We start from the raw sequence: 56,920 nt of genomic DNA, 5'->3' as shown, positions 1-56,920 counted from the left end.
TCGTCGATGTTGCTTATAACCAGAACGTTACTCCCAAGCTGCTGGTCACTGTGGATAACGGCATCTCCAGTATCGAAGGCGTTGCCAGGGCCAATACGCTGGGGATGGATGTGGTGGTGACCGACCACCACTTGGCCGGGGATGCATTGCCGGATGCGGTCGCCATCGTTAATCCGAACCAGCCAGGCTGTGCGTTTCCGGCAAAGTCGACCTGCGGTGTTGGGGTGATCTTCTATGTCCTCATAGCCCTTCGAAGAGCGCTCGTGCAAGAGGACTGGTTTGCCAAAGAGGGCCTGCCCTTACCCAATTTAGCAACCCTGTTGGATTTGGTGGCGTTGGGCACGGTGGCCGATGTGGTACCGCTTGAGCACAACAACCGAGTCTTAGTCCACCAAGGTTTACAGCGTATCCGCGCCGGCCAAGCGCGTCCTGGTTTGCTGGCTTTGATCGAAATATCGGGCCGTAGCCGAGGACGCCTAGTGGCCAGCGACTTAGGCTTTGCGATCGCCCCGCGCTTGAACGCCGCTGGGCGTTTAGAGGATATGTCGATCGGCATCGAATGCTTGCTCAGCGATGACCCTGCTACGGCACGTGAACTTGCAGTGATGTTGGATCAGCTCAACTTGGAGCGTCGCGGCATCGAGCAAGAGATGCAACAGCAGGCGTTGGCGATTCTCGACAGCATCGCACTGGACCCTGATAAGCTGCCGTACGGACTGTGTTTGTACGATGAACTCTGGCATCAAGGAGTCATCGGTATTTTGGCGTCCCGCATTAAAGATCGTACTCACCGGCCGGTCATCGCGTTTGCGCCAGGGGATGATGGCCTGATAAAAGGCTCGGCGCGCTCCATTCCGGGATTGCACATCCGTGATGCATTGGATGCTGTTGCAACTCAGCATCCTGATCTGATTCAGAAGTTTGGGGGCCATGCCATGGCGGCGGGCTTAACACTAAACCCAGGGGCTATAGAGGCGTTTCAGGCGGCTTTTGATCACGTCGTACGTGGTCAGCTGCGAAAAGAAGACCTCGATCAAGTGCTGGAAACAGACGGGCCACTCAGTAGCGATGAGATGACACTTGAGCTGGCCGAAGGGTTAAGAGCGGCAGGCCCATGGGGGCATCATTTCCCAGAGCCATTGTTTGATGGCGAGTTTCGAATTTTACAACAGCGTATTGTGGGGCAGCGTCACTTGAAATTGATGCTGATGGACCCAAAAACCGGCTTTAATGTCGATGCGATCCACTTTAATGCCGATACACAGTGTTGGCCCGATGAATCGGTAGCCGAAGTCAGAGTGGTCTACAAGCTGGACGTGAACGAATTTCGAGGTCAGCGCTCAGTGCAGCTGCTGGTCGATTACATAGAACCGCTTACGCTAAAGCCTTTGTCATAGCGTGAGATGATCAGGAGAATCCAATGAACGATCTAACCCTTACCGAGCTGAATACCTTGGTGTCAGTTTTTGAAAAAGCGCCTTCGTTAAATGCCGAGGAGCAATCCCTGTTCGATCGCATCAAAGCGGCTCAGTCAGAGCGTGAAGAGCTTGAAAACATGGACTTTGATGACTGTGTGGGTGGTGCGTGCAAGCTGTAACTCCGTTTTACATCGGTGCCCATGTCAGTGCCAGCGGTGGTGTGGAAAACGCGCCGCTGAACGCAACCGAGATCGGCGCCAATGCCTTTGCGCTGTTCACCAAAAACCAACGTCGTTGGGAAGCTAAACCCCTGACCAGCAAGAGCATCGAGCAGTTTAAGCGCCGCTGTCAGGTGCACGGTTTCTTACCAGAGCAGATCCTGCCGCACGACAGTTATTTGATTAACCTTGGGCATCCTGAAGCGGAACCGCTCGAAAAGTCGCGCATGGCTTTTTTGGATGAGATGCAACGCTGCGAGCAGTTGGGGTTGTGTTACCTGAATTTTCACCCAGGAAGCCATCTGAAAAAGATGAACCCTTTCGAGTGTCTGGATCGAATCGCCGAATCGATTAACTGGGCGTTAGATCAAACCAAATCGGTCATAGCCGTGATCGAAATGACCGCAGGGCAAGGCAGTAATCTGGGGTTTTCGTTCGAGCAGATACGCCAGATCATCGACGGTGTGAAGGATAAAACACGTGTCGGTGTGTGCATCGATACCTGTCATATCTTTGCAGCTGGCTACGATCTGAGAACCTTTGAGTCATCCAAAGCGGTATTTGAAGAGTTTGATCGCATCATCGGGTTTGAATACCTCAAGGGGATGCATCTTAATGACTCGAAAGGGGTGTTAGGTTCCCGACTGGATCGACACCACAGTCTAGGACAAGGTGAGATCGGTCTCGAAGTCTTTAAATACATCATGCAGGATGATCGCTTTCGCGGTATTCCGTTGGTGCTTGAAACCATCGATGAAACGATCTGGGCGGATGAAATTCAGCTGCTTCGATCCTTCTCCGTTTCTAATCCGTAGCCGATTGGCATCGCACTTTATTATTTTATGTAAAGTGCGATCATATCGGGCTTTTTGCTCCTTTTTTTGCCGCTCGGTTGTGCTACCTTTAACTAAAACTTTCATGATGAAAGCCGATACAGAATGATGGTTAACATAGTCACGATTTGTATTGTTTGTAGGGATAGTTAGCACTTCATGGATATCATCATTGGCGTAGTACTCCTGATCGCTTTGATCAGTGTCGTAGGAGTGGCCTTAAAACAAAGGCTTGAACACCGTCGGCAAACTGAGCGTTTAGCTGAGGCTGATAGACGCCTAGAGATTTTGCGCTCTTTGCTCGATTCAAACCCGAATCACATCTATGCCAAAAGCCTAGACGGTCGTTACATCGAATTCAACACGGCTTTCCAGCAGTACATCGGTCGTCCCGCCTCTGACATCATGAACAAGACCGTAGAAGATCTCTTTGGTGCTGAAATTCAGGAGATCATTAACGAGCATGATCAACAGGTCCTCAAGCAAGGCCACCCAGTGGTCAAAGAGGAGTGGGTTGATGGCAGTACCAACGGCGCGCGCCTCATCGAGTGTATTAAAACCCCTTTGAAGAACAGCCTCGGTCAACCGATCGGTATTATGGCCATGAACCAAGATATGACCGCGCGTTATATCGAGAACTCATTGCTTCGCCACCATGGTCGTATCCACGATATGATCATTCGAGGCCTGTCACTTGGGAATATCCTTCGAGAGATTGTACAAGGCGTTGAGTTTATCTGCCCTGGCAGCGCATGCTCGATCCTATTGCTCGATAAAGACAAACAGCACATCAAGTTGGGGGCTTCCTCCCCCAGTTTGCCCGCGTATTTCGTGAAAGCCACCGAAGAGATCGAAGTGAAAGTAGGGGCTGGCGCCTCAGGCACGGCGGCGGCCACTGGCGAGACGGTGATCATTGATGATGTCTCGCAGCACCCTTATTGGAAGCCTTACTTAGAGGTCTCGATCAAGGCCAATGTGAAAGCGTGTTGGTCACACCCCATCTTTGATTCAGAGAATCATATTCTAGGCTCATTAACCATTTACCTTCGTAACTCTCAACAGTTTGATGATCAGTGGCGGGCTATGCTTGAAGGGTCATCTCGCCTTGTGACACTTGCGTTAGAGCGAAAACAGGTCGAGGGAGATCTACAAAAACTCTCCCGGGCGGTCGAACAGAGCCCGACCATGGTTTTGATTACGGATCAAAATGGCTCGATCGAATACGTGAACGAGGAGTTTACTGAAGTCACGGGCTACAGCTTAAATGAGATTCGCGGCCAAAAGCCGTCAATTTTAAATACCGGCGAATCCCCCAAAGAGTTTTTCAAAGAAATGTGGGAGACCATCCGCGATGGTGAAGATTGGCATGGTGAGCTTCGAAATAAAACCAAATACGGCAAGCCATATTGGGCGACGTTATCGATCTCACCCATCTTGGATGAGCGGGGCGAGATTACACACTACATTGGTGTGAGTGAGGATATCTCAAGCCAAAAAGCGGCCCAAGCGCAGATCGAAGAGTTGGCCTTTTATGACCCATTAACGCGCCTAGGTAATCGTCGCTTGTTCCGTGAGCAGGTTGAAACCGAGCTGAAAAAGGCCGCCCGCAACAACGCGCACCTTGCGCTCTTTTATCTGGATTTGGATAACTTTAAGCAGGTGAACGATACGTTAGGTCACGATGTGGGGGATAAGTTACTTCAGTCCATCGCGGACCGTATGCGTGCGACACTGCGTCACTCCGATATGATCGCCCGTTTAGGGGGCGATGAATTCATCGCTTTACTCCCTGATGTGTCTGGGCCGAATGAAGCGAATGTGGTTGCGAAAAAACTCTTAAAAGCCTTGTCTCACCCGGAAACCTTGGGGTCGCACGTGGTGAAAGCCACCGTGAGCTTAGGTATCACGATGGCTCCGCAAGACGGTGATACGTGGTCGGTCCTGATGAAAAATGCAGACCTTGCGATGTATCGTGCCAAGCGCATGGGGCGGAATAACTTCCAGTTCTTCACCCCAGAGATGAACTCTGAAGTGGTCGCGCGTGCGACCATGGAAACGGAGATTAAACGCGCCTTGATCGAGGGGCAGTTTAACCTTCATTACCAGCCGCAATTTTCTTTGCACGGTGAGTTGCAACCCGTCTGCCTTGAGGCCTTGATCCGTTGGAACCATCCTGAAAAAGGGTGGATTTCACCCGGCGAGTTCATCCCAATGGCCGAGGAGCTTGGCCTGATCGTAGAGGTCGGTGCTTGGGTCATCAATGAAGCGTGCCGACAAGCTAAATGGATGGAGTCTCAGGGGAATTACAGCCGCGTAGCGGTAAACTTATCCATGCGGCAATTCTTTGATCCGGGCTTATTAGACTCGATTCGCGATGCCATGTATCGTCACGACGTAAAGCCAGAGCGCTTGGAGTTTGAGATCACCGAATCCATGATCATGGATGACGCCAATCAAGTGATCGAAACCTTGCACAACTTGAAAAGCTTGGGTGTTTCTCTGTCGATTGATGATTTTGGTACCGGGTATTCATCCCTCAGTTACCTTAAAAAACTGCCGTTTGATTACTTGAAAGTGGATGCCTCGTTTGTTCGAGACATTCCTCATGATAAGAGTGATATGGAGATCACCTCCGCGGTGATCGCGATGGCGCATAAGTTAGGTCTTCGTGTTATCGCCGAGGGGATCGAAACGCACGAGCAGCTGGCCTTCTTACGTGAAAACCAATGTGAGATGGGGCAGGGGTATTTGTTGGCTCGTCCAGCGCCGATGGAACAGATCTTGAACAAGCTGGATGTGGAGCTGGGCGAGGTTGAAATCACTACGGATATTGATCAGTAATTACCCATTTGTCATCGCTGTGTCATAACCGTCCATTAGAGTGGTGTGATTGATGGTTTTGTGTGAAGATTATGATCTTACCTTTGTCGCAGCTCTCCGATTCGGTTGAGTCCTCAATCGGATTTACGTTATCCGAAGTCCTAAACCGCCGCTTAATTTACACGGTCTTCCAGCCGATTTATGACCTTCAAGAAGGTGATATCTTCGGCTTTGAAGCCTTGTCGCGTGGACCTGAAAACAGCAATCTGCATCTGCCAGATCAGCTCTTTAATGCAGTGGCTGAAACGGATGAGCACGAAGCGTTAGAGCGTCTTTGTCGAGAACAAGCGCTAGAAACCTTCTCTAAGCTAAAACTACCCGGAAAGCTGTTTCTTAATGTGAGTGCTTCGCTACTGAACTCGGTGCATCATCCACATGGGGTTACGGTTTCCTTGATGAATGAACATGGGGTGGATCAATCCCGTGTGGTTATCGAGCTGTCGGAAAAACACCCTTACGATCATTGCGGCTTGAATCATGGTTCTGTGGAGCATTACCGTGATATGGGCTTTAGCATTGCAATTGATGATTTGGGGGTTGGGTATTCAGGCCTTCGCTTGTGGTCGGAGGTACAACCGGAATACGTTAAGATCGATCGCCATTTTATTACTCAAATTGAAAAGAATCCGGTAAAGCGTGAGTTTGTGCGCTCTATTGTTGCGATTGCGCAAAGTCTGCATTGCCAAGTCATTGCAGAAGGGATCGAAACCGTCGCTGAGCTGGATCTGTTACTGGAGCTTGGCGTTACCCGTGGGCAAGGTTTTTTGTTGGGCCGCCCCGTTACCCGCCCTGAACCTGTGAAAAACAAGCTGCTGTTATCGCGAGCCCGTCGTCAGGCTCAGTATCGATCTCAAGATGGCAGTGAAGCCGTGCTGACTCTGTGCCAAGTGGTTCCGACCATCGAGATGGGCCATACCTTAGGTAATGTCGGTGAGTTATTCCGCAAGCACCCTGAACTGATGTCGGTTCCCGTTACTCAAAACGGCGAGCCTCAGGGGGTGATCCGCCGTCATGACCTTTTGGAGCTCTTTTCAACACAGTACGGTCGCGCCTTGTACGAGGGCAAGTCCCTCAATAAATTGCTCAAAACCGATGTGTTAGTGGTGGACAGTCTTGTGAGCTTGGCCGATGTGTCCAAGCAGTTAACCCAAACCAATGACAGTCTGTTGACCCATGATATTTTGATCGTGCAAGACGGCAGCCTGCTTGGGGTAGCAAGTCTTCGAGATCTATTGAAACGCATCACAGAGCTTAAAGTCCGAAACGCGACCTACTCGCACCCTTTAACGGGCTTACCTGGCAGTGTACCGATCAACCGAGAGGTGGATCGACGCTTATCCAATGCCATGGATTTCCGTCTTGCCTACATCGACCTTAACCACTTTAAAGGCTTCAACGAGGCTTATGGCTATGCCAAAGGGGACTTGGTGATCCAGCGTCTTGGGGCTTTGCTTAAACAGCATCTGACCAGTGTGGATAACACGGTCGGCCACATTGGCGGAGATGATTTTGTGGTGATCATGGGCTGCGATGATTGGCAGTTGCGCCTTGAGCGCATTTTAGATGCGTTTGAGGATCAAATTTCGGATCTGTATGACCCGCAAGATTTAACGCGTGGCGTCATCCACATTGAAAATCACGATCAAAACCCCCAGATATACCCATTGCTGAGCATTGTGATCGGTGTGGTGCACCCTGACCCTTACAGCTGTCAAAGTCATCTTCAGGTGGCCGAATTGACGGCCGATGCCAAACAGCAAGCCCGCCAACAAGAGGGGCATTCGTTGTTTGTCTCTCGTCGTCGTAAACCGCGCTAACCCGCCCTCGGTTACTTTTCGCTTTCACACTCGATTGCTATAGTGGCTCCTTATTGAATAAGGAGCCCGGCATGAGTCAGGATTGGACACCGAAGTTTTCCGCTGCTGATGCGATCATCGAAAAAGACGATGTCATCTGTGACAGTTTTTATCAGATGCGTCGTGTCACGATTCGTCACCAACGCTTTGAAGGGGGCGATGTCGCCATCACACGCGATCTGTTCTGGCGTCCGGATGCGGTGTGCGTATTGTTGTTTGATCCGTTAAAAGACAGCGTTGTATTGATCGAGCAGTTTCGGGTTGGCACCATCGATCACCCAGAAAGCCCTTGGCTGTTGGAGTTGGTTGCAGGCCTTGTTGAACCTGGTGAAACCCCAGAAGAGGTCGCGTACCGCGAGGCGATCGAGGAGGCCGGGGCATCCCTGTTAGCGCTTGAGAAGATCAGCCGCTTTACCCCAAGCCCAGGTGGCGCACGCGAATACATTGATCTTTACTGTGGTTGTGTGGACAGTCAGAAGATCAGCGGTGTGCATGGTCTTGAATCCGAAGGTGAGGATATCCTAGTGCATCACTTCAGCTCCGAACAGGTGTTTCGGATGGTGCAAACGGGGGATGTGGATAACGCACCTGCCATCATTGCGATTCAATGGCTACAATTAAACAGAGCACGATTGTTACAAGAGTGGAGCAAACCCAATTTTGAGTAAACGTAAGTATGTACCCGATTTGACGCGACAAATGGCGATTTGTGATGCCAACTATGTGCGTATCATGAAGCTGATGCCTCGCATTGATCAGGACGATGTGCGCGAGTTTCGCGTGCGTGTTTCATCAAGCGTTGCGTATGTGCGTCTTCGGGTCGTCGAACGTTTTACCTACACCGCTACCTTGGAAGTCTCCCAAGAGAGCCGTCGCTCCCTTAACTGGTTAGAGTCGCCATCCCTAGTGGTACGTTTGTACCACGATGCCCAAATGGCCGAGGTGATCTGTATGAAACGCCGGAAGCAGTTAAGCGGCGTGTACCCCTACCCGAATCGAGAGATGCACCACCCTGATGAGAAGATCCAACTCAACGACTTCTTGGGCGAGTGGCTAAGCCACTGCCTTGAGTATGGCGAGGAGATGGAGCCTGTGTACAACTTGGATTGATGCATGTCGATCAAGTTGATTCAGATAACAGATTGCCATCTAGGTTCGAAGACGCCGCCCGGGTTTGAACACAGTGCTGAGCAGCGGTTATCGGCCGTTGTACAAGCGCTCTTGTCCGAATCCGATATCGATCATCTGTTATTGACGGGGGACTTGGCCCAGTTTGGTGAGCAGAGCCAATACGATGCACTGGTTGCGCAGTTAGCCCCGTTGCAAGTCCCGCAGCATTGGATTGCTGGCAATCACGATGAGGCCGCGTTTCTGGCCGATAAGCCTTGCTTTAATCAACGTGTCATCTCTCTGGGCGATGGGTGGGGGCTGATATTATTAAACTCCATTGATGATCGGGATGGCAAAGGCAGTGGCTCCCTTGGTGTTGCAGAACGCGCGTGGTTAAATGAGACGCTTTTGCACACTCAAGGTCAGTTTGATCATCTTTTGCTGGCGGTTCATCACCCACCGGTCGCGGTTGGCAGTGCATGGCAAGATGCCATTTCGTTAGGTGATTCGGATTTGTTCGCCGAAGGTATCGAGAAGGATGATCGAATTCGCGGTATACTCTGTGGTCATCTTCATCAGGAACACTCGCTCACCTTTGCCAATACCAAGGTGTGGGTGACACCTGCCACCGCACATCAATACGTTGCTTACACCGCAACGCCAGTGCGGGATCACGACCCGGTCACTGGCTTACCTGCCTACCGAGTCATTCTGCTGAACACAGATGGACAGATCAAAACGTGGGTTGAGCGTGTGCCGCTTGCTTGAAACCCGCTTGCCGCTTAGGTAACGTTGAACGTTCTGTAAGGATAACCAGTATGCAGTCGCCGTTATTTATTTACATTCATGGTTTTAACAGCTCGCCATCTTCGGTGAAGGCTAGGTTGCTGAGTGCCTACTTAAAAACGCACGCCGATCAAGGCCGTTGCGTGGTACCGGCTTTATCCCATTGGCCAACCGAGGCGACTGCGCAGATAGAAGCCTTAATCGCCGCCGAGCAAGGTAAGCCGGTTGTATTGGTCGGCAGTTCTTTAGGGGGCTTTTACAGCCTGTACCTTACCGAGAAGCACTCAAACTGCACCAGTGTATTGGTAAACCCTGCGATTTATCCTTATCGGCTGCTGGCCGAATGGTTAGGTGACAATCACAATATTTACACGCACGAAGCTTATACGCTCACGCGGGATCACCTGCATCAGCTTGAAGCGCTTGCCGTAGGGCAGCTTTCGGACCCTTCGCGGTATTTACTCTTGTCGCAAACAGCCGATGAAACCTTGGATTACCGCGAAGGTGTCGCGTTTTTGCAAGGTGCACCACAATTTATTCAACCGGGTGGCTCTCATGGGTTTGATCGATTCGAAGATCTGATACCATCCATCATTCGCTTCGGGCATGGACAGATCGACCTGCCAGAACCGACCCCGTTACCCGCGTCTTTTTAATAGGATTTAGACACGCATGACCAAGCAATACAATGCCGGATCGATTGAAGTTCTCAGTGGATTGGAGCCGGTTCAGCGCCGCCCCGGCATGTATACCGAAACCGACCGACCGAATCACCTTGCGCAAGAGGTAATCGATAACTCCGTCGATGAAGCGCTGGCCGGTCATGCCAAACAGATTGACGTTATTCTGCATAAAGACGGTGGCTTATCGGTAACGGATGATGGTCGTGGTATGCCTGTTGATATTCACCCAGAAGAGGGCGTAAGCGGTGTGGAGCTGATCCTAACGCGCTTACACGCTGGGGGTAAATTTAATAGCGACAACTACCAGTACTCGGGCGGTCTGCACGGTGTGGGCGTATCGGTGGTTAACGCACTTTCTAAACTGTTAGAGGTGCAAATCCGCCGCGATGCCAAGGTGTATCGTATTGGCTTTGCCGATGGTGAAAAAGTCTCTGACTTAGAGGTAATCGATACCTGCGGTAAGCGCAACACCGGTACGACGGTGCGTTTTTTACCGGACCCTAAGTATTTTGATACCGCTAAGTTCAGCGTTTCTCGCTTAAAGCATAATTTGCGGGCCAAAGCGGTCTTATGCCCAGGTTTAAAAGTCACCTTTAATGATCAAAGCTCAGGCAAAAGCGATAAAGAAGAGTGGTACTACGAAGATGGTCTGAGTGATTATCTAAAAGGCACAACGCAAGTGTTCGAAACCCTCCCCGAGGATCCGTTTGTCGGTTCTTTGCAAGGTGAGATCGATGCGGTTGAGTGGGCTGTTCAGTGGTTACCAGAAGGTGGTGATTTAACCTGCGAGAGTTTTGTTAACTTGATTCCAACCGCGCAAGGCGGCACGCACGTAAATGGTTTTCGTACCGGCCTTTTGGAGGCGATGCGTGAGTTTTGTGAGTTCCGCAATTTATTACCGCGCGGTGTAAAGCTAGCACCCGATGATATTTGGGAGCGCTGCTGCTACATCCTGTCCGCCAAAATGCATGACCCTCAGTTTGCCGGTCAGACCAAAGAGCGCCTGTCCTCGCGTCACATTGCGGCATTTATCTCAGGTGTCGTTAAAGATGCGTTCTCTTTGTGGCTCAACAACCACGTTGAAGAGGGCGAAAAGCTGGCGGACCTTGTGATCAGTAATGCACAAAAACGCCTTCGTTCCAGCAAAAAAGTGGTGCGCAAAAAAGTCACCCAAGGCCCGGCTCTGCCGGGTAAATTGGCCGACTGTGCCGGTGGTGAAACGATGCGCTCTGAGCTCTTCTTGGTGGAAGGGGATTCGGCAGGCGGCTCGGCCAAACAAGCGCGCGATCGTCAGTTCCAGGCCATCATGCCGCTTCGCGGTAAAATTCTGAACACGTGGGAAGTGGAATCCGGTGAGATCCTTTCTTCCCAAGAAATTCACGATATTTCGGTCGCGGTGGGTGTAGAGCCTGGCTCAGATGATCTGGATGGTCTTCGTTATGGCAAGATCTGTATCCTAGCTGATGCGGATTCCGACGGTGCCCACATCGCCACCTTGATCTGTGCGTTATTTTTGCGCCACTTTAAACCGCTGGTGGCCGCAGGACATGTGTTTGTCGCTATGCCGCCTTTGTACCGAATCGATGTTGCAAAAGATGTGTACTACGCCTTAGATGATGCCGAAAAAGAGGGCATCTGCGAGCGCATCAAAGCCGAGCGTAAAAACGCCAAAATCGGTATTCAGCGATTCAAAGGCTTGGGTGAAATGAACCCCATGCAGCTGCGTGAAACCACGATGGACCCGGACACTCGCCGTTTAGTCCAGCTCACCATTGATCCTGAGGATAACCCTCACGAAATGCTGGATATGCTGCTGGCCAAGAAGCGTGCCTCTGACCGCAAAGAGTGGCTAGAGAGCAAAGGCAACTTGGCCGATTTGGCGTAATAGCCTCTTACCTTATTCATTAATGCATTACAGGGACGTTATGAAAACACTTAAAGTATCTTTGCTGATAGCTGCACTCTTGTTAACAGGTTGCGCATCTTACACCACCCCAGGTGGCGGTGTTCGTATGAGTGACTTGGCCGATGCAGAGATCAATGAGCTGATGTCTAAAAAGCCCGCTGCGATATTCCCCGTTAATATCGCGGTAGCTCGGGTGCAAGCACCGGGCTATAGCTCTTACCGTCAGGACTCCTTTGGCAATGGCCGCTACAGTGTGATCACCACGCGGGAAGTCGAAACCGAAGACGATTTCAAAGCCCTCGCTCAACTTGAGGGCGTCAAGGGCATTGCGCCACTCAATCGTTTATTGCTGCCAACCAAGTTGGACAGCATAAAATCACTCCGAGAAGCGTCAGCGCGCCTTAAAGCGGATATCTTATTAATCTACACATTCGATACACGCTTTCACGCGGGCGAGCAGAAGTTTGCTCCGTTAAATGTGATCTCGTTGGGTTTCCTTAAAAACAAAGAGCTAACCGTGACGACTACCGTATCGGCTGCTTTTTTTGATGTCCGTACCGAGTACCTTTACGGCCTTGCAGAAGCGACCGCGAAGGAGAGTAAGTATGCCAGCATTTGGGGAGAATCCAGTGCGGTGGACGATTTACGTGTAAAAACGGAAGCGATGGCCTTTAAGGGGCTGATCAAAGAGATCGATCAGTCTTGGCGCGGGATCTACACGCAATACGCGAAACCATAACCAACTTTACTCACTGAATTTGCGGGAATTTAAATTATGACGTTCAGTCGAGTCTTAGGGCTTTTCTTTGGTGTTGTTTTATCCATAGCAGGTCTCTCCAGTCTTGTTCAATCCGTTGATTTTGAGTCGATCATGCTTTCTGGGATGGGCATCATCCTTTTACTTTACGGGATTGGTATAGGTCGCTCTAAACAATCATCCGACCCATCTTCAAGCAGTCACTCAACCTCTTCTTCAAGCAGTCACTCAACCTCTTCTTCAAGTAGCTCTGATTCCAGTGGAGGCTTTTTTGACTTTGGTGGCGGTGGTTGCGACTCTGGCGGAGGTGATTCAGGCGGCGGTAGCTGCGATTAATCCTGTCTTTTTAGCCCTCATCTGAGGGCTTTTTGTTATTTACGACGCGTGTTCATAGTTTCTGGAACCTAAATAGATTTACAAGATCAGATCTCGTTCGCTTTGCTGTCAATGTGGTCAGCAAGCAGGCGTTCTGGTGAAGGAATCGAAATGGGATCCAATGGCCTCTTTGCAACACGGGCTATGTTTTTGTGCGCGGGTCTATCGATGGCCGCATGTGCGTCTTTATTTCCGCTGGTGAAAACCAGCGTTGGGGCGAACGATGCGGTGATGGGAGCGCTTCTATTTTGTTTAGGCGGTGGTGCCATGGTGGCCATGCCGCTCTCTGGGATGTTGGTTGCGCGTTTTGGGTGTCGCTTAGTGATGGTAGTCTCCATCTGTTTATTTTCGCTCGCGCTTTCATTATTACCGCATGCTACCTCATTGGCCCAGGCGGTTGCGCTCTTGTTGGTGTTCGGCGCAGACCTTGGTGCTACCGACTGTATTATGAACATCCAAGGTGCAATGGTAGAGAAAGAGCACCAGCGTAACCTGATGTCAGGCTTCCATGGCTTTTACAGTCTGGGCGGCATTGTAGGGGCGGGGCTGATGGTGGGTTTACTGAAAATTGGACTTGGCCCTGCGTTGTCCCGATTATGTTCTCAGCGGCTGGCAAGCAGCAGAACATGCCTCAGTCCTTGGCCATACCGGCTTGTCTCTACCTTAGGTTACTTAGGTGTATTGGCAGGCCCTGCGTTGGTTGGGCAAGTATCGAATGTGACGAGCCTACCGTTTGCCCTGTTAAGCGTAGTAGGGTTGATGATCTTCGCGACCTTACTTGTCTTTAAGGTGCGGGTTTGAAAAAGAAGCGGCGAGCGTAAAAAAGGTGGTGTATTGCACACCACCTGAACCTAATGAGCTTACTCGACGTCACTAAAAGCGTTTCTAAAAAAGTTAATCACTTCTTTAGTGGATTTCTTTGTCGTAGCGTAATCAGGAATCATTGGGACTTCGCATCCCGCCCCTTGGCAGGCATATGGGTCGTATACGACCTTGGCAGGTTCTAGGCGATCCCACGCATGGGTTGCGCCTTCGTACATCTTCAAAGTGAGTAATGACTGAGTTTCTTCAGGTAACGAGTTGATCAGTGTCTCACAAGAAGTAGGGGTGTCGTAGGCATCTTCTGTACCTTCTTGGATCAAGATAGGAGCACCGGTTAAGTTATAAAAACCGTAGCCTGGTACCGCATTGTAGCCCCAACAGATGGGGTAATGGGCAACGTGCGCTGCAATCTGTACATCGCTTCCCAGCCATTGATTGATCTCTTGGGTTGCCGAAAGCATCGACATGACGCCACCCCACGAAAAGCCGATCACACCGATTTTCTGACTGTCGACCTGAGGTAAGGTAGAAAGATATTTTAACGCACCGTAAAGCTCAGGTAGATTTTCATGAACAGAGCGAGGGCGGCCCGTTTCGCCTGCAACCCAGCCTCTAGCTCCCCACAAGTCTAACTCCAGTGTGGCAATGCCGGCTGCGTTAAGGGCACTCGTGTACTGTTCGCCACGCGAGTCAACGCCATTACTACCATGGAGTACTACTACAACCGGTAGTGCTTCCTCTTCGTGACCGGTGGGTACTTTCAACTCGGCCGCAACCGTAATTGGTTCAAAACTCGAATTCTCAACGGATTCGAACTGCACCAAATTGGTATACGGTCGTTCGGAGTAAAACTGATCAAATCGAATATTCTCGATTCGGGTAGGAATAGCAGAAACCGAGCTTGCGGCTAAAGAACATGCAAGGCCCATGGCTACGGCTTGGGCGGTCAGTAGACGTTTCATCCTTAAACTCCTTGAAACGTGGTTGGGGAAATCCATTTGCTGCAAAGAGTGTCGTTAAATCAGTTGAAAGTCAAAAATTAAACAAACGTTTAGTCGGTTTTTGTTCTCAAACCCCATCAAAAATAGGAAAAATGCTTATGGTTTGGGTCTTTAACGCTGTGCTACATTTGCCGCCCGGCTTGTGAGGGATGTTCAAGAAAGGGGATGAATGTCTGATCGAGCCATCTTTCTTTTCGATCTGTCTTAAAAGGATATCAAGGATGAACGCTTACTCTTCTTTCTTCAAAAAATACGCAACTTTCAGTGGCCGTGCTCGCCGTCAAGAATATTGGATGGCTTACCTGTTCAATATGATTGCTATCGTTTTACTCGTTGCAGTAGATACCGCTTTGTTAGGTTTAACTGAGCAGGGTGCTGGCATTTTGTCGGGTATTTATATGATAGCGATTATTATTCCATCGCTTGCTATCACTGTTCGCCGTTTGCACGATACTGACCGCAGTGGTTGGTGGATTTTTATTTCTTTAGTCCCACTGGTGGGTATTTTGCTGTTGGTCTTCATGTGCATGGAAGGTACTCGCGGCGAAAACCGCTTCGGTGCTGACCCTAAAGCGGATTCTGCACTGCCTGCGGCGGCGTAATCGCTTTAACCGATTCAAGAGGGGCGCTCGCTCCTCTTATTCCCCTTTTTACCGTTCACACCTCCTCGCTTAATTATTCTCTAACCCTCTAGGATCTTAAGGTTCTAAGTGACAGAGACTTGCTGAACAGGCAAGATACACCTCATTATTAGATTGTCTGATGATTCTTACTCTTTGTTTCAATAATGGGTTTTTTGCATGCTTGAAACTTCTACGGACGACAGCATTGAGCGTCTATCGTTAAAGGATTTTACGGAAAAAGCGTATTTGGATTACTCCATGTACGTCATCTTGGATCGCGCTCTGCCGCACATTGGTGATGGTATGAAGCCGGTTCAGCGTCGCATTGTGTATGCAATGTCTGAGCTGGGGCTAAAAGCGGCGTCCAAGCATAAAAAATCAGCGCGTACGGTCGGTGATGTATTGGGTAAATACCACCCACATGGCGACAGTGCGTGTTATGAGGCCATGGTCTTGATGGCCCAACCCTTCAGTTATCGTTACCCACTGGTGGATGGCCAAGGAAACTGGGGGTCACAAGATGACCCGAAATCCTTTGCCGCCATGCGGTATACCGAAGCGCGCTTAGCGCCTTACGCCGAAGTCTTGCTCAAAGAGTTGGGTTTAGGCACGGTTGAGTGGCAGCCAAACTTCGATGGCTCTTTGAAAGAGCCTGTGGTGCTGCCTGCGCGCCTTCCTAATGTGCTTTTAAACGGTGGTACGGGGATCGCGGTTGGTATGGCGACCGATATTCCGCCTCATAACCTTAAAGAGGTGGCAAACGCCTGTATCCACCTGCTGGATAACCCAAAATCGACTGTTGATGATTTGATTGAGTTTATCCCAGCGCCGGATATGCCAACCGAAGCAGAGATCATCAGCTCTCGCGAGGATCTTCGTAAGATCTATCACACCGGTCGTGGGTCGGTTCGTATGCGCGCGGTTTACACTCAGGACAACGGCGACATCGTTATTACCGCATTGCCGTATCAGGTCTCTGGCTCGAAAATTTTGGAGCAGATCGCTGCTCAGATGCAGCAGAAGAAGCTGCCTATGGTATCGGATCTGCGTGATGAGTCCGATCACGAGAGCCCAACACGCTTGGTCATTGTCCCTCGATCTAACCGGGTGGATATCGAGCAGTTAATGGCGCACCTGTTTGCCTCTACTGATCTTGAGCGTACCTACCGTGTCAACATGAACATGATCGGTATCGATGGTCGCCCTCAAGTTAAAGACTTGCGTCAGATTTTGGTCGAGTGGCTAAGCTGGCGTACCTCGGTTGTGCGTCGTCGCTTAGAGCACCGCTTATCCAAGGTCATGGATCGTTTGCACATCTTGGAAGGTTTGATGGTGGCTTACCTCAACATTGATGAGGTGATCGCGATCATTCGTTACGAAGACGATCCTAAAGCGGAGTTGATCAACCGCTTTAATCTCAGTGACATTCAGGCCGATGCGATTTTGGATCTGAAATTACGTCACTTGGCGAAGTTAGAAGAGTTCAAAATCACCTCTGAGCAAAACGAGCTCGAAGAGGAGCGCAAGCGTCTTGAGCAGATCTTAGGTTCAGATCAGCGCATGCGCACCCTGATCAAAAAAGAACTCAAAGAAGACATCGACACCTACGGTGATGATCGTCGTTCTCCGATTGTTGAGCGAAGCGAAGCGCAAGCGTTCAGTGAGAAAGACTTGCTCTCGGCCGACCCTGTAACCGTTGTCGTCTCTAAGCAAGGCTGGATTCGTGCTGCAAAAGGCCACGATATCGATGCCGAAGGCCTAAGCTATAAAGCGGGCGATGGCTTCAAATTAGCCTGTATGGGGCGCATGAACCAGCCGTTAATTTTGCTGGATTCAACCGGGCGAAGTTACACCTTGGATACCCATAACCTGCCATCGGCGCGCGGCCAAGGTGAGCCGATCAGCGGTAAGGTCACGCTGCCAAAAGGGGCGACCATCGAAGGGGCAACCACCGGTAAAGAGGACGATAAAATCCTTGTCGCGTGTGACGCAGGTTACGGGTTTATTACCACGATTGCGGACCTATCCAGCAAAACCAAAAACGGTAAAGCGGCCCTAACACTTCCGAAAAATGCTCAGGTCTTAGCGCCGATTGCACTTGAGGCGTTAGACGATGCGTTGCTCGCCGCCGTCACAAGTGAAGGGCGCTTGTTGGTGTTCCCAGTTACGGAGCTTCCGGAGCTTGCACGCGGTAAAGGGAATAAGATCATTAATATTCCATCGGTACGTGCATCCACCCGAGAGGAGTTGGTTACAGGCTTAACGGTGCTGTCTCAGGGCGCCTCGCTTAAGGTGCATGCGGGTAAGCAATACTTGAATGTATCTCCGGCTGATTTGGAGCACTACCGTGGGGAGCGCGGTCGTCGCGGTAATAAGCTGCCGCGTGGCTACCAAAAGGTGGATCGCTTAGAAGTGGTTGGGGATGAGGCCTCGTAAGGGTTCGTGTACCTAACCTTATGTATCTAAGCTGGTCGATACTAAAAAGGCTTCCCTAGGGAAGCCTTTTTTAATGCGTAAACGAGGTGTTATGCCTCATCTTCATCCTGCTTTCGCAGCAAATGAATGGCTTGTTTACGGAGGAGATCTTGATAACTATCACCCATGGATTGGATCAGCACTTTGTCCTCTTCTACGCGCTGGATGTTTGCTTGCTGCAATAGCGTGGATTTTAGGTGTGTTGCTTCCGTAAGTGCCGTGTGACTGATCAGATCATTAGATTGTGTTGTGCGGGTTAAAAAGAGTGCTTCCTCTTTCATGCGACCCGCTTTGGCTCGGTTGCCCCGTACAATGGCCGTGTGCAGATTCAACGTCGGCTGCATAACCTTGATGCGTGTTTGGTTGTACGCGCGGTAGATCAACGTGAACAGCTTGGCAGCACACAAAGCGTGAACTCCGTGGCCATCTTCGGCATCTTTTGTGTCAAACAGCAACTCCATATCGCCAGTCGCGTGTATTGTGATTTCACCACCATAAATACCGCTTACTTGTTTCAGTAGTTGCTCGTACATGCTGAGCAATAGCTCATGAAGTTCAGGCTCTACGTAGTCGCTGTGGCCGCTGGTCGCATCGATATAGATAAGATACGCGGCTTCCTCCGGTGGCAGAGTCAGCTCCAGTTGGTGCTCTAGGGTGTACAAGTCCAGCTGCTCTTCAGAGCGCGCAGGCTTGAAGGGCGCCGGTGTGTGCACTGGGCGCTCGCTCGGTTCGTGCTCGTCCACTTCAAAGGCTTCTTCAAGGGCGGGACGTTTAGCATTCACTGCACTGCCCGTCGGCTCAATCGGTTGTGGTACAAAGTGCGGCATCCGTGCTTCCTGATCGGGCTTTAATAGGGCGATTAACTCTTGTTGATCCAGATCTTCATCGACCGATTGAGTTTGATCATCTTCGTCGTACTCGGCTTCATAGTGATCAGTGTCATCGTCGTATTCTTCGTCCGTATCATCCTCTTCGGTGGCGTTGATATCGTCCTCTGCTCGAGGCTCATCTTCACTGTCTTGGAGGAGTGTATAGGCTTCAGTCTCAGGTAGCGGAGCAAAAAGAGGGTCGTTCTCATCGTCGACCTCTTGCGGGTTCAGTACCACTGGCGCTTCGTGCAGGTACTCTTCCACGACTTGCGCAGGAGGCGCTTCCATCAGGTGTGGTTTATCGTCAAGAGATTTGTCCGCAAGCTCCTGATTAAGCTGCGCTTTGAAGCTGTCGACCTCTTTTAGGGGGCTTGAGAAATCGGCGGTTTCAACGGTGCTGTCCGAAACGGGCGTGCTCAGCGTTTCGAGTAGCGCAGCGGCTTCACTCTCTTTTGGCTTATGATGCTCATCGTTGGATGGGGCTTCTGCTTGAGTTATCAGTCCTGCTTTTTCGTTGTCGTCTTCACTTTCGTTCTCTTCTTTGCTATCGCCTTCGCTATCGCCGATCAAGGCCAGAAGGTCGTTGTCGTCGGTGATCTGCTCTTTGACAGGTTCCGGCTCAGGTGTGAGTTCTTTTACTTTTTGTTCAAGCATTTTTAAGCGAAAGCTCATGGCGCGCGTGATCCACCATGCGACTAGCGCGGTCGCAAAGATGATCAAACAGGCCAGAATCGACGCTTGGGACAGCAAGGCACTGAAGCGTTCCGCATTTGGGACTTCATTTAGATAAACGGTGAGTCGGCCGGTTGTGTTGCGATCATTGCCGATCACAACGGTTTGTTCAGGGCCCACGAGATCGCCACTTTTTGCCAAGGTGGATTGGCTGACCGATTCTACTTTGGCACCGCGAATCAGTTCGGCTTCGGTTAATTCGGTGAGGACATAGTTAAGGCTAATGGAGTCTTCGGCCATCAAATAGGGCTGCAAGGATACCGCTGCTTGTCGGGCCAAGGCTTGGCCTTCGGATTGCGTGTCTTGAAGCGATAAACGGCTGGCTGCAAGCGATAAATACAGGCCTGCCAAAGCGGTTCCCACAAGGAGCACAACCAGTAAAACGATAACAGGACTGCGTAGGATAAGAGGTTTGAGCTGGGTCATGGGATATTCACAATGAAAAAGGCGATTCCTTGCCAAGGTGCGGATCAATAAGGCGTAAACCGGCAAATGATACCAGTAAGCGGAATTTTGGGGTATTCCTCTTTAACAATTCATGACCGAACCTTGTAAGCAGGGTATAATGCTCGGTTCTCGTGAGGGCACGTACACACTAACGGATAGATAAGAATGAACGTTGAAGCTTACATGATCGAGCTGGGCCAAAAAGCACGCGAAGCGGCGAAAGCCATTGCGCGCGCGGATACTGGCCTGAAAAACAAAGCGCTGTTGGCGATGGCCAAAGCAATTGATTCACAACGCGATGCATTGGCAAAAGCCAATGAATTGGATTTGGCGAACGGTCGTGACAACGGCTTAGACCCCGCCATGTTGGATCGCTTAGCGCTCAAGCCCGCAACCATCGATACGATGATTGAAGGCTTAACGCAGGTTGCGAACCTGCCCGATCCTGTAGGTGAAATTACCGATCTTAGTTACCGCCCGACGGGCATCCAAGTGGGCAAGATGCGTGTGCCGCTGGGTGTCATTGGCATCATCTATGAGTCTCGCCCTAATGTGACGGTCGAGGCCGCGAGCCTGTGCTTAAAGTCAGGAAACGCCACCATTTTGCGCGGCGGCTCAGAAGCGATTCACTCTAACCGTGCTGTTGCCGAGTGCATCCGCCAAGGCTTAGAAGAAGCGGGTTTACCGATTGATACCGTTCAAGTGGTCGAAACCACAGACCGTGCTGCGGTAGGTCAGTTGATCACTATGCAGGAGTACGTCGATGTAATCGTACCGCGCGGTGGTAAAGGCTTGATTGAGCGCATCAGTAACGAAGCCAAAGTACCTGTGATTAAACATCTGGATGGTATTTGCCATGTGTACATTGATTCACAAGCGGACATCGTGAAGGCCGAAAACATCGCGCTCAATGCCAAAACGCATCGCTATGGCACCTGTAATACGATGGAAACCTTGCTGGTTCACCAAGAGATCGCCAAGACCATCCTGCAAGACTTGGCCGATCGTTACGTGGCGGCTGGTGTTGAACTGCGTGGCTGTGAACAAGCACGTACGCTCTCTCCTGTCATGATGGAAGCCACAGACGAAGACTGGTCGACAGAATACTTAGCGCCCGTGTTATCGGTAAAAGTGGTCAGTTCGATGGAAGAGGCGATTGAGCACATCAACCGCTTTGGCTCGCACCACACCGATGCGATTGTGACCGAAAACTACACCTTGGCGCGCCGTTTCTTGCGTGAGGTGGATTCAAGTTCCGTTATGGTCAATGCCTCTACCCGATTTGCGGATGGCTTTGAGTATGGCTTAGGCGCTGAAATCGGTATCTCGACGGATAAAATTCATGCCCGCGGCCCTGTTGGGCTGGATGGTTTGACCTCCCAGAAGTACGTGGTACTTGGGGATGGACATATCCGTAAATGAGTTTAGCGCCCTATGTTGTGATGGGCGGGACGTTTGATCCCATCCATCACGGCCACCTTCGCACCGCGCTGGAAATTCAGCAGTGGTTAGGGGTGGATCGAGTGTACTTGATGCCCGCCAAACGGCCGGTGCACCGAGAGGCACCGGGGTGCTCAGCTAACGATCGCTTGGCCATGGTGCAGTGCGCTGTGGCCGATGAAGCCGCTCTGGGGTGCGACCCAAGAGAGATCGAGTCGGATGATGCGTCTTACACGGTATTAACGCTGGAACGATTAAGAGCTCAGTTAGGACCGACGACCCCCATTGTGATCTCGATGGGGATGGATGCTTTTATGGGGCTCGATCAGTGGTATCGCTACCAAGAGCTGCTGGTGCTGGCCAACATTGTAGTGGTGGCAAGGCCTGGATATGAGTGTACGCCAAATGCGGCGATCCAAGCGTTAATTGATCGCCACCAAGCGAGCGATGTCCGTTTAATGACGACAAGGCCGCACGGTGTCCTGATGATCCAAGAGCTAACCCCTTTGGATGTATCGGCCACGCAAATTCGCACGCAATTGGGCACTGGCGTTTCGCCGCGCTATTTACTGCCGGATGTTGTGCTTAACTATATTTACGACAATGCGCTGTACCACTCAGGTTCAGAGCACTGAAGACGGGCTTTTTGCCCAAACGAAAACTAGGTAATTAGATTCGAATGCAAACAGAACAGTTAATTGAACACGTTACAAAAACACTGGATGACATGAAAGCGCGTGATATCGAGGTCGTCGATGTGCGTGGTAAATCCAGCATCACTGATTACATGATGGTGGCGTGTGGAACCTCGAAGCGTCATGTGATGTCTATGGCTGAAGATGTTGTCGAGAAAGTGAAAGAGCAAGGGCTCCTTCCCATCGGCACCGAAGGCCAAGCAGTGGGTGATTGGGTTCTGGTGGATTTGGGCGATGTGGTCGTTCATGTAATGACACCGGATGCGCGCAGTTTCTACGATTTGGAGCGTCTGTGGCGCTTTGACTTCGAAGAAGAAAACAGCGAAGACCAAGAAGCGCTGTAAGCCACTTCTGTTTTTTACTACAGCCGCCATCGGGCGGCTTTGTGTTATTCAAAAAAGAACGATAAGCGAAATGAAGATTCGTCTGCTGGCCGTGGGTGGAAAAATGCCCGATTGGGTCACCCAAGGTTTTAACGAGTATGTAAAGCGCCTGCCGGCCGAAATGAGTCTGGAGCTGGTTGAGTTGCCTCTGGGTCATCGCGGCAAAAGTGCTGATCCGCAGCGCGCCATTCGCCAAGAGGGCGATGCCATGCTGGCGGCCATCCCTAAAGGGGATAAGGTTATTGCTCTTGAAGTACTGGGTAAGCCTTGGAGTACTGAGCAACTGGCGTCTCAGATGGAGAGTTGGCAGATGGATGGATGTAATGTCTCTTTGCTGGTGGGCGGGCCGGATGGTTTAGACCCACGTTGTTCTCAAATGGCGGATCAGAAATGGTCGCTTTCCCCGTTAACCTTGCCTCATCCTTTGGTTCGAGTGCTGCTGTCTGAGCAGATCTATCGTGCTTGGACGATCACCAAAGGCCATCCGTACCACAAATGATCAGCACGGTTTTGTTTCTTGAATATGGTGTCGTTGTGGCACGCTCGATAAAGGCGTGTTATGTCGCAGTTTGAGCGCTTAAAGGACTATTCCTCCGAGAGTCGTACGTTCGGTTTTCGGGCCATTATCGCCTTCTTGTTTGTGCTGGTGTTGATGGCTGTGCTTTTGGCGCGGGTCTATTTTCTGCAGGTGGTGGAGCATGACCGTTACACCGCTATGTCGGAGAAAAACCGAGTCCAGCTGCAACCCGTTGCTCCAACGCGTGGCCTTATCTATGACACGCACGGCGTTTTGTTGGCCGATAACCGCCCAAGTTACAGTGTGACGATCCTAAAAGAGGAAGTCGGACGCCATCTGGATGAAACCCTAGATGAGCTTCGCTCAATCATTGATATCAGCGATAAAGAGGTGGAGCGTTTTCGTAAGCGTTTGAATCAGAGGCGTCGACCGTATGAAACGGTACCGGTGCGTTTTCGTTTAACCGAAGAGGAAATTGCCCGTCTTGCGGTTAATTATCACCGATTGCCAGGGGTTCAAGTCGAGGCCGATCTGATTCGTTATTACCCGTATGGCTCTTCGCTTGTGCATGCAATGGGCTATGTTGGACGTATCAATGAGCAAGAGCTGCGCTCGGTGGATGAGAACAACTACGCGGGTACCCACTACATTGGCAAACTGGGCATCGAGCGTTTTTATGAGCCGATCTTGCACGGCAGTGTGGGGATGCAGAAGGTTGAAACCAATGCTCGTGGCCGTGTTATGCGCATACTCGAGCGGGTTGATCCGGACCCGGGTAAAGATCTTGAGCTGACGCTGGATCTTCGTATGCAGCAGATCGTCGAGCGTTTGGTGCAGGGCGAAAAAGCCTCTGTGGTCGCCATCGACCCAAAAACGGGCGGTATCTTAACCTTGGTCTCAACCCCAGGTTATGACCCGAACCCGTTTGTTACGGGTATCTCCAGTAAAGATTATTCGGCCCTTCGAGACTCGGACGACTTACCGCTCTTTAACCGAGCGATTCGTGGCCAGTACCCACCAGGTTCCACGGTAAAACCGATGACCGGCCTTGCGGCGATCGATTCGGAGTCTGTCCCGCCTAACCATACGGTCTGGGACCCAGGCTTCTATACCTTGACCAAAGGCGGTCGACGTTATCGCGACTGGAAACGAGGCGGTCATGGCAAGGTTGATATGGAGCTTGCCTTCGCGCAGTCCTGTGATGTGTGGTTCTACGATGCCGGCTATAAAATGGGCGTGTCGGTAATGTCGGACTATCTGGACCGTTTTGGCTTTGGTTCGGTCACCAGTTTGGACCTGCCCGAAGCGGTACCTGCGTTATTGCCCACCGCCGAGTGGAAGCAGCGTACTCGAAAAGTCCCTTGGTACCCGGGGGATTCGCTCAACTTAAGTATCGGTCAAGGTTTCTTCTCGGCCACGCCTTTGCAGCTTGCGACGGCAACGGCGGTGATTGCGAATAAAGGTAAGTGGGTTCAACCGCACCTATTGAAAGGCATTCGGGAAACCGACAGCGAAGGCAATATGACCATCACTCCTCCGGTGCTAGGGCAAGCGAGCGATTTCCCGAAAGACATTGAACTCAATCATCCGGAGTATTGGGACATCATCATTAAAAACATGGTGTCAGTTGTACACGGGCCTAAGGGTACCGCGCGCAAAATCGGCGCGGATGCTCAGTACAAAATTGCCGGTAAAACCGGTACGGCTCAGGTGGTCGGCATCAAGCAAGATGAGCGCTACGATGCCTCGAAGTTAGAGAAAAAGTACCACGACCATGCTCTTTTTGTGGCTTTTGCCCCAGCGGAAAACCCTAAAATTGCCTTGGCCGTTGTGGTTGAAAACGGCGGTGGTGGTTCCAGTACCGCAGCGCCGATTGCACGTAAAGTGATGGATGCTTATTTGTTGGGCATCGACCCAACAGAACCAGAGGAAGAGGGCGATGAGTTATCGAACCTTCCCAATGACGAAATTTGGATCGGCTCTGAGCACGCAGGGTTAACGCCATGAACAATCGTGATTTTGAACGCTCAATGCCGGAGTCCGGCCACCATCTTCGCCGCAAGCCTAGCTGGTGGAGTCATACTCATCTAGATGCTTGGATGCTGTTTTTACTTTTTACCCTGTGCTGCTTTGGCTTGTTTATTTTGTACAGCGCCTCTGGTCAGGATTGGGGATACGTTACCCGTCAGGCGGTGCGTATGGCGATGGCGTTTGGGGTCTTAATCTTTTTGGCGCAGTTAACCCCTCGGTTTATTGCCCGTTGGGCGCCTTGGGTTTACGCAGCGGGTGTCTTGTTGCTGGTGGCGGTTATTTTGATCGGTGTTGGGGCCAAAGGCGCGCAGCGCTGGCTGGCACTGCCCGGATTCCGTTTTCAGCCATCAGAAATTATGAAGCTGGTCTTACCTTTGATGATAGCGGGCTATTTGGCGCGAAGACCTCTTCCTCCAAGCTTTAAACACTGTGTGATCTCGCTGGTGATGATCGGTGTACCTACCTTGCTGATTATGAAACAGCCTGACTTGGGGACCTCTTTGTTGATTGCAGCCTCCGGTATTTTTGTCATGCTTTTCTCCGGCATTCGTTGGCGCTATATCTTTGGTGCGCTTGGGCTTGCGGCCGCCGCTTTGCCGGGGCTTTGGATGACGATGAAAGATTATCAAAAGCAGCGGGTGTTAACCTTTTTAGACCCAGAGAGCGACCCGTTAGGGTCCGGTTGGAACATCATTCAGTCAAAAACCGCGATTGGATCTGGTGGTATTGATGGAAAAGGCTGGCTCTCAGGGACGCAGTCTCAACTCGACTTTCTGCCCGAATCGCACACGGACTTTATCATTGCGGTGATTGCCGAAGAGCTTGGCTTAATTGGGGTCTCGATTTTGCTGTTTTTATACCTGCTGATCATCGGTCGTGGGCTTTGGATGGCCTCTCAAGTGACGGATAGCTTTGGTCGCTTGGTCGCTGGCAGTATCGTGTTAACCTTCTTTGTTTATGTGTTCGTGAATGTCGGTATGGTCAGTGGTATCTTGCCGGTGGTTGGGGTTCCGTTACCGATGGTGAGCTACGGTGGTACCTCCATTGTTACTTTGATGGCAGGCTTTGGTATCCTGATGTCAGTGTACACTCACAAACAGTCTTTGATGCGTAAGTAGCCGTTTTCACAAGGATGATTATGAATTTTAAAGCCGTCACTCAAGCGTCAGCCCGAGTACTTTCAATCCTCGCTTCAATCGGTTTTGGGGTGCAGGCACAGGCCGGGTATGAAGAGCACCCGGTCGCGAAAAACTGGGCAAAAGCCCAAGTTGAAGCAGGCCATGATGCCGCCAAAGTACAGACGCTGCTTAAGGAAGCCACCAAGAAGCAATCCATACTCAACGCCATGGATCGCCCCGCCGAAAAACGCTTGGACTGGGGGCAATATCGAGATCTGTTTGTCGAGCCTAAACGGATCGATCGGGGTGTTATATTCTGGTTTGAGCATCAAGCCAGTATTGCAAAAGCCGCTGCGGTCTATAACGTGCCTGAAGAGATCATTGTATCGATCATCGGTGTAGAAACCTTTTACGGTCGCAACATGGGTAGCTACCGTGCGGTTGATGCGTTGGCTACTTTGGCATTTGACTACCCACGTCGCGCTGAATTCTTCCAAGGCCAATTGTCCAACCTTCTCACTATTTCTGAAACGGAAAATCGCCCTTACGCCCTGATGAAAAGCTCGTATGCTGGTGCAATGGGTTATGGGCAGTTTATGCCCTCCAGCTTTTTAAGTTACGCCGTGGATTTTGATGAGGACGGACACAAAGATATCTGGGGCAATCCGGATGATGCCATCGGCAGTGTCGCTCATTACTTCGAATCTTTTGGTTGGGAAAAAGACAAACCGGTGGTGGTTCCGGTGTCGTTGACCAAAGAGGTGGACGAGTCCCTGATCAATACCGGCGAGATTCCGGCTAGGCCACTGATGGAGTGGCAGGAGTTGGGTGTGTCGGTACCAGCGTCGCTGTTAGAAACGGACGCGTACGCCCCGGCGGTGCTACTCAAAATGAAAGAAGGGGAGAAGGTTGAGTACCTTCTTGGCTTTAAGAACTATTATGTAATTACCCGTTACAATCGAAGCCGTCTATACGCGAATGCGGTGTTTCGCTTAGCCGAGGCGCTTCGAGCGGCCTATGAAAAAGAACAACAAGGGTCTTAATATGCGCGCATGGTGCCTTTTAATCATTACCGCTCTGTTTTTAGCGGGCTGTTCCTCCAGTCCGAATAAAAAGCCGACCAGCCGATACAGCGTTGAGCACGATTACGGCCCTGATGAAGAGGTTGATGTTTCGCATGTCAAAGACGCAGTACCGCGTGTAGAGCCACTCAGTCGTGGCGGTAATAAGAGTCCATACCGTGTGTTGGGTCGCACCTATCACGTCATGAATGAGTCAAGCGGCTATAAAGAGCGCGGCGGTGCATCTTGGTACGGCAAAAAGTTTCACGGTCATCTGACCTCCAACGGCGAGGTCTACGACATGTACGGCATGAGCGCGGCACATAAATCGTTACCGCTGCCAACTTACGTGCGCGTAACCAACCTTGCTAACGGCAAGCAAGTGGTTGTGCGGGTGAATGACCGCGGGCCATTCCACTCGGGCCGTATTATTGACCTATCTTATGCGGCGGCGTCTAAGCTTGGCATGTTGAAGCACGGAACGGCTCGCGTAGAGGTTGAAGCGATCAATCCGCGTACGTGGCAATCGCCTGAGAGTAACACCACGGTGGTGACGGCTCAGCCGACCAGCCCTGCGGTAGGCGCGGTGCCTGTGAGCACGACATCAGCGATGACCGATGCGATGGGCCAAGGTAAGTACATTCAAGTGGGGGCGTACAGCCAAGCAGGCACGGCTAACCGTGTAGCACAGCAATTGACCGGCTTGTACGGTCGGGATACGCGCCTTGTGAATGTTCAGCGTGGCGGTCAAGTCTTGTACCGTGTACTGGTTGGCCCTATTAACTCAGTCAGCGACCTGAACATCTTGACCGACCAACTGAACCAAAGCGGATATCCCGGTGCGCATCCGGTAGACTATCCGTAAACCGCTCAGTTAGAGTAGAACTAAATTAAACCACTGACGTCTATTGACCGATTTAAATCTGTAAATGCTTCGGGAAAACATTGTGCAAAGACTGAAAACAGCCTTTTTGTCTCTCTTTTTTATTATCACAACAACGATGAGTGTTGCTGCCAGTGCAGCTAACGAGCTGATTCCAGCTGCGCCTCAAATCGCTGCCAGAGCCTATCTGGTGATCGATGCGGATACGGGCAAGGTGATTACCTCCCATCAAGCGGATGAGCGTTTCCCGCCGGCCAGCTTAACCAAGATGATGACCAGTTACATCACCGAGTACGAACTGGATAAAGGTAATGTCTCGGAAGATGATCTGGTTCTGGTCAGTGAAAAAGCGTGGAGCACTGGTGGTTCGCGTATGTTCATTAAAGAGGGAACTCAAGTAAAACTGGGTGACCTTTTACGTGGCATCATCATCCAGTCCGGTAACGATGCCTCGGTTGCGATGGCTGAGCACATTGCGGGCAGTGAGGCGGCGTTTGCGGACCTTATGAATCAGCACGCCCAGCGCTTAGGTATGACCGACACGCACTACATGAACTCGACCGGTTTACCCGCCGAAGGTCACTACGCGTCGGCGATGGACCTTGCGAAGCTTGCAAAAGCGATCATTCGTGACTTCCCGGATCGTTACTCGATCTACTCCGAGAAATACTTTACGTACAACGAAATCCGCCAGCCTAACCGCAACAAGTTGTTGTGGCGCGATAATACCGTTGATGGTTTAAAAACCGGCCATACCGATGAAGCCGGTTACTGTTTAGTGGCTTCTGCGGAACGCGACGGTATGCGTCTGATTTCGGTTGTAATGGGTACCAGCAGTGAAGAAGCGCGTGCGCAAGAAACGCAAAAACTGTTGGCGTACGCTTTCCGCTACTACCGCACAGAAAAACTCTACAATGGCGATGAAGTCCTAAAGAGTGCTCAAGTCTGGGGGGGCACCGCGAATGAAGTGCAGCTGGGTCTGCAAGTGCCGTTGGTTGTAACCATTCCGCGTGGTCAGTCAGCTGGCCTTGAAGCGACGTTGGATATGAACGACACCATCGAGGCACCTGTTGCGCAGGGCCAAGAGTACGGCACCGTTCGTGTTACGTTAAACGGTGAAGAGGTGGCATCCGCGCCCTTGGTTGCACTTGAGAGTGTTGATCAAGGCGGCTTGTTAAAACGTATATGGCATAAGATCATGCTCTTTTTCATGGGCTTGATCAGCTAAATCAACCCAACTTGAAAAGAGCAGGGATGCCCACATTAAACCAATGTGGGCATTTTTATTTATGGCAACTGACATCGTTTATCTAAATGGCAACTTCCTCCCCGCATCCGAGGCGAAAATCTCTGTATTTGATCGGGGATTTTTGTTTGGGGACAGCGTTTACGAGGTGATCCCCTTCTATCATGGTGTGGGTTTTCGTTTATCCGAGCATTTGGATCGCCTACACTACAGCCTACATGAGCTGGGTATCACCCAACCGGATGGGCTTGAGCCCATTTTAACGGAGCTTGTGGCCCAAAACGGTGGCGGTCATCAATCGGTGTATTTGCAAGTGACCCGCGGAGCAGGCGAGCGGCGCTCCCATGCGATAGAGCCGGGTCTTATGCCGACTGTATTTGCGTGTACCCAACCGATCCGTGATATTTACGACGAGGGCGCCAGCCAAGTGGATGGCATTAAGGTGATCGTGACCGAAGATCTTCGTTGGAAGCGGTGCGACATCAAAGTCAATGGGCTATTGGCCAATATCTTGGTGATTCAAAAAGCCAAGGCGGCGAATGCCGCAGAAGCGCTTCTGATCCATGAGGGTGAGCTGACCGAAGGGGCAAGCTCCAACTTTTTTATTGTAGAGTCGGGTGTGATTAAAACCCCGCCTTTAGAAACCGGCATTTTAAGCGGTACGACACGCTCCTTGGTGCTGATGTTGGCCGCACGAAACGGTGTGCCGTACGAAGAGTGCCGAATTGATTACGCGCGTCTTATTAATGCGGATGAGGTTTGGATATCAAGCTCTACCCGCGGTGTGATGCCGGTGCTAACGGTCGATGAACACATCATTGGCGATGGCCAAAAAGGCCCCATATGGGCGCAGTTTTTTGAATGGTTTATCGAACATCAAGCCCAAACGATGCAGGCTTTAAAGCCGGACTAATCGATAAACCCATAACCGAATGTGAGCAAAATGACACAGCAAGAACCACCAAAAATTGAATTTCCATGCCCGGATTACCCGATTAAGGTGATCGGTAAAAACAAAGATAACTTGGTCGCCTTTGTTGTCGAGCGTGTCCGAGTCCACGTACCCGATTTGGATGTTGAGCGCATCACGCTTCAAGAAAGTGGGAAAGGCACTTTCTGCTCTGTGCGCATGTTCATTACCGCTACAGGTGAAGCGCAATTGAAAGCGCTGCATGAAGATCTGATCGCTTCTGACCTGATCCACATGGTGATCTGATGACAACGTCATCAGCCCCACAAGAGCGAACGCTTTGGGTTAGAAAACTGGGCGTGCAGCCTTATGAGCCCATCTTTGATCGCATGAAAGCGTTCAATGAAGCGCGTAACGATCAGACCATTGATGAGATTTGGTTACTGGAGCATGAGCCTGTCTTTACCCAAGGCCAAGCGGGGAAGCTTGAGCACCTGTTAGCAACGGGCGATATCCCTGTGGTACAAGCCGATCGGGGTGGGCAGGTAACCTATCATGGCCCTGGGCAATTGATTGTCTATCTTATGTTGGACCTTCGCCGAAATCATTTAGGGGTTCGGGATGTGGTCACCATGATGGAAGAGTCCGTCGTTCATACGCTGAGCGCGTTTGATATTGACGCCTACGCTAAACCCGATGCACCGGGTGTGTATGTGGATGATGCCAAGATCGCTTCTTTGGGGCTTCGCGTACGCCGTGGCTGTACCTTCCATGGGCTTGCGTTCAACCTAGATATGGACCTTGAACCTTTCCTAAGAATCAACCCATGTGGCTACGCTGGCATGGCGATGACGCAACTGACCAGCCTTAAACCTGATGCATCACCGGAACATGCGGTACAGATTTTGATCGATTACCTGATCGACAAAATAGGGTATACTTCCGTCTCTTATCACAACGGCCTATAACACAGAGTACCTATGACCGAAATCGCAGCGAAACCGGGTGCACCTGCAAAAGCCCACAAGGCTGAGCGAGGCGTTAAGCTAAGGGGTGCCGACAAAGTATCCCGCATCCCAGTAAAGATTATCCCAACCGAAAAAGAAGACATGCCGCGTAAGCCTGAGTGGTTACGTGTTCGTATGGGTTCGAATACTGAAGTTAAGCGGATTAAGGATAAGCTGCGCAAACACAAATTGGCATCGGTCTGTGAAGAAGCGAGCTGCCCAAACTTGGGTGAGTGCTTCAGCAATGGTACGGCGACCTTCATGGTGATGGGCGAAATCTGTACACGTCGCTGCCCGTTCTGTGACGTAGCTCACGGTCGACCAAACGCTTTGGATGAGAACGAGCCACGCGAGTTGGCCGAAGCGATCGCTGATATGGAATTGCGCTACGTCGTTATCACGTCGGTAGACCGCGATGACCTGCGTGATGGCGGTGCACAGCACATTGCTAACTGCATCAGTGAGACGCGTCAGCGCAGCTCAACTATCCAGATCGAGACGCTGGTACCTGACTTCCGTGGTCGTATGCAGGTGGCACTTGATATCCTAAGCGAGACCCCGCCGGATGTGTTTAACCACAACTTAGAAACCGTGCCGCGCTTGTACAAAAAAGTGCGCCCAGGTGCGGATTACCAATGGTCTTTGGATCTGTTAAAAGGTTTTAAAGAGAAGCAACCTACCATTCGTACCAAGTCGGGTTTGATGGTTGGCTGTGGTGAAACCAACGAAGAGATCATCGAGGTCATGAAGGACCTGCGTACTCACAACGTTGATATGATCACCATTGGTCAGTACCTGCAGCCAAGCCGCAACCACTTGCCGGTGGATCGTTTTGTAACGCCCGCCGAGTTTGATGAGTTTGCTCGTATTGCCAAAGAGCTCGGCTTCTCCCATGTGGCCAGTGGCCCGTTGGTGCGCTCCTCTTACCATGCGGATCTTCAAGCGAAGGGCGAGAAGGTTGGCTAGGTCTCTTGAGGCTGTCTCTATCTCGGAGGCAGCCTCACCACAAATTCAGCCAAACGATTGGCTTTATCTTCCCTCAATCCGCTTAAATTGATCGGTGGATGCGGCGGTTGGTCCTGATACTGCAGCATCATCAACACCTGATAGCTCGCCATTCTTTTCTTGTCGCTGGGTAAATTCTGTAAATATGAGCCGACACCTGGATTTTGTGCATGACAGGCTTTGCAGTAGTAGTCGTATAGTTCTTGCCCTGTTTTGGGGTTGGGGGCTTTGGGTCCACAGCCGGATATCATCAAGGCAAAGCTGGTAACGGCCAATAGGCTAACGAGCGGTCTTGTCATCATAAACGATCACCGTTTTATTAACAGTGTAGTTGATGGATGACGAATGTGTAGAGTGCTCAGTCGAGCGTGGTCGGGATGCGTAAGGCGTGCCCGCAAAGGGCTAAGGATAAATCGGTGATCATTAACCAAGGGTCACCACTGCCCACACCCTTAATGGCCTTATCTACCTGTTGGCTATCGTGCAGTACACGCTCAAGCGTGTCTAGCGTGAGTCGGTCGGCGCAGCGCTTTAGTGTGGTTTTACGCTTGCCCCAAATCCGCTCTTTTTGACAGATGGTTTCCCAAGCAAGGCCTCGTTGCTGGTGGGATTTTGCACTGTACAGCGTGCGGGCTTCTTTGGTGATGGCCCACAAAACTACCGGTGGTTCAGTGCCCTCTTGGCGTAACACGTTGATGATTTTAATGCAGCGGGGCGCTTCCTGAGCATTAATGGCATCGGTAAGGCCAAACACATCGTAACGCGAGCTGTCCGAAACGCTGTTTAAAATATCTTCGGCCGTGATAGGGCCATCGGCGTGCAACAGGGGGAGTTTGTCGAGCTCTTGTTTTGCGGCCAGAAGGTTGCCTTCAACGCGCTCACTCAACAGCTGTAAGGCTTGGTCATCCAGCTGAATCCCTTGGGTGTTGGCGCGATGACGAAGCCAGCCTGGAAGCTGTTGATGATCAACCGGCCAGATCTCAACGTAGGTGCCAATTTGCTCAATCTTTTTGACCCACGCGGATTTTTTCGCACCGCCATCCAACTTATCCGCGATGATCAGCAAGATATTATCTTCTGGGGCGACCTTTAGGTACTCCTGAAGGATCTCGCTGGCGGCCTTGTTGACCTTATGGCTGCCTAAGCGAATCTCGATCAGCTTTTGCTCGGCAAAGAGGGATAAGGCATTGGCGCACTCGAGCAGATATTCCCACTTAAACTGCGCATCCACATGCAAAACTTCACGTTCTTGAAAACCTTGGTCGCGAACAAAAGCCCGAATGCGATCGCAGCTCTCTTCGACTATTAAGGGCTCATCGCCGGCAACAAGATACACCGGTTGAATCCCTTTTTTAAGTTGAGCGGGCAGCTGTTCTGGCGAGGTTTTCATGTCGTCTAGGAGGCGAGTTTATTGGGCGCGGGCAATGAACTGGCGCACAATTCGGTCAGCCAAGGTTTGCCACATTTCACGTTTGATGGTGGTTTCAAGCGTGGAACTGGCGGCTTCGTTGTTTGCATCGTAATCGAGAATTTTCTCGCTGAAGGCACGAAGGTTACCTGACGCTTTTTGGGTTTCGCGGTTCAATACGGAAAAGTGCACCTGCATTAGCATCTCGTATTCATCGGTATTCGCTGAGCTGTCCAGCGTGATCTCACGGCGGTTTTGCTCGACCTCTTCAATGATCAGCTGATAGGTAGCGTTGGCATTGAGTTGGATACCTTGTTGGCGAAAGCTGTTACGCAGTGCGTGTTCAAAGACCACAGGGGTGTCGCTTTCAAGGCTTAAGGCCACTTGTTGTGCCGAGGTTGGCAAAGGCTGATAGCCGCTAAGCTGAAAGCCGCAACCGCTTAAGAGCAAACCTAATAGGGCAGGTAACAGCAAGGAGAAGCGTTGGCTGAAAAATCGCACCGTGTATGTCCTTTAACAAGTGATCAGAAACAAGGCGCCCAAAAGAGCGCCCTGCAATCGACGTTTAGCCGACGACGATGTTGACCAAACGACCCGGCACAACAATCTTCTTACGAAGCGTTTTGTCAGCCATAAACTTCTGAACGTTTGGATCGCCAAGAGCGGTGTGCAAAATGATGTCTTGGTCAGCATCGGCCGCCACTTCAATTTTTGCACGTACCTTACCGTTGACCTGAACCACCATCTCGATGGTGCTGCGCACCAGAGCGGATTCATCGCATGTTGGCCAAGGGGCGGTCAGCAGGTCTGATGTGTGACCCAGCTCACTCCAAAGCTGATGCGTGATGTGCGGTACGATTGGCGCCAACAACTGAATCGTTGATTCCAGCGCTTCACGCATCACGGCACGACCTTGGTCAGAACTGTCCACAAACTTAGAGATGCTGTTAAGCAACTCCATCACAGCCGCAATCGCGGTGTTGAACGTTTGACGGCGGTCAATATCGTCTGTCACCTTGCTGATGGTCTCGTGCACCTTACGGCGCAGCTCTTGCTGCTCTTTGGTCAGCGCCGACGTATCGAGTGCAACTACATCGCTGCCACCTTCTAGGTGATCAAAAACTTGTTTCCACAGACGACGCAAGAAGCGGTTTGCACCTTCAACACCCGAATCAGACCACTCCAGTGATTGCTCTGGTGGTGCTGCAAACATCATGAACAAACGCACGGTATCCGCACCGTACTTGTCGATCATCACTTGCGGGTCGATGCCGTTGTTTTTGGACTTCGACATTTTGCTGACGCCTGCTTGAATAACCGGCAAGCCATCGTCTTTGTGTACGGCGCTGGTGATGCGACCTTTATCATCGGTTTCGGTGATAACGTCGGTTGGCGCAATCCAGTCTTGACCGCCTTTCTCGTTTTCACGGTAGTAGGTCTCAGCCAACACCATGCCTTGGCACAATAAGCCTGTGAAAGGCTCGTCGGAGTTCACCAAGCCTTCGTCACGCATCAACTTATGGAAGAAGCGTGAGTACAGTAAGTGAAGGATGGCGTGTTCGATACCACCAATGTACTGATCCACCGGCAGCCAGTAGTTGGCTTTCTCAGGGTCCAGCATGGCGTTGTCTGTGTGGCGTGACGCATAACGCGCGTAGTACCAGCTTGATTCCATAAAGGTATCAAAGGTATCGGTTTCGCGCTCAGCTGGGCCACCGCATTCAGGGCAGGTGGTGTTGATGAAGCTTTCCATCTTCTTTATTGGCGAGCCGCTGCCATCAAATTCCACCTCTTCAGGTAGGCGTACTGGCAGTTGATCTTCCGGTACCGGCAAAGAACCACAGCTTGCGCAGTTGATTACAGGGATCGGCGTACCCCAATAACGCTGGCGGGAAACACCCCAGTCGCGCAGGCGGTAGTTGATGGTGACTCGGCCTTTACCCAGACGCTCCAGTTCCGATGCGATCGCTTTAAACGCCACATCAAACTCTAAATCATCAAAGTCACCCGAATTCACCAAAACGCCTTTATCGGTGAAGGCTTCTTTCTCGAGATCGATCACCACTTGTGGGTCGGTCGATGCTATGACTTGCTTAATTGGTAAGCTGTACTTTTTGGCAAACTCAAAGTCGCGTTGGTCGTGACCAGGAACAGACATGACCGCGCCTGAACCGTAATCCATCAGTACAAAGTTGGCGGTCCACACCGGAATGTCATCACCGGTCAGTGGGTGTTTAACGGTGATGCCAAGCGGCATACCGCGTTTTTCCATCGTCGCCATATCGGCTTCAGCAACTTTGACGTTTTTGCACTCGTCAATGAAGGTCGCAAGCTCCGGGTTGGTTTCGGCGGCTTTTAAGGCCAGTGGGTGTTGTGCTGCTACGGCAACATAAGTAACACCCATCAGTGTATCGGGGCGTGTTGTGAACACTTCCAGCTTGCTGCCGTCCGCGACATCGAATGACAGCTCAACACCTTGTGAGCGACCAATCCAGTTGCGTTGTTGGGTGCGTACTTGGTCTGGCCACTTATCGAGTTTGTCCAGATCATCCAACAGTTGGTCGGCGTAATCCGTGATTTTCAAGAACCACTGAGGAATCTTCTTACGCTCTACCAATGCACCCGAGCGCCAGCCACGGCCGTCGATCACTTGCTCGTTCGCCAGAACCGTTTGGTCAACAGGGTCCCAGTTGACTTCGGCTTCTTTCTTGTAAACTAAGCCCTTTTTCATCAAACGCGTGAAGAACCATTGCTCCCAGCGGTAGTATTCTGGGTGGCAGGTCGCCAGCTCACGATTCCAATCGTAACCAAAGCCCATCTGCTTAAGCTGATCGCGCATGTAATCGATGTTTTCGTACGTCCATTTAGCCGGCGGTACGTTGTTTTTCATCGCCGCATTTTCAGCCGGAAGACCAAACGCATCCCAACCCATAGGCTGCAGGACGTTTTTACCCTGAGCGCGCTGGTAGCGGGAGATCACATCACCAATCGTGTAGTTACGAACATGTCCCATGTGCAGTCGACCACTTGGGTATGGGAACATGGACAGGCAGTAGTATTTCTCTTTGCTGGTGTCTTCAGTGCATTGGAAACTGTTGTTCTCTTCCCAGTGTTTTTGCGCCTGGGTTTCAATCGCTTCTGGTTGGTATTGTTCGTTCATAGCCTAATCGTTGATATGTAAGCCAAAAAGACGGCAACCTTGATGCCGATTAATGGTCAACTGATAAATAAAGAGTATGCTGCATAGAATACAGTATTCGTGGTGCGGACTACAGCGAATTGAGCGTCATTTGGTCAAGGCCAAGACGTGAGTAATGGAATGATCATTTTCTGGAATAAGGGCGGAGTTACTGATATGTCAGATAAACACAACCACTCAAATAAAGAGGACGCATCCGTTCAGGCGTTTAATCAGGTGTTGGATCGGTTAGATCGCACCATCGAGCGTGCGGAGCTTCGCAGTTGGGATTACCTAAAAGAAAAAGTTGAAGAGGCCGTTGAAGTAGAGCAAACCGCCGAAGAAATGACGCGGGATGAGGTCGATCTGTTAAAAGCCTACGTGATGCGCGATTTAGGTCAACTGGGTCATTTTGCTCACGAAACCGGCGAGGGGATCGCTGCTTGGTTAAATTTTGATCTTAATTATCTGGAAGCCACCTTTGTAGAGCGTTTAAAATCCCTAGCGGACAAAACCCAGCTTGAGCAAGAGCGACTGCGGGAGCAGCTCGATCATGATGGGGATCGTTACATGGCCGGTGAAATTACCGCAGGTGGCACCTTCGAGTGTTTGGAGTGTGGCAAAGCGCAAGTGTTAAAAGGTGCTGCCGTGTTAGCGCCGTGCCATGCGTGCGAGTCCATCTACTTCAAGCGCAGTTTGGGCACGTGGCCTCTCTAAAAGTGAAGGCTAACGGGTCGGCGCAAACTCGTTAACGTAACAACAGGACGATGTTCATGGATGAAAAAAACACACCTAAGTCATCTGGGCTGGATGACTTAAAAAAAGAATGGCTTTTGCAGCAAGCAGAGACGGATCGCTATGAAAAGTGTGCCCTAGGGATTAAGCTTTTTACGGTGGCGATCTGTGCTTTGCTGCTGATCAGTCAGCCATTGCTCATGTTCAGTTGGGCGGTTCTGATTGTGTTGGTAGTGGGGCTTTTGTGGCTGACCGAAGGGGTGTGGAAAACCTACCAAGCCCGAATTGATCAACGATTACTTCAGCTTGAGCAAGCGCTTGAGCAAGAACAAACCGCACAGGCCTTCTACTACCAATTGCAATTTGAGCGAAGCCGGGAAGGGCGTTCTTTGGTGAGCGAGTATCTTAAAAACAGCCTGCGACCGACCGTGGCGTATCTATATGTCAGCTTGATGGCGATCACATTAATCTACTGGTTGATCAGCCCGCGTATCTTTTAAGCCTTCTTGAGTTGATTGCGCCTCTACGGATGGCAATACTCATCCCTACGGGCTTTGATCTCATCTTTAATGTCTTCGGCATCCGTACCGGTAAAGTTCATCTCATTACCGGTGAACGGGTGCTTAGCCGTAAAGGTATCTTGACTTCGGATGTCGGCGTACTGCTGTTTGTATTTCTCGCACTGCTCTTCGCGATATTCTCGCTGTCTCGCTTCTTGCTTGCGCTTATAGTCGGCCGTTTCCATTTCGCGCTCTTTTTTACGGTCGGCCTGTTCAAAGGAGTTTAGCCTACGTTGCTGCGATGCTTGGATGCGGTAAGCGTTGGAACGGTCCGCAGGCGGGACTTTGATATCGGCCTGCTCGACGTTGGAGTTTTTGCCCGGTAACGCTGGCGGCACACTGGAGTAGTGTACCTTGCCATGTTCATCGGTCCATTTGTAGATTTCTGCAAAGGTGGCCGGTGTCCAACCGACCACACACAATGCTAAAGCGAGTGCGTAACGAGACTTCATTGTTCGACTCTACATCCTGAGTGACTTTAAAGCGGCCTAGTCGATTAGGCCGTACTCCTCTTTAAGAATAGCAATGATTTCTGCTTTTGGGTTGTCCGAGAGATGGATCGTTTGACCAATGATTTTCTCGGCAATGCCCACATAGGTGCGAGAAATATCCAGCATCACCTCTTCAGGCAGGGCGTTGTCGCGGGCCAGTGCTTCACGCTCATCCATGCGCTCTTTGTTTAAGAGGATGTCAGGGTCGGGGAAGTGGTTCAGCAGCCACTGACGGAAACCCTCTTTGGAGTTTTCGATGATCTTACCCTCTTGGTAAGCGGCGCCATCCCAAATACGGGATGAATCCGGTGTGCCCACCTCATCCATGTAGATCAGTTTTTCTTGGCCTTTGGCATCGGTCACATAACCAAACTCAAATTTGGTATCCACAAAGATCTGATCAATCTCAGCCAGCGCATCGCTGATCACGCCAAAGCCTTCTTTCAACAGTTTTTCGTACTGATCGATGTCAGCTTTGGAGCTTAAATTGAACGCCGCAAAATGGTTTTCCAGATCAGCACGAGTGATGTTCACATCGTCCGCTTCGGGAACGCCTGGAATACCGCGCAAGATACCTTTGGTGGATGGTGTGATTAAAATCTCGGGCAGTTTTTGATCTTTTTGAAGGCCTTCTGGCAAGGTGATGCCGCAGAACTCGCGCTCGCCCTTGCTGTAAGCACGCCACATGGAACCTGTGATGTATTGACGGCAGATCGCTTCAACCATGACAGGTTTGGCTTTTTGCACAATCCACACAAACGGGTGCGGGATATCCAAAATATGGCTGTCGGCTAACCCGTTTTCTTTGAACAGACCAAACCAATGATTCGAGATAGCGTTCAGCGCCGCGCCTTTACCCGGTACGCCATTAAGGCCGTTTTCACCCTGCCAAATGCAATCAAACGCCGAGATACGGTCGCTGATCACCATGATCGCAAGCGGTGCATCGTCGGCCACATCGTAGCCTTTCTCCTGAATCAAGCGACGGCTGTCGGCCTCGGTCAGCCAATAGACTGAGCGCACTTTACCGGAATGGATTGGTTTATCAGTGCGGATCGGGAGATCGTTATTCACGGCCAAAACAGTGTCGGCAAGGCTCATCGGAAAAAGTCCTGTTCAAAAGAGAAGAATGCTCAAATTTTAACAGAATCCTGCGCATCGACCAGACCCTTTGAGAGGGGGCGTTATGTGATTTAAAAATGTACTAGCGTACTAGTATGGTGATACGTTACACTCCAGCTATGGATAAAGAAAACGAATACGTAGCGGATCTGATCGATCACCTACTCTCCCTATCAAGCCCTAGTGCACTGGAAAACAGCCTGCGCGAGCTGCTGACGCCTGCGGAGTTCACAGAAGTGACCAAGCGGCTGCAGATCATTCGCATGCTCGAAGCCGGTGTGCCGCAGCGACAAATCGCTGAAACGCTGGGTGTGGGCATCGCGACCGTAACGCGAGGCTCGAAGATACTGAGTGCCCGCCAAGACGGGGAAGGGGAGTCGTGATGAGTTGCAAGATTGGTCAGTACTTAGGTCAGTTTCGATGGCGAACATCGCTTTAATTCGACCGCCATCCATCCTTTATACGATTTGAGACGATTATGAAACGACACCCAGAACGCATCGAACTGCCTCGCAAACCGCACTATGTCACCTTAACCGCGGATTGCGATTTCTTTGGCCTCTTTAAACAGATCGATAAACGCTTTGATACCTGCTTTATGCTGGAGTCCTTGGGCGAAGAGAGCTTTATCTCTCGCTACTCGATCATCGGTTTTGACCCGGAAAAAACACTGTACGCCAACGGTAACGAGCTGTGCATCGAAGACCGTGAAGGTAATGTGGAGCGCTATGAGAGCGACAACCCGTATTACCTACTGCGCGAGATTGTCCCGCAGGATGTGATCTCGCGTAAGTACGCCGGTGGCTTAACGGGCTACCTTGGCTACGACAGCATGAACTACTTTGAGCCAAGCCTGAGCCTGCAAAGCAGCGAGATGTTCGATGCCTTCCGCTTTGGTCTTTATAAGGATGGTTTGATCCTCGATAAGATGACCGGCGAAGTGTTCTACTTCTACTACAGCGATAATCGCATCGGTTTGATCGAAGAGCTACTGAACACCCCATACGAGGGCAATGGCGAGCTTGAGATCGAAAACTTAGGCGACACCATGAGCCAAGAAGATCATGCCAAAGCGGTGATGAAGGTCAAACAAGACATCATCGACGGTAAGATTTTCCAAACCGAAGTGGGCTTTAAAAAACGCTTCCGCTTGAAAGGCGACACCATCAACATTTACGAGCAACTGCGTGAGGTGAACCCGTCGCCGCAGATGTATTACGTCAAGTTTGGCGAGCAAAAACTGATTGGCGCAAGCCCAGAGCTGTTGTTCCGACTTCGCCAAGGCGAGATGGAAACCTTCCCTCTGGCCGGTACCACCACCCGTGGCAAAACCGAAGAGGAAGACCGCACTTTGGCGCGCAAACTCTTGAACGACCCTAAAGAGATTGCCGAGCACAACATGATTGTGGACTTGCACCGCAACGACATTGGCCGTGTTGCTCAGTTTGGTACCGTGAAAGTACGAAGCCTGATGGACATCAAACGCTTTAGCCACGTACAGCATATCTCCAGCGAAATTGTGGGGATTATCTCCCAAGAGCAAGATATGTTCTCGGCGCTGGCCAGCAACTTCCCAGCGGGCACGTTAACCGGTGCACCGAAAATCGAGGCGATGAAAATCATTGACGATCTAGAAGCCGATGGCCGCGGCCCATACGGTGGTGCGGTAGGTCACTTCTCCTTTAACGGCGATTGCACCTTTGCGATCCCGATTCGTACCGTGTTTGCCAATGGCGAGGAAGCCTACGTTCAAACCTGCGGGGGCAACGTCTACGACTCCAATCCAGAGGATGAATACGAAGAGATTCGCCGTAAATTTGCCGGGACTAAAAAAGTGCTAGATCAATTCATCAAGGCGGAGGCGTAATCATGAACGTATTGATTGTGGATAACTACGACTCTTTCACTTACAACCTGTATCAATTCATCGGCGAGATCCTCACCACAGAGAAGATCAAAGGCCAAATTGACGATTTCACCATCACGGTTAAGCGCAATGATGAAATCACCCTTGAAGAGATCAAAACCTTAAATCCGGATCGCATCATCATCTCACCAGGGCCAGGCTCACCGGACGATGAAGCCTACTTTGGTGTGTGTGCCGATGTGATTCGAGAGCTGGGTAAAACCACACCGCTGTTAGGTGTGTGCCTTGGTATGCAGGGGATCACGCACGTGTTTGGTGGCAAGGTGGTTAAAGCACCATTACCGATGCACGGTAAGGTCAGCCCGATTCGCCACGACAGTTCCGGTATGTTCCGCTCCATCCCCGATCAGCTCGAAGTGATGCGTTATCACTCTCTGATTGCGGAAGCCGAAAGCTTCCCGGATGCCTTGAAGATTACCGCGGTGGTGGGGGATCTAAGCCAAGATCAGTTCGAGCAGCTAGAGCGCGTTCGCCAAGGCGGTGAGTTTGAAATCATGGGGATTCAGCACCGCGAATACCCGATCTATGGCATTCAATTCCACCCCGAATCCTTCGCGACCGAGGGCGGTAAAGAGCTGATCCGTAACTTTATTTTTATTGAGTAATCGCGGTCTTATCATTGCCAAAAAGCCACCTAACGATCAGGTGGCTTTTTTATGGGAGCGAGTTTTATGCAGGATCTTATTCAACACCTAAAAACGTACTTGGCTTCTGATTCCCAAAACACGCTTTGGATCGGCCTTGCAGGCGCCCCCGGCAGCGGTAAAAGTACGCTTGCGGCCAAGTTACAGACGCAGTTTGGTGATACCTTGCTGGTTATCCCGCAAGATGGCTATCACTACTACCGCCATCAACTGGATGCGATGCCAGACCCCGCCATGGCTCATGCAAGACGAGGTTCGCCCTTTACCTTTGATGCTGAGCGTTTTGTAAACGACTTAATTCAAGCGAAAGTCACGGGTACTGGCGTATTTCCAAGTTTTGATCACGGTGGTGGTGACCCCATTGAACAAGCCATTCAGCTTACCGATCAACATCGCATCGTGCTGGTGGAGGGCAGTTTTGTACTGTTAAGCGATGCGCCTTGGTGCGAGTTAAAGCGTCAAGTGTTCGATGAAAGCTGGTTTTTAAACACCAGCCTTGAAGAGTCCTGCGCGCGTGTGATCAAGCGTCACCTACAAGTGGGGCGTACACAAGAAGAAGCCGAATACCGAATGGTCAATAATGATCGGTTAAATGCGCAGCTGATTATTGAGCAGTCGGTTGTAAATGCGGACCGGCTCATTGATTAGCAAGACCTCCTCAGATAAGGTAAAGCCCCCAGCTATCAAGGATGATCAGCATGAATCAAGCACCAGATACCCCAACACTAGACCAAGCTCTGGCGGATTTTTACGCGAAAAGTGGTTTCGAGGTCGAAACCGGCAAACGCCCTTTATTTGTGGATGTGTTTATTGGTTGCTTGTTGGTACCACTGCCCAACATTGATACCCGCCGTAAATACCTGAAATACCACGACCTTCATCATGTAATTACAGGATACGATGCGAGCCAAATTGGCGAGGGGGAGGTCAGCGCTTGGGAGCTTGGAACAGGCAGTTTGATCCACCCTGTTTTGATGTTTATGAATCTAATTGCGATCTCGACGGCGTTGGCGATCAGCCCAAAGCGGGTGTTCAAGGCTTACCTACTTGGCTGTAAAAGCCGAAACCTGTATTGCCCCAAAGTGCGAAGACGCATTGAGTCTGGTGAGCTATCACGGTTGGATCAGGCCAAAGCGGAGTTTGTAAATTGCCGCTGCAGTGACGGTATGATCGCTTTAAAGATGATCCCGTTTGCGCTGTACGCCATACTTTCGGTGCTGGTGCACGCGGGTTTAGTCATCCCAGCTTTGATCTACAAAAAGGTGTGGGGGCGGTTTTTCCCCGCCCCGTGGGTCAAAAAAGTACGCGTTAAATCTTAATGATTGCAGCACGAGGGCTTATCGCCTTCGGTTGCGCCTGCTTCGGCCCAGTTTTTCAATTTGGTGGTTTTACCAATGCCTGGGTTAAAGCTGTTGGTTGGGTCCAGCGACTTATAAAAGTTTTTCAGCGTAGGTTTGGCAAAGTACTCGTGGCCTACGTTGTGCTCGGCTGGGTATTCTGCCCCACGGGCATCAAAGGTTTCTAAGATTTTCGCTTTCAAGGCTTTGGCATCCGCGTCTTTTTTCACAATGTAGACCTGGTGCATAACGTGGCAGAACAGGTGGCCGTAGTAGAATTTAGCCGCAATCTGGTTATCGATTTCTGGCGGTAGGGTTTCAAACCAATCTTGTTCATTACGTGGGAGGGCCACGTCAACGGTCATCATGGCGCCAAGGTCTTTGCTGTTCATCGCAAGGTAGCGGCCAATTGCACCACCGGCCGCAAAGCGGTGAAGGATGGCTTTGTCGCCTTCCTCTTTGGTGCACTCAAAATAATCGCCAGAGTTCGTTTTGAAAAACTCTGTCAGGTAGGCGCGTAATTCGTCGACGCCGTCGTTGCTCATCTCCAGAATCCAGTGGTGCTCAAAACGGTCGCGGTACTCGTCCATGCGTTTTGGCAGATGGTTGGGCCACAGGTAGCTCATGTACTGCATGATGCGGTCCGACATCTTGGGCGGCAAGAAGGAGAACTTACCCGCAATGCGATCGACTTTGCGTTTGAGATCGAACATTTTTGGGATGTACTTCGAGCCCAGCTTGTCGATCACAATAAAGGTATCTTTGCCGTATTTTTTGGAGGCATCGTAGCAGTCGCGGTGCAGGTATTCGCCCGATACTGGCAGGTTTTCAAACGTCGAGAGCACATCACGACGAATCTTAGCCAGTACGGCTGGGTCATCAGTGCCTACATAGAAGACTTGATGCTTTTCAGGGATAGGAAACGTATCCAAACGGACCGCAAACACCGCAAGTTTGCCTGCGCAGCCAGAGGCTTCGTACAGGCGGCGGCCATCGTTATTAAACCGTGATGGGGTGTCGGCATCGACGTCACGAACTCGCTCGTGATATTCGTTATCCGAGGCGCGTGCGGTGTCTGGGTGCTGCACGTTCGCATCCGTGTAGTTTTTCTCTTGTAGGTTGGTGAGGATCTCCTCCGGTGTTGAGCCAAGGTCGATCCCTAAGTTGTTCACCAAAGACAGCTCGCCATTGGTATCTACTTGGGCAAACAGCGACAACTCAGTGTACGCAGGGCCTCGTTGAACCAAAGCCCCGCCAGAGTTATTACAGATACCGCCAACAATGGATGCGCCAATGCAAGAGGAACCAATCACCGAATGCGGTTCGCGACCGTAAGGGGCCAGGACCTCTTCAAGTCCAAATAACGTACTGCCTGCAAGACCGACGATCTGTTTCGCATTGTCGATTAATTGAATCTCATCGATGCGCATGGTGCTGATGATCACCAAAGGGCGATCATATTCTTTGCCATCTGGCGTGGAACCGCCGGTCAGGCCAGTGTTTGCCGCTTGCATTATGACCGCAACGTCGGCTTTGTTACACGCCTTTAGAACCTTCCAGATCTCTAACAAGGTGGCTGGGCGCACCACCGCCATCGCCTCGCCCGAGCCAAAACGAAACCCTTTGGTGTATGGCAGCATTTTGTCGCTGTCACTGATCAGGTAAGAAGCGCCAACAAGGGCTTTAAGTTCGTTGAGGAGATCGGTCTTCACATCTGACATGGCGGTTTCCAATTAGCTAAATAACAAAGGCAGTAGCGCTTACACAGGATGAGCCGTGTATTTTAAAGCATTTAGTGGTCGCGTTCTAACATGCACGTTTCCTAAAACGATTATTCGCGTCGGGTTCTGGCCTGAAACGCCAGCAACAATAACGCCAACGCCATAACCGCAACCGGCCATAACCCCCAACGTTGATAAGGGGTGTGGCCATTTCGACTCTGAATTGTGCCGTGCAAAACGCCCTCTTTATACGCAGGAATGCTCATACTGATCTTCCCGTCGGGGGCGATTAGCGCGGTTAGGCCGTTGTTGGTGCTTCGGACCAACCAGCGTCCGTTCTCAAGTGCACGCATACGGGCAATCTGTAAGTGCTGATCGGGCGCGATGGTGTGGCTAAACCACGTATCGTTCGAAACGGTGATCAGCCAGTCGCTGTCTTGGGCTGTTTCACGCACCAGCTCTGGGTAGGCGATCTCGTAACAGATGGCTGCCGATACCTTCATGTGGCCGGCCTCTAAAGGGCCTTGGCCTGGGGCGGGTAAGCTGAAGCTCGACATCGGGAGGTCAAAAAAACCACCGAGTTTGCGAAGCAAGGCTTGGAAAGGAACGTACTCGCCAAAGGGGACAAGGCGCTGCTTATGATAGACATCACCATCGCCGGTTAATACCGCCAAGCTGTTAAACACATCATAGCCATCGGGGGCTTGGGGGTTAAATTCAAGTGACGGAATACCGCTGATCAGAATGCGCTGGTCTTGATCAAACTGCTGCAACAGCGGGAACAAATACGGGCTGGCTTCGCTGTAGATCGCGGATACGGCCGTCTCTGGCCAAACAACCACCGGGGCGCGGGTTTTTTCTTGGGTGATGTTGACGTAGCGCATCAAAAAATCGGGCAGGTAGTTTGGGTTCCATTTCAAATCCTGCGGAATATTCGCTTGAACGATGTCCACATCAAACGGCTCGCCTTTGGGTTGCGTCCACTCATGGTCCAGCAAAGGCAAGGCGCACAGTACAGTGATGGTTGCGGCACACAGTGCCCGTTGTGGGAGTGTTTTTGCGGTAAAGAGATTGACAAGGCAGGCACTGATGGTGACACACACAAAGCTGACCAACCATACGCCGCCCATCGGCGCCAGTGCGCTAAAGGGGGTGTCGATTAACGCATAGCCGCTGTAGAGCCAAGGAAAGCCTGTTAAAAACCAACTGCGCAGCCACTCGGCAAACATCCAAGTGCCGACAAAACCGGCGACACTGAAGCCTTTGCGCGAAAACCATCTGGCATACAGATACGTTTGCAGCATGAAAAAGAGTGCAAGCCCAAGCGCAAACAGCGCGGTCATTAACACCGCCAGTGGCAGTGGCGTGCCCCCAAAATCATGGATGCTGCGAAACACCCAAGAAACCCCGACACCATAAAAGCCAACACCAAAGACCCAGCCATACCACAGGCTTTGTTTGACGCTGGTATGGCGAATCAAACTGTAAAGGATGGCCGGCGTGATAAAGATTAAAGGCCAAAGTTCAAATGGCGCAAAAGCGAGAGGGGTGAGCGCGCCAGCGGTCAGTGCTGAAAGAGCTCGAAAACGAGGGGGGATACCCGCCATGAATGCTTCCTTGGGGTTGATTCAAGAGATACCGCTATCTTACTGTATGAATCTAAAGATGAAATCCTTTCAGACTCAAGACACAAAAAAGGGCGATTAACTCGCCCTTAGTACCCAGAAACCGTCATCAGTTTCGTGCGACTTGTAAAAGTCGAATTCGACGGTTGTCCGATGAGAGCACCTTAAAGGTGAAACCATCAATGATGACCTCTTCATCTTTGCGCGGTAAGTGACCAAAACGGCGGGTCACGATGCCACCTATGGTATCGAACTCGTCCGATGGTAGGCTGCAATTGAAGTACTCGTTGAAATCATCGATTTCGGTCAGCGCTTTTACAATGTAGGCGTTTTCATCAAACGGACGGATGTTGCCATCGTTATCGTCTACATCGTGCTCATCTTCGATCTCACCTACGATCTGCTCAAGCACATCTTCGATGGTCACAAGGCCTGCAATGCCGCCGTACTCATCAATGACAACGGCCATGTGATTGCGGGTGGCACGAAACTCTTTGAGCAGGGTGTTTAGGCGCTTACTTTCAGGGATGAACGTCGCTTTGCGAAGTTTGCTGTAGATGTCGAACTCTTCCTGATTATCTTCAAGGATTAAAGGAAGTAGGTCTTTTGCCAGCAAGACACCGATCACTTCGTCGGGTGATTCACCAATCACCGGGAAACGCGAGTGTGCGCTTGAAATGATCAGGGGGAGAAACTCTTTTGGAGTTTGATCGGCTTGAACCACGGCCATTTGTGAGCGTGGAATCATGATGTCGCGAACTTGCATTTCGGACACCTGCATTGCGCCTTCGATGATATTAAGGGCATCGTAATCGAGGATGTTTTCCTCGGCGGCCTCCCTTAAAAAGTCTAAAACGTCCGTGCGACTTTTTGGTTCATCAGAAAACGCCTGGGCAAGGCGCCCGAACCAACTTCGGGGTTGTCCCGTTCGATCTTCACTCATAAAAGAGCCTCATTCTCCTTCAAAATAGGGGTCTGGAATGTTCAGTTTTTCGAGCAATTGGATCTCCAGTGATTCCATCTGCTCAGCGTCAGCCTCATTTATATGATCGAATCCGATCAGATGCAAGATGCCATGGATGACCATGTGCGCCCAATGGTTGTGTAAAGGCTTCTTTTGTTCGGTAGCTTCCGTGGCTACTACCTCGGCACAGATGGCTAAATCCCCCAAAATTTCGGTCGGGACGCCAGGCGGTGCCTCAAAAGGAAACGACAGTACATTGGTCGGTTTATCTTTTCCACGATAGGTCGAATTGAGCATCTGGCTCTCTTCGGGGTCCACTAGGCAGATGCAGACTTCGGCCTCATCTCGCTGGCCTTCCAGCGCCAAAGCGACCCAACGTTCAAAGTCGGCATCGCTTGGCAGCTCTGGGCCATCGACTTCGCGTTGGATCTCTATGTAGAGCTCGCTCATGATTCTTTTTTCTCATCCTGAGCGCGTTTTTCGGCGCGTTTTTCAAAACGGTCGTACGCTTCCACAATGTGCTGAACCAGCGGGTGGCGCACCACATCTTTGGAGGTAAAGTGGGTAAAGCCAATGCCTTTGACGCCGCCGAGGACTTCCATCGCGTGCTTCAAACCCGAGGATGAGCCTTTAGGCAGGTCGACCTGCGTCACGTCACCAGTGATGACCGCGGTGGAGCCAAAACCGATACGGGTCAGGAACATCTTCATCTGTTCGCGTGTGGTGTTTTGGCTTTCATCCAAAATGACAAAGGCGTTGTTCAGCGTACGACCACGCATGTAGGCCAATGGCGCGATCTCGATGACGTTTTTCTCGATCAGTTTGGTCACTTTCTCAAAGCCGATCATCTCGTACAGCGCATCATAAAGAGGGCGCAGATAAGGGTCGACTTTCTGTGACAGGTCACCCGGCAAAAAGCCCAGTTTCTCGCCGGCTTCAACGGCAGGACGTACTAACAGGATACGTTCGATCTGCTCTTGCTCCAGCGCTTCAACAGCACACGCAACGGCCAAGTAGGTTTTACCGGTACCGGCAGGGCCGATGCCAAAGTTAATGTCGTGAGCCCAAACTGAGCGCACGTATTTTTGCTGGTTAGGCCCACGGGGGCGGATCAGCGCTTTGCGCGTGCGAATCGCCACCTCGCCACTGAACTCATCTTTGGTGCCGTTTTTATCGGCCGCCGCTTGCTCTTTACGGTGTTCTACGCCCGATTGTTGTAAGTGCAAATGGATGGATTCAGGGGTGATCTCGTAGCCTTCTAGGGCTTCGGAATACAGTTGCTGCAGCAGTTCGCTGATGGGTGTCAGTAGGGCTTCGTCGCCGCTGACTTGAAACGCGTTGCTGCGGTTGTTGATCTCGACGCCTAAGCGGGTTTCGATCAGTTTTAGATGTTGGTTGAGCTGGCCGCATAAGCTGGCCAGCGCATTGGCATCATACGGGGTCAGCGTAAAGCTGACCGCTGATGGGGATGGGGTTGTCATATAAAGCGGTGACGCTCCGTTATTGAAGGGTGTCAAGCTCAGAGCCAATCAGCTCGCCCAGAAGCGAGTTGGCGTAAGCTTCTAAAATTTTCACATCCGCAAAGTGGCCGATCAGGTCTGGGTTGCTGCAACGGAAGTTAACCACTCGGTTGTTCTCGGTACGGCCCGACATCATGCCTGGGTCTTTCTTGGAGTAACCGTTGACCAAAATGCGCTGAGTGCTGTCGACCATGCGACGGCTGATCTGCATCGCTTGCTGGATGATACGCTTTTGCAAGATGTCCAGACGTTGCTTTTTCGTCTCTTCGGTAACGGTATCTGGCAAATCAGAAGCCGGTGTACCTGGGCGACGGCTGTAGATGAAGCTGAACGAGTTATCAAAGCCGATCTCTTGGATCAGATTCATCGTTGCTTCAAAGTCCGCGTCGGTCTCGCCAGGGAAGCCGATGATAAAGTCGGACGACATGCTGAGCTCTGGGCGGATCTTCAACAGCTTGCGAATTTTGGACTTGTATTCAAGGGCGGTGTGGCCGCGTTTCATCGCCATCAAGATGCGATCCGAACCGGATTGCACTGGCAAATGAAGGTGGCTTACCAGCTCGGGTACATCGGCGTATGCCTCGATCAAGCTTTCTGAAAACTCAACTGGGTGCGAGGTGGTAAAGCGAATGCGGTCAATGCCATCGATTGCGGCAACGTTGCGGATGAGCTCAGCTAAATCGGCAAAATCACCATCGTCCGTCGCGCCTTGGTAGGCGTTTACGTTTTGGCCCAAGAGGTTTACTTCACGCACGCCTTGTTCGGCTAACTCAACGCACTCAGCCAATACATCACGCATCGGGCGGCTGACTTCTTCGCCACGCGTGTAAGGCACGACACAGAACGTACAGTATTTGCTGCAGCCTTCCATAACGGAAACAAACGCTTCTGCGCCTTCCACTTTGGGCGCGGGCAGAGCATCGAATTTCTCGATTTCTGGGAAGCTTACGTCCACCACGCCTTTAGAGCCTTGGTGGGTTAAGTCGATCATCTCTGGCAGGCGGTGCAGGGTTTGCGGGCCAAAGATCATATCCACGTACGGTGCACGTTTTAGGATGTTGTCGCCTTCTTGGCTGGCAACACAACCACCAACGCCGATCACCAAATCAGGACGCTGAGCTTTCAATTTGCGCCAACGGCCAAGCTGGTGAAAAACTTTTTCCTGTGCTTTTTCACGGATGGAGCATGTGTTGAGCAAAAGGACATCGGCATCATCCGGGTTGTCGGTTAACTCCAATGCATGGCTTTCGCCAAGAAGATCCGCCATACGAGACGAATCGTATTCGTTCATTTGGCAGCCATGAGTTTTAATAAACAGCTTTTTAGCCATTACACACCTAAACGTTTTTAGATCGCTGGACTCCGCGGCCAGAGGTAAGGGCCCTTTTTGGGCGGTCAACGGCGCGGGTCGAACTAGGTTGGTTAAAAAAAGACCAGATATTATACGCGAATGCGGCTCCTTCGAGTAGCATAATCTAGGGTTGAAAACAGACTTTTTCGACTCCATAAACGAGCCAATGACAATCAAAAAAGTGGGTGAGGTGCGGTATGGCAACGTCGAAACAGGATCATCTGTATCGTGTTGTGTTTGTAAATCAAGATAAAGTCTACGAAGTCTTTGTGAAAAACGTCTATCAAAGCGATATGTGGGGCTTTATTCAGATCGAAGATTTTGTCTTTGGTAATCGCTCGGACTTGCTGGTGGACCCCAGCGAGGAGAAGCTCAAACAGCAGTTTGCTGAGGTTAACCGCAGCTATATTCCTATGCAGGCGATCATCCGCATCGATGAGGTCAAAAAAGAGGGCGTGTCCAAAATTACAGATGCCAAAGGCAACGTCACTCAGTTTCCGGTGATGCCGCCACCGAGTAAAAACTAACAGCGAAAGCCATAAAAAAACCGGGACGTAAGCCCGGTTTTTTTGTGCCTGAACGCGCGATTATTGTGCGATGCAGGTATTGGTTTTAGCCAGTGTTTCGCCTTTGGCCACTTCAACACTGCCATCGGAGAAGACGATCTCAACCGAATCGATGTCTAGGCAAGACACACCGGAGCTGGCCCAGGTGTTGTTCCAGCTGTTACCCATGCTGCGCTCGCCAGGTCCGATAGGCCCTGCGACACGAAGGTAGGCGCTCTCATCCAGGCTCTTGCGCGCTTTGATCACTTTGCCCGCCGCATCATACGCGGTGGTGCGGAACAAAATGTACTGGTACGTGCCAGGCGAGGTGTTTAAAAAATCAATGTTAGCGCCGACAGGGCCACGTTTTGATTTGGCAATGGGCAATGCATTTTCCAGTGTGATCAGCGGGGTGATCACAATCGGTGGTGGAACTTCTGGCTCCGGTGGTGCGACAACAACTTCTTTTTGAGAGCAGGCAGAGAGCAAAGCAAGCACTGCGACTAGCCCTGTCCATTTAACCATCCTATTTAATCCAGTGTACATAAAGCGCTTAACCTGTCGGTGTGTTAGTAATCGATACAGTGATAGACGGCAGATATTAGGTGTTTTTGATGATTTTTTAAACAATTGTGGTTGAATAAATCACACTGTGAGCCAAGTTTTTGATGGCTTACCCGGAATTTCGCGCGCCAGTTTGGGGACCAAATAGCCCGGTAACCGTGCCTGAATCTGCCGAACCAATTCTGCGGCATTCTGATCTGAGATGTCAAAGTGTGCTGCACCTTGAACCGCATCCAGAACGAACAGATAGTAGGGTAAGATACCTGCTTCAAATAAACGTTCACTTAACGCGCACAGCGCATCGGCATTGTCGTTAATCCCTTTGAGTAACACCGCTTGGTTTAGCACGGTCACATTCGCGGCTTTTAACCGCGCAATAGCGGCATCCACCTCGGTATCCAACTCGTTGGCGTGATTCACGTGCACCACACACACCACGTTCAAACGACACTTTTTAAACCGTGCTGTTAGTGATTCTGTGATGCGGTTCGGTAATACCACCGGTAAGCGTGAATGGATGCGCACCCGTTTTAAGTGTGGGATCGCTTCTAGGTCATCCAACATCGAAAATAGACGCTTATCGGTAGCAACGAGCGGATCCCCCCCTGAAAAGATCACCTCGGTAATGGAGTCATCGTTACGCAAGTACTCCCGTATCGCTTGCCAATGATCACCGCTCGATTGCTGATCCGAATAAGGAAAGTGCCTTCTAAAGCAGTAGCGGCAATGAATGGCACACGCCCCCGAGAGCACCAGCAGCACACGGCCATGGTATTTATGGATCAGCCCCGGAATCGGGTTGGCATCCATCTCCTCTAAGGGGTCGGTGGTGTAACCTGGGTGAAGCTCCATTTCACGAGGGTCAGGCAATACCTGAAGCAGTAAAGGGTCGCGAGCGTCCCCTTTGCGTATCCGCTTTAAATAAGCCCCCGGCACCTTAATCGCAAAGGCTTTTGCCGCCGCCTCGCTGACATTGACCGACTCGGCGGTTAAGTCCAGCGAGCGCAAAAGGGCTTCTAAGGAGAGCGAGCAGTCTTTAAGCTCGGTTAACCAAGGCTCTTTTGTAACGGGGGAGGCGGGCGCTGCATCTAAAATGCGCATAGGGGTCACTGCCATGAAGCTGCCAAAAATGAGTGAAAGAATTTTGCTCGCATTCTCCTTTTAAGTAGAATACGAGTCAATTTCGAATAAACCGATCAATGCAAATACGTTTGCAGAACAAAAACGAGATAAACATGGCTACATATTCATCCAACCAGCTCAAGAATGGCTTAAAAGTAATGATTGATGGCGACCCTTGCGCCATTCTGGATCTGGACTTCGTAAAGCCAGGTAAAGGTCAGGCTTTTACCCGTTGTAAACTGCGTAACTTGCTGACCGGTCGTGTCTGGGAGCGTACTTTCAAATCGAACGAATCGGTTGAAGGCGCAGACGTTATGGATCGCGACATGGATTACCTGTACTTCGACGGTGAAATGTACCACTTCATGGTGCCAACCACATTCGAACAGTACGCTGTAGACGACCGTGCTATCGGTGATTCGGCTAAGTGGCTGAAAGAAAACGACAGCTGCCTGATCACCCTGTGGAACGACAACCCAATCTCGGTAACGCCGCCTAACTTTGTTGAACTGGAAGTGGTTGAGACGGACCCAGGCCTTAAAGGCGATACTGCACAAGGTGGTTCTAAACCAGCCATCATGAGCACCGGTGCGGTTGTACGTGTACCTTTGTTCATCGAACAAGGCGAAACACTGAAAATCGACACGCGTACTGGCGAATACGTTAGCCGCGCTTAATTCGATTTCGAACTTCCCAAACGGCAGCGCAAGCTGCCGTTTTTCGTTGTGAGACCCATTATGAGCCCATGGCAAACCCAAGCGCCGATCAAGAACCTAAAGGCCCGTGCGCAAATTTTAGCCACTATTCGTCAGCATTTTGCCGATCAAGCCGTATTTGAAGTGGATGCTGCGGTGATGTCGCACTGCGCGGTGAGTGACCCTTTTATCGATTCGATTGAGACGGTGTATCAGCCCTTTGCAGGCGGTGAAGAGCAGCGCTTATACCTGCAAACCTCGCCAGAGTATGCGATGAAACGTTTATTGGCCGCTGGCAGCGGTGACATTTATCAAATGGGAAAAGTGTTTCGCAACGGGGAGAGCGGGCGAATTCATAACCCCGAATTCACCATGCTGGAGTGGTATCGCTTAGGGTTTGATGATCAGACCCTGATGGACGATGTGGAGGCCTTGGTGCGCAAAGTCTTACCCATTGGCCCTATCCGTCGCGTGCGCTATCAAACCTTGATGCAGGAAAAGACCGGCCTTGACCCGATTAAAGATGAGACGACTAAGCTCAAAGCGTACGTACTTGAGCGCTTGGACGTTGCGATGGACGATGATGATCGTGACGGTTGGCTCAGCCTGATCATGTCTCACTTTGTTGAGCCTGCCTTAGTTGATGAGCCTGTGTTTGTGACCGATTACCCCGCGAGTCAGTCGGCGTTAGCGAAGGTGCGCCCCGACGCCACAGGCACGATGGCCGCAGCCCGCTTTGAGCTGTTTGTCGGCGGAATGGAGCTTGCCAATGGGTATCACGAATTAACCGATGCGGCTGAACAAAAACGGCGTTTAGAGGCGGATCTTTCAACGCGGGTCCAGCTTGGCCTGCCCGAGCGTCCACTGGAATACCGCTTGGTCGCTGCACTTGAGGCTGGGCTGCCTGAGTGTGCAGGGGTGGCGCTGGGGGTGGATCGCCTCGTGATGTTGGCCTTGAACGCGCAGTCCATTGCTGAAGTTATTCCGTTTGCGTTTGCAGATGCCTAATCAGCGCACTGAGTGCACGCGCGCTTTCAGGAATCTGTTCGCTATCGCACCCTGCAAAGCCGATCACCAGCCCATTGGGTGGGTTTGGCGTGCGGTAATAGGTAGACAGTGCTCGAAGGCCAAAGCCATGTTCTTTGGCCGCTTCTACAATGGCAAGGTCCGTTAAGCCAAGTGCCTTGTCGATCAAAAATGTATCGTGCATACCGCCTTGGTTGGGGATCTGTTTAAGCTCAGGTAGGTGCTTGGCTAAACTTTGGTGCAGTTGGGTTTGTTTGGCTTGGTAGTGCTTGCGCATCCGTCTTAAATGGCGCTCGTAATGGCCCTCTTCCATAAACAACGCTAAGGCGGTTTGTGCCAAGGTGTTCATGCCACCATCCATCACAGCTTTAAGCTTTAGAGCGCTTTCGATTAATGAATCTGGAAAGACCGCATAGCCCAGTCGAATTCCGGGAAACAAGGTACGGGAGAAGGTCCCGGTATAGATGACCCGTTTGTGGCGATCCATCCCTTGAAGCGCTGCCATCGCGTGTCCGCTGAATATAAACTCGCTGTCGTAATCATCTTCAACAATCCAACGCTGGCGCGAACCTTGGGTTACCCACTCAAGGATCTGGTTGCGTGCATCCAGCCCAAGCGTTTCGCCAAGCGGGAAGCTCCGAGAGGGGGTAATGATCGCGATGTCCGCCTCGCTTGACCAAGCGCTGTGATCCTCTTTGTGAAAGTCCACCACCTCTGTGCGCATCTTATTTAAGGCTAAAATCTGATCCACCCCAGCAAAGCCCGCTGGCTCCAACAGGATTAACGAGTCGGGGTGTGCAATCAGTTGCAATATCAGATACAGCGCCTGCTGAGAGCCTGTGGTGATCATCACCTGCTCGGGCCTGCACACCACACCTCGGTAACGGCCTAGATACTCTGCAATTTGCTCTTGAAGTGCACGCGTTCCCGAAAGGGGCGGATAACGAAAATGCGCGGTCTGGTTTAACGCCGCGCGATAGCACTTGCGCCATTTTGTATAAGGAAAGACCTCAAGGTCTGGGTTGGCGGGCAAGAAACGACTGCTGGTCCGCTCCAGTCGTTTGGGAAAGGCGTTGTCTAGGCGCTCTGGACGCTCGCCTGCGTGACCTGCCGCAAGCAGAGCAGGTGCTTCGATGCTCGGTTCTAAGGTAGTGGGGACAAACAAGCCACCCGGTGGCGAGATCACAAAGGTGCCTGACCCTTGTCGGGTGGTTAAGTAGCCTTCGGCAATTAAAGCTTCGTACACACTTTGCACGGTGATGCGTGAAAGCCCCAGTTGATCGGCCAGTTGTCGGGAGCTCGGCAGGCGGGTGCCAGGCGGCAGTCGTCCGCTTCGTATGTCGGATAGATAGTGCTCATACAAGTGGCGTTGCTTACTTTTAGCCGTCGGTGCGCTTTTATCGGCAGGGCGCTCAAGAGGGTGCGACATAATAAAGCCTTAAAAATTGGACTTATAAAATAATCAAAAGTGGATCTAAAGTTAAGTCCAAATGCTAGCTATGCTACGACTCATAATGAACAGAAACACTGAGCGAGCACTCACATGGAAGCGCAATTTAAAACCTACCCGCACACTAAGGTGAAAAGGGGCAACAAACGAGCTACATACGATGTAGAGCAGGTGTACGGCATTTTGGACGACACTTGGATGTGTCATCTGGGTGCTGTTGTAGACGGCCGCCCGGTCGTGCAACCGAACTTGCACTGGCGAATCGGTAATACCCTCTATATTCACGGCTCTTCTAAAAATGGCTTAATTCGAGCGGCCTTTGAATCTGGGCAGTTGTGCATCAATGTTGCAACCTTGGATGGCCTGGTGTTGGCGCGCTCGGCGTTTCACCACTCGGTGAATTATCGCTCGGTCACGGTATTTGGTGCGCCGCGCTGGGTCGATGACCCAAAAGAGGCCAAAGAGGCCCTTTACGCCTTAGTGGAAAAAACCGAGGCAGGGCGCAGTAAAACCGTGCGACCGATCACCGATACGGAGCTAAAAGCGACCGGTGTGATCGCTCTGGAGCTTGAGCAGGTCTCGGCGAAAGTGCGAACAGGCCCACCGATTGATGACCCTGAGGATATGGACTGGCCGGTTTGGGCCGGCGTGATTCCTTTCGAGCAGGTCATCGGAGAGCCGATTCAAGATAGGGGTGAGTCGGCCTAACCTAAGGCCGTATCCAAAACCATCATAAGCGCAAACCCCATCATCAGACCGACGGTGGCTGGGGTTTGATGGCCGTTTCGGTGCGTTTCTGGGATCACCTCGTGGGAGACCACAAACAGCATTGCACCGGCGGCCAAGCT

General features: G+C 51.2%; 57 protein-coding genes (2 of these 57 cut by a window edge). 39 read left to right on the top strand and 18 right to left on the bottom strand.

Features of this window, described 5'->3' with window-relative positions:
• From recJ to ACXAF9_RS05905, 13 genes are all read left to right on the top strand, one after another.
• Positions 1-1,397 carry the 3' portion of a single-stranded-DNA-specific exonuclease RecJ gene (gene recJ, locus ACXAF9_RS05965; RefSeq protein WP_475071632.1) on the top strand. It extends 361 nt beyond the left edge of the window, so the window shows 1,397 of its 1,758 coding nt (coding positions 362-1,758); its start codon lies beyond the left edge, outside the window; the stop codon is at positions 1,395-1,397.
• Between the two features lie 23 nt (positions 1,398-1,420).
• Positions 1,421-1,597: a hypothetical protein gene (locus tag ACXAF9_RS05960; RefSeq protein ID WP_475071630.1), complete on the top strand. Its 177-nt coding sequence runs from the start codon at positions 1,421-1,423 to the stop codon at positions 1,595-1,597.
• Complete coding sequence (gene nfo / locus ACXAF9_RS05955) at positions 1,585-2,451, top strand: deoxyribonuclease IV (RefSeq protein WP_475071627.1); 867 nt, start codon at positions 1,585-1,587, stop codon at positions 2,449-2,451. Before ACXAF9_RS05960 ends, nfo begins: the two co-directional genes overlap by 13 nt.
• Positions 2,452-2,628: 177 nt before the next feature.
• Positions 2,629-5,310, top strand: a complete 2,682-nt coding sequence (locus tag ACXAF9_RS05950) for an EAL domain-containing protein (RefSeq protein WP_475071624.1) — start codon at positions 2,629-2,631, stop codon at positions 5,308-5,310.
• 71 nt (positions 5,311-5,381) lie between these two features.
• A complete protein-coding gene (locus tag ACXAF9_RS05945; RefSeq protein WP_475071766.1) occupies positions 5,382-7,166 on the top strand; it encodes an EAL domain-containing protein in 1,785 nt (594 codons plus the stop codon).
• A 71-nt stretch (positions 7,167-7,237) separates the two neighbouring features.
• Complete coding sequence (locus tag ACXAF9_RS05940) at positions 7,238-7,873, top strand: NUDIX domain-containing protein (RefSeq protein ID WP_475071621.1); 636 nt, start codon at positions 7,238-7,240, stop codon at positions 7,871-7,873.
• Complete coding sequence (locus ACXAF9_RS05935; protein WP_475071617.1) at positions 7,866-8,315, top strand: DUF1249 domain-containing protein; 450 nt, start codon at positions 7,866-7,868, stop codon at positions 8,313-8,315. The genes ACXAF9_RS05940 and ACXAF9_RS05935 overlap by 8 nt, the downstream gene beginning before the upstream one ends.
• Positions 8,316-8,318: 3 nt before the next feature.
• Positions 8,319-9,083: a metallophosphoesterase gene (locus tag ACXAF9_RS05930; RefSeq protein WP_475071613.1), complete on the top strand. Its 765-nt coding sequence runs from the start codon at positions 8,319-8,321 to the stop codon at positions 9,081-9,083.
• Positions 9,084-9,133: 50 nt separating this feature from the next.
• Positions 9,134-9,757, top strand: a complete 624-nt coding sequence (locus ACXAF9_RS05925; protein WP_475071610.1) for a YqiA/YcfP family alpha/beta fold hydrolase — start codon at positions 9,134-9,136, stop codon at positions 9,755-9,757.
• Between the two features lie 16 nt (positions 9,758-9,773).
• Positions 9,774-11,669: a DNA topoisomerase IV subunit B gene (gene parE / locus ACXAF9_RS05920; RefSeq protein ID WP_475071606.1), complete on the top strand. Its 1,896-nt coding sequence runs from the start codon at positions 9,774-9,776 to the stop codon at positions 11,667-11,669.
• Positions 11,670-11,709: 40 nt separating this feature from the next.
• Entirely contained in the window at positions 11,710-12,429 is a 720-nt protein-coding gene (locus ACXAF9_RS05915; RefSeq protein ID WP_475071602.1) for a hypothetical protein, read from the top strand.
• Between the two features lie 36 nt (positions 12,430-12,465).
• Positions 12,466-12,783: a hypothetical protein gene (locus ACXAF9_RS05910; protein ID WP_475071600.1), complete on the top strand. Its 318-nt coding sequence runs from the start codon at positions 12,466-12,468 to the stop codon at positions 12,781-12,783.
• 150 nt (positions 12,784-12,933) lie between these two features.
• Positions 12,934-13,623 (top strand): MFS transporter, encoded by a 690-nt coding sequence (locus ACXAF9_RS05905; RefSeq protein ID WP_475071597.1) that lies wholly within the window; start codon positions 12,934-12,936, stop codon positions 13,621-13,623.
• 59 nt (positions 13,624-13,682) lie between these two features.
• Here ACXAF9_RS05905 and ACXAF9_RS05900 read toward each other — a convergent pair whose 3' ends face one another.
• Entirely contained in the window at positions 13,683-14,606 is a 924-nt protein-coding gene (locus tag ACXAF9_RS05900; RefSeq protein WP_475071595.1) for a dienelactone hydrolase family protein, read from the bottom strand.
• 260 nt (positions 14,607-14,866) lie between these two features.
• Between ACXAF9_RS05900 and ACXAF9_RS05895 the strand changes: the two genes are divergently transcribed.
• Positions 14,867-15,247, top strand: coding sequence for a DUF805 domain-containing protein (locus tag ACXAF9_RS05895; RefSeq protein WP_475071593.1), 381 nt, complete (start codon positions 14,867-14,869; stop codon positions 15,245-15,247).
• 198 nt (positions 15,248-15,445) lie between these two features.
• On the top strand, positions 15,446-17,704 hold the full coding sequence (parC, locus tag ACXAF9_RS05890) for a DNA topoisomerase IV subunit A (protein ID WP_475071591.1): 2,259 nt from the start codon (positions 15,446-15,448) through the stop codon (positions 17,702-17,704).
• A gap of 89 nt (positions 17,705-17,793) precedes the next feature.
• Here the strand turns inward: parC and ACXAF9_RS05885 are convergent, their stop codons facing one another.
• Positions 17,794-19,770: a hypothetical protein gene (locus ACXAF9_RS05885; protein ID WP_475071589.1), complete on the bottom strand. Its 1,977-nt coding sequence runs from the start codon at positions 19,768-19,770 to the stop codon at positions 17,794-17,796.
• A gap of 186 nt (positions 19,771-19,956) precedes the next feature.
• Between ACXAF9_RS05885 and ACXAF9_RS05880 the strand changes: the two genes are divergently transcribed.
• The 13 genes from ACXAF9_RS05880 (at position 19,957) to lipA (ending at position 32,048) form a co-directional block, all read left to right on the top strand.
• Positions 19,957-21,213: a glutamate-5-semialdehyde dehydrogenase gene (locus ACXAF9_RS05880; RefSeq protein WP_475071587.1), complete on the top strand. Its 1,257-nt coding sequence runs from the start codon at positions 19,957-19,959 to the stop codon at positions 21,211-21,213.
• A complete protein-coding gene (nadD, locus tag ACXAF9_RS05875) occupies positions 21,210-21,866 on the top strand; it encodes a nicotinate-nucleotide adenylyltransferase (protein WP_475071584.1) in 657 nt (218 codons plus the stop codon). The genes ACXAF9_RS05880 and nadD overlap by 4 nt, the downstream gene beginning before the upstream one ends.
• Positions 21,867-21,910: 44 nt before the next feature.
• Positions 21,911-22,270 (top strand): ribosome silencing factor, encoded by a 360-nt coding sequence (gene rsfS / locus ACXAF9_RS05870; protein ID WP_475071582.1) that lies wholly within the window; start codon positions 21,911-21,913, stop codon positions 22,268-22,270.
• A 70-nt stretch (positions 22,271-22,340) separates the two neighbouring features.
• Positions 22,341-22,808, top strand: coding sequence for a 23S rRNA (pseudouridine(1915)-N(3))-methyltransferase RlmH (gene rlmH, locus ACXAF9_RS05865; protein ID WP_475071580.1), 468 nt, complete (start codon positions 22,341-22,343; stop codon positions 22,806-22,808).
• A gap of 60 nt (positions 22,809-22,868) precedes the next feature.
• Positions 22,869-24,833: a penicillin-binding protein 2 gene (gene mrdA, locus ACXAF9_RS05860; RefSeq protein ID WP_475071578.1), complete on the top strand. Its 1,965-nt coding sequence runs from the start codon at positions 22,869-22,871 to the stop codon at positions 24,831-24,833.
• A complete protein-coding gene (rodA, locus tag ACXAF9_RS05855) occupies positions 24,830-25,975 on the top strand; it encodes a rod shape-determining protein RodA (RefSeq protein WP_475071576.1) in 1,146 nt (381 codons plus the stop codon). The genes mrdA and rodA overlap by 4 nt, the downstream gene beginning before the upstream one ends.
• A gap of 20 nt (positions 25,976-25,995) precedes the next feature.
• On the top strand, positions 25,996-27,018 hold the full coding sequence (mltB, locus tag ACXAF9_RS05850; RefSeq protein WP_475071574.1) for a lytic murein transglycosylase B: 1,023 nt from the start codon (positions 25,996-25,998) through the stop codon (positions 27,016-27,018).
• 1 nt (position 27,019) lies between these two features.
• Positions 27,020-27,901 carry a septal ring lytic transglycosylase RlpA family protein gene (locus tag ACXAF9_RS05845; RefSeq protein WP_475071572.1) on the top strand — a complete coding sequence of 294 codons (882 nt, stop codon included), beginning with the start codon at positions 27,020-27,022 and terminating at the stop codon, positions 27,899-27,901.
• A gap of 136 nt (positions 27,902-28,037) precedes the next feature.
• Positions 28,038-29,147, top strand: a complete 1,110-nt coding sequence (locus ACXAF9_RS05840; protein ID WP_475071763.1) for a D-alanyl-D-alanine carboxypeptidase family protein — start codon at positions 28,038-28,040, stop codon at positions 29,145-29,147.
• Positions 29,148-29,208: 61 nt separating this feature from the next.
• Positions 29,209-30,078, top strand: coding sequence for an aminotransferase class IV (locus ACXAF9_RS05835; protein WP_475071569.1), 870 nt, complete (start codon positions 29,209-29,211; stop codon positions 30,076-30,078).
• Positions 30,079-30,108: 30 nt separating this feature from the next.
• On the top strand, positions 30,109-30,381 hold the full coding sequence (locus tag ACXAF9_RS05830) for a YbeD family protein (protein ID WP_475071567.1): 273 nt from the start codon (positions 30,109-30,111) through the stop codon (positions 30,379-30,381).
• Positions 30,381-31,043: a lipoyl(octanoyl) transferase LipB gene (gene lipB / locus ACXAF9_RS05825; RefSeq protein ID WP_475071565.1), complete on the top strand. Its 663-nt coding sequence runs from the start codon at positions 30,381-30,383 to the stop codon at positions 31,041-31,043. The genes ACXAF9_RS05830 and lipB overlap by 1 nt, the downstream gene beginning before the upstream one ends.
• A 12-nt stretch (positions 31,044-31,055) precedes the next feature.
• Entirely contained in the window at positions 31,056-32,048 is a 993-nt protein-coding gene (lipA, locus tag ACXAF9_RS05820; protein WP_475071563.1) for a lipoyl synthase, read from the top strand.
• 17 nt (positions 32,049-32,065) lie between these two features.
• Here the strand turns inward: lipA and ACXAF9_RS05815 are convergent, their stop codons facing one another.
• From ACXAF9_RS05815 to leuS, 4 genes are all read right to left on the bottom strand, one after another.
• On the bottom strand, positions 32,066-32,389 hold the full coding sequence (locus ACXAF9_RS05815; RefSeq protein ID WP_475071560.1) for a hypothetical protein: 324 nt from the start codon (positions 32,387-32,389) through the stop codon (positions 32,066-32,068).
• A gap of 56 nt (positions 32,390-32,445) precedes the next feature.
• Positions 32,446-33,477, bottom strand: coding sequence for a DNA polymerase III subunit delta (gene holA / locus ACXAF9_RS05810; protein ID WP_475071558.1), 1,032 nt, complete (start codon positions 33,475-33,477; stop codon positions 32,446-32,448).
• 18 nt (positions 33,478-33,495) lie between these two features.
• Positions 33,496-33,996, bottom strand: coding sequence for an LPS-assembly lipoprotein LptE (locus ACXAF9_RS05805; RefSeq protein WP_475071556.1), 501 nt, complete (start codon positions 33,994-33,996; stop codon positions 33,496-33,498).
• 64 nt (positions 33,997-34,060) lie between these two features.
• Positions 34,061-36,655, bottom strand: coding sequence for a leucine--tRNA ligase (gene leuS, locus ACXAF9_RS05800; protein ID WP_475071554.1), 2,595 nt, complete (start codon positions 36,653-36,655; stop codon positions 34,061-34,063).
• Positions 36,656-36,850: 195 nt separating this feature from the next.
• Between leuS and ACXAF9_RS05795 the strand changes: the two genes are divergently transcribed.
• A complete protein-coding gene (locus ACXAF9_RS05795) occupies positions 36,851-37,390 on the top strand; it encodes a zinc ribbon-containing protein (protein ID WP_475071550.1) in 540 nt (179 codons plus the stop codon).
• 56 nt (positions 37,391-37,446) lie between these two features.
• Positions 37,447-37,908 (top strand): hypothetical protein, encoded by a 462-nt coding sequence (locus tag ACXAF9_RS05790; RefSeq protein WP_475071547.1) that lies wholly within the window; start codon positions 37,447-37,449, stop codon positions 37,906-37,908.
• A 23-nt stretch (positions 37,909-37,931) separates the two neighbouring features.
• Here the strand turns inward: ACXAF9_RS05790 and ACXAF9_RS05785 are convergent, their stop codons facing one another.
• Together ACXAF9_RS05785 and ACXAF9_RS05780 are read right to left on the bottom strand one after the other, a co-directional pair.
• Positions 37,932-38,420, bottom strand: a complete 489-nt coding sequence (locus ACXAF9_RS05785; RefSeq protein ID WP_475071544.1) for a DUF4124 domain-containing protein — start codon at positions 38,418-38,420, stop codon at positions 37,932-37,934.
• A gap of 36 nt (positions 38,421-38,456) precedes the next feature.
• The gene (locus tag ACXAF9_RS05780) at positions 38,457-39,560 is read right to left on the bottom strand and encodes a phosphoribosylaminoimidazolesuccinocarboxamide synthase (protein WP_475071542.1); all 1,104 of its coding nucleotides are present in this window, start codon (positions 39,558-39,560) and stop codon (positions 38,457-38,459) included.
• Between the two features lie 140 nt (positions 39,561-39,700).
• On the opposite strand from ACXAF9_RS05780, the gene ACXAF9_RS05775 reads away from it, so the two are divergent.
• From ACXAF9_RS05775 to ACXAF9_RS05755, 5 genes are all read left to right on the top strand, one after another.
• Positions 39,701-39,964, top strand: coding sequence for a Trp family transcriptional regulator (locus ACXAF9_RS05775; protein WP_475071540.1), 264 nt, complete (start codon positions 39,701-39,703; stop codon positions 39,962-39,964).
• Between the two features lie 95 nt (positions 39,965-40,059).
• On the top strand, positions 40,060-41,448 hold the full coding sequence (locus tag ACXAF9_RS05770) for an anthranilate synthase component I family protein (RefSeq protein ID WP_475071537.1): 1,389 nt from the start codon (positions 40,060-40,062) through the stop codon (positions 41,446-41,448).
• Between the two features lie 2 nt (positions 41,449-41,450).
• Entirely contained in the window at positions 41,451-42,113 is a 663-nt protein-coding gene (locus ACXAF9_RS05765) for an anthranilate synthase component II (protein ID WP_475071535.1), read from the top strand.
• 66 nt (positions 42,114-42,179) lie between these two features.
• The gene (locus ACXAF9_RS05760) at positions 42,180-42,800 is read left to right on the top strand and encodes a nucleoside/nucleotide kinase family protein (RefSeq protein WP_475071532.1); all 621 of its coding nucleotides are present in this window, start codon (positions 42,180-42,182) and stop codon (positions 42,798-42,800) included.
• 50 nt (positions 42,801-42,850) lie between these two features.
• A complete protein-coding gene (locus ACXAF9_RS05755; protein WP_475071530.1) occupies positions 42,851-43,471 on the top strand; it encodes a hypothetical protein in 621 nt (206 codons plus the stop codon).
• Here the strand turns inward: ACXAF9_RS05755 and dld are convergent.
• The 6 genes from dld to miaB form a co-directional block, all read right to left on the bottom strand.
• Complete coding sequence (gene dld, locus ACXAF9_RS05750; RefSeq protein ID WP_475071528.1) at positions 43,468-45,210, bottom strand: D-lactate dehydrogenase; 1,743 nt, start codon at positions 45,208-45,210, stop codon at positions 43,468-43,470. The two genes, ACXAF9_RS05755 and dld, sit on opposite strands and share 4 nt — an antisense overlap.
• 110 nt (positions 45,211-45,320) lie before the next feature.
• Positions 45,321-46,817: an apolipoprotein N-acyltransferase gene (gene lnt / locus ACXAF9_RS05745; RefSeq protein WP_475071526.1), complete on the bottom strand. Its 1,497-nt coding sequence runs from the start codon at positions 46,815-46,817 to the stop codon at positions 45,321-45,323.
• Positions 46,818-46,944: 127 nt separating this feature from the next.
• A complete protein-coding gene (locus ACXAF9_RS05740; protein WP_475071524.1) occupies positions 46,945-47,778 on the bottom strand; it encodes an HlyC/CorC family transporter in 834 nt (277 codons plus the stop codon).
• Positions 47,779-47,787: 9 nt separating this feature from the next.
• Entirely contained in the window at positions 47,788-48,249 is a 462-nt protein-coding gene (gene ybeY, locus ACXAF9_RS05735) for an rRNA maturation RNase YbeY (protein WP_475071522.1), read from the bottom strand.
• Positions 48,246-49,280, bottom strand: a complete 1,035-nt coding sequence (locus ACXAF9_RS05730) for a PhoH family protein (protein ID WP_475071520.1) — start codon at positions 49,278-49,280, stop codon at positions 48,246-48,248. The genes ybeY and ACXAF9_RS05730 overlap by 4 nt, the downstream gene beginning before the upstream one ends.
• Before the next feature lie 19 nt (positions 49,281-49,299).
• Positions 49,300-50,649, bottom strand: coding sequence for a tRNA (N6-isopentenyl adenosine(37)-C2)-methylthiotransferase MiaB (miaB, locus tag ACXAF9_RS05725; RefSeq protein ID WP_475071518.1), 1,350 nt, complete (start codon positions 50,647-50,649; stop codon positions 49,300-49,302).
• Between the two features lie 218 nt (positions 50,650-50,867).
• Between miaB and ACXAF9_RS05720 the strand changes: the two genes are divergently transcribed.
• Entirely contained in the window at positions 50,868-51,197 is a 330-nt protein-coding gene (locus ACXAF9_RS05720) for a DUF1820 family protein (protein WP_475071516.1), read from the top strand.
• A 60-nt stretch (positions 51,198-51,257) separates the two neighbouring features.
• Here ACXAF9_RS05720 and ACXAF9_RS05715 read toward each other — a convergent pair whose 3' ends face one another.
• Together ACXAF9_RS05715 and epmB are read right to left on the bottom strand one after the other, a co-directional pair.
• The gene (locus tag ACXAF9_RS05715; RefSeq protein ID WP_475071514.1) at positions 51,258-51,740 is read right to left on the bottom strand and encodes a hypothetical protein; all 483 of its coding nucleotides are present in this window, start codon (positions 51,738-51,740) and stop codon (positions 51,258-51,260) included.
• A 120-nt stretch (positions 51,741-51,860) separates the two neighbouring features.
• Entirely contained in the window at positions 51,861-52,895 is a 1,035-nt protein-coding gene (gene epmB, locus ACXAF9_RS05710) for an EF-P beta-lysylation protein EpmB (RefSeq protein ID WP_475071511.1), read from the bottom strand.
• Between the two features lie 119 nt (positions 52,896-53,014).
• Between epmB and efp the strand changes: the two genes are divergently transcribed.
• Together efp and epmA are read left to right on the top strand one after the other, a co-directional pair.
• Positions 53,015-53,578 carry an elongation factor P gene (efp, locus tag ACXAF9_RS05705; protein WP_475071508.1) on the top strand — a complete coding sequence of 188 codons (564 nt, stop codon included), beginning with the start codon at positions 53,015-53,017 and terminating at the stop codon, positions 53,576-53,578.
• A gap of 60 nt (positions 53,579-53,638) precedes the next feature.
• The gene (gene epmA / locus ACXAF9_RS05700; RefSeq protein ID WP_475071506.1) at positions 53,639-54,604 is read left to right on the top strand and encodes an EF-P lysine aminoacylase EpmA; all 966 of its coding nucleotides are present in this window, start codon (positions 53,639-53,641) and stop codon (positions 54,602-54,604) included.
• Here epmA and pdxR read toward each other — a convergent pair.
• Positions 54,576-56,051 carry a MocR-like pyridoxine biosynthesis transcription factor PdxR gene (gene pdxR, locus ACXAF9_RS05695; protein WP_475071504.1) on the bottom strand — a complete coding sequence of 492 codons (1,476 nt, stop codon included), beginning with the start codon at positions 56,049-56,051 and terminating at the stop codon, positions 54,576-54,578. The two genes, epmA and pdxR, sit on opposite strands and share 29 nt — an antisense overlap.
• A gap of 114 nt (positions 56,052-56,165) precedes the next feature.
• Here pdxR and ACXAF9_RS05690 point away from each other — a divergent pair, with 114 nt between their 5' ends.
• Entirely contained in the window at positions 56,166-56,780 is a 615-nt protein-coding gene (locus ACXAF9_RS05690) for a pyridoxamine 5'-phosphate oxidase family protein (RefSeq protein ID WP_475071502.1), read from the top strand.
• Here the strand turns inward: ACXAF9_RS05690 and ACXAF9_RS05685 are convergent.
• Positions 56,777-56,920, bottom strand: the 3' portion of a protein-coding gene (locus ACXAF9_RS05685; RefSeq protein WP_475071500.1) for a ZIP family metal transporter. 849 nt of this gene lie beyond the right edge of the window; the window shows 144 of its 993 coding nt (coding positions 850-993); its start codon lies beyond the right edge, outside the window — the gene reads right to left on this strand; it ends in the stop codon at positions 56,777-56,779. The genes ACXAF9_RS05690 and ACXAF9_RS05685 overlap by 4 nt on opposite strands.

Source organism: Neptunomonas sp. ABH4_499, from assembly GCF_056160565.1.
The sequence above is the reverse complement of the archived record's forward strand: the minus strand, read 5'-3'. Positions and strand labels throughout refer to the sequence as shown.

Coding starts and splice junctions, on each gene's coding strand:
- ACXAF9_RS05960 (WP_475071630.1), top strand. CDS start 1,421: ATGAACGATCTAACCCTTACCGAGCTGAATACCTTGGTGTCAGTTTTT.
- ACXAF9_RS05950 (WP_475071624.1), top strand. CDS start 2,629: ATGGATATCATCATTGGCGTAGTACTCCTGATCGCTTTGATCAGTGTC.
- ACXAF9_RS05945 (WP_475071766.1), top strand. CDS start 5,382: ATGATCTTACCTTTGTCGCAGCTCTCCGATTCGGTTGAGTCCTCAATC.
- ACXAF9_RS05940 (WP_475071621.1), top strand. CDS start 7,238: ATGAGTCAGGATTGGACACCGAAGTTTTCCGCTGCTGATGCGATCATC.
- ACXAF9_RS05930 (WP_475071613.1), top strand. CDS start 8,319: ATGTCGATCAAGTTGATTCAGATAACAGATTGCCATCTAGGTTCGAAG.
- ACXAF9_RS05925 (WP_475071610.1), top strand. CDS start 9,134: ATGCAGTCGCCGTTATTTATTTACATTCATGGTTTTAACAGCTCGCCA.
- parE (WP_475071606.1), top strand. CDS start 9,774: ATGACCAAGCAATACAATGCCGGATCGATTGAAGTTCTCAGTGGATTG.
- ACXAF9_RS05915 (WP_475071602.1), top strand. CDS start 11,710: ATGAAAACACTTAAAGTATCTTTGCTGATAGCTGCACTCTTGTTAACA.
- ACXAF9_RS05910 (WP_475071600.1), top strand. CDS start 12,466: ATGACGTTCAGTCGAGTCTTAGGGCTTTTCTTTGGTGTTGTTTTATCC.
- ACXAF9_RS05905 (WP_475071597.1), top strand. CDS start 12,934: ATGGGATCCAATGGCCTCTTTGCAACACGGGCTATGTTTTTGTGCGCG.
- ACXAF9_RS05900 (WP_475071595.1), bottom strand. CDS start 14,606: ATGAAACGTCTACTGACCGCCCAAGCCGTAGCCATGGGCCTTGCATGT.
- ACXAF9_RS05895 (WP_475071593.1), top strand. CDS start 14,867: ATGAACGCTTACTCTTCTTTCTTCAAAAAATACGCAACTTTCAGTGGC.
- parC (WP_475071591.1), top strand. CDS start 15,446: ATGCTTGAAACTTCTACGGACGACAGCATTGAGCGTCTATCGTTAAAG.
- ACXAF9_RS05885 (WP_475071589.1), bottom strand. CDS start 19,770: ATGACCCAGCTCAAACCTCTTATCCTACGCAGTCCTGTTATCGTTTTA.
- ACXAF9_RS05880 (WP_475071587.1), top strand. CDS start 19,957: ATGAACGTTGAAGCTTACATGATCGAGCTGGGCCAAAAAGCACGCGAA.
- nadD (WP_475071584.1), top strand. CDS start 21,210: ATGAGTTTAGCGCCCTATGTTGTGATGGGCGGGACGTTTGATCCCATC.
- rsfS (WP_475071582.1), top strand. CDS start 21,911: ATGCAAACAGAACAGTTAATTGAACACGTTACAAAAACACTGGATGAC.
- rlmH (WP_475071580.1), top strand. CDS start 22,341: ATGAAGATTCGTCTGCTGGCCGTGGGTGGAAAAATGCCCGATTGGGTC.
- mrdA (WP_475071578.1), top strand. CDS start 22,869: ATGTCGCAGTTTGAGCGCTTAAAGGACTATTCCTCCGAGAGTCGTACG.
- rodA (WP_475071576.1), top strand. CDS start 24,830: ATGAACAATCGTGATTTTGAACGCTCAATGCCGGAGTCCGGCCACCAT.
- mltB (WP_475071574.1), top strand. CDS start 25,996: ATGAATTTTAAAGCCGTCACTCAAGCGTCAGCCCGAGTACTTTCAATC.
- ACXAF9_RS05845 (WP_475071572.1), top strand. CDS start 27,020: ATGCGCGCATGGTGCCTTTTAATCATTACCGCTCTGTTTTTAGCGGGC.
- ACXAF9_RS05840 (WP_475071763.1), top strand. CDS start 28,038: ATGAGTGTTGCTGCCAGTGCAGCTAACGAGCTGATTCCAGCTGCGCCT.
- ACXAF9_RS05835 (WP_475071569.1), top strand. CDS start 29,209: ATGGCAACTGACATCGTTTATCTAAATGGCAACTTCCTCCCCGCATCC.
- ACXAF9_RS05830 (WP_475071567.1), top strand. CDS start 30,109: ATGACACAGCAAGAACCACCAAAAATTGAATTTCCATGCCCGGATTAC.
- lipB (WP_475071565.1), top strand. CDS start 30,381: ATGACAACGTCATCAGCCCCACAAGAGCGAACGCTTTGGGTTAGAAAA.
- lipA (WP_475071563.1), top strand. CDS start 31,056: ATGACCGAAATCGCAGCGAAACCGGGTGCACCTGCAAAAGCCCACAAG.
- ACXAF9_RS05815 (WP_475071560.1), bottom strand. CDS start 32,389: ATGATGACAAGACCGCTCGTTAGCCTATTGGCCGTTACCAGCTTTGCC.
- holA (WP_475071558.1), bottom strand. CDS start 33,477: ATGAAAACCTCGCCAGAACAGCTGCCCGCTCAACTTAAAAAAGGGATT.
- leuS (WP_475071554.1), bottom strand. CDS start 36,655: ATGAACGAACAATACCAACCAGAAGCGATTGAAACCCAGGCGCAAAAA.
- ACXAF9_RS05795 (WP_475071550.1), top strand. CDS start 36,851: ATGTCAGATAAACACAACCACTCAAATAAAGAGGACGCATCCGTTCAG.
- ACXAF9_RS05790 (WP_475071547.1), top strand. CDS start 37,447: ATGGATGAAAAAAACACACCTAAGTCATCTGGGCTGGATGACTTAAAA.
- ACXAF9_RS05785 (WP_475071544.1), bottom strand. CDS start 38,420: ATGAAGTCTCGTTACGCACTCGCTTTAGCATTGTGTGTGGTCGGTTGG.
- ACXAF9_RS05780 (WP_475071542.1), bottom strand. CDS start 39,560: ATGAGCCTTGCCGACACTGTTTTGGCCGTGAATAACGATCTCCCGATC.
- ACXAF9_RS05775 (WP_475071540.1), top strand. CDS start 39,701: ATGGATAAAGAAAACGAATACGTAGCGGATCTGATCGATCACCTACTC.
- ACXAF9_RS05770 (WP_475071537.1), top strand. CDS start 40,060: ATGAAACGACACCCAGAACGCATCGAACTGCCTCGCAAACCGCACTAT.
- ACXAF9_RS05765 (WP_475071535.1), top strand. CDS start 41,451: ATGAACGTATTGATTGTGGATAACTACGACTCTTTCACTTACAACCTG.
- ACXAF9_RS05760 (WP_475071532.1), top strand. CDS start 42,180: ATGCAGGATCTTATTCAACACCTAAAAACGTACTTGGCTTCTGATTCC.
- ACXAF9_RS05755 (WP_475071530.1), top strand. CDS start 42,851: ATGAATCAAGCACCAGATACCCCAACACTAGACCAAGCTCTGGCGGAT.
- dld (WP_475071528.1), bottom strand. CDS start 45,210: ATGTCAGATGTGAAGACCGATCTCCTCAACGAACTTAAAGCCCTTGTT.
- lnt (WP_475071526.1), bottom strand. CDS start 46,817: ATGGCGGGTATCCCCCCTCGTTTTCGAGCTCTTTCAGCACTGACCGCT.
- ACXAF9_RS05740 (WP_475071524.1), bottom strand. CDS start 47,778: ATGAGTGAAGATCGAACGGGACAACCCCGAAGTTGGTTCGGGCGCCTT.
- ybeY (WP_475071522.1), bottom strand. CDS start 48,249: ATGAGCGAGCTCTACATAGAGATCCAACGCGAAGTCGATGGCCCAGAG.
- ACXAF9_RS05730 (WP_475071520.1), bottom strand. CDS start 49,280: ATGACAACCCCATCCCCATCAGCGGTCAGCTTTACGCTGACCCCGTAT.
- miaB (WP_475071518.1), bottom strand. CDS start 50,649: ATGGCTAAAAAGCTGTTTATTAAAACTCATGGCTGCCAAATGAACGAA.
- ACXAF9_RS05720 (WP_475071516.1), top strand. CDS start 50,868: ATGGCAACGTCGAAACAGGATCATCTGTATCGTGTTGTGTTTGTAAAT.
- ACXAF9_RS05715 (WP_475071514.1), bottom strand. CDS start 51,740: ATGGTTAAATGGACAGGGCTAGTCGCAGTGCTTGCTTTGCTCTCTGCC.
- epmB (WP_475071511.1), bottom strand. CDS start 52,895: ATGGCAGTGACCCCTATGCGCATTTTAGATGCAGCGCCCGCCTCCCCC.
- efp (WP_475071508.1), top strand. CDS start 53,015: ATGGCTACATATTCATCCAACCAGCTCAAGAATGGCTTAAAAGTAATG.
- epmA (WP_475071506.1), top strand. CDS start 53,639: ATGAGCCCATGGCAAACCCAAGCGCCGATCAAGAACCTAAAGGCCCGT.
- pdxR (WP_475071504.1), bottom strand. CDS start 56,051: ATGTCGCACCCTCTTGAGCGCCCTGCCGATAAAAGCGCACCGACGGCT.
- ACXAF9_RS05690 (WP_475071502.1), top strand. CDS start 56,166: ATGGAAGCGCAATTTAAAACCTACCCGCACACTAAGGTGAAAAGGGGC.